This is a genomic window from Vicinamibacterales bacterium (assembly GCA_036504215.1).
Lineage (GTDB): Bacteria > Acidobacteriota > Vicinamibacteria > Vicinamibacterales > Fen-181 > FEN-299.
In genome coordinates this window covers 1-40,629 of sequence record DASXVO010000075.1, presented here as the reverse complement: position 1 = coordinate 40,629, position 40,629 = coordinate 1, and the positions used below count along the sequence as shown (strand labels likewise).

Annotated in this window: 32 protein-coding genes, 2 tRNA genes and 3 rRNA genes; 17 read left to right on the top strand and 20 right to left on the bottom strand. The window is 65.0% G+C overall.

Annotated elements, in window-relative coordinates; translation table 11 throughout:
• Positions 1–154: 154 nt before the first annotated feature.
• The 7 genes from VGK32_20355 to VGK32_20325 all read right to left on the bottom strand — a co-directional run bounded on the left by VGK32_20355 (position 155) and on the right by VGK32_20325 (position 8,162).
• Positions 155–1,342 (bottom strand): DegT/DnrJ/EryC1/StrS aminotransferase family protein, encoded by a 1,188-nt coding sequence (locus VGK32_20355; GenBank protein ID HEY3384118.1) that lies wholly within the window; start codon positions 1,340–1,342, stop codon positions 155–157.
• A gap of 11 nt (positions 1,343–1,353) precedes the next feature.
• Entirely contained in the window at positions 1,354–2,421 is a 1,068-nt protein-coding gene (locus VGK32_20350) for a hypothetical protein (GenBank protein ID HEY3384117.1), read from the bottom strand.
• A 321-nt stretch (positions 2,422–2,742) separates the two neighbouring features.
• Positions 2,743–2,859 (bottom strand): 5S ribosomal RNA (gene rrf / locus VGK32_20345).
• Between the two features lie 156 nt (positions 2,860–3,015).
• Positions 3,016–6,008, bottom strand: a 23S ribosomal RNA gene (locus tag VGK32_20340).
• A gap of 147 nt (positions 6,009–6,155) precedes the next feature.
• Positions 6,156–6,231: transfer RNA gene (locus tag VGK32_20335), tRNA-Ala, on the bottom strand.
• Between the two features lie 106 nt (positions 6,232–6,337).
• Positions 6,338–6,414: transfer RNA gene (locus VGK32_20330), tRNA-Ile, on the bottom strand.
• 194 nt (positions 6,415–6,608) lie between these two features.
• Positions 6,609–8,162, bottom strand: a 16S ribosomal RNA gene (locus tag VGK32_20325).
• The 16S, 23S and 5S rRNA genes sit together here with 2 tRNA genes alongside, the layout of an rRNA operon.
• Before the next feature lie 870 nt (positions 8,163–9,032).
• On the opposite strand from VGK32_20325, the gene VGK32_20320 reads away from it, so the two are divergent.
• Positions 9,033–9,824 carry a phosphatase PAP2 family protein gene (locus tag VGK32_20320; GenBank protein HEY3384116.1) on the top strand — a complete coding sequence of 264 codons (792 nt, stop codon included), beginning with the start codon at positions 9,033–9,035 and terminating at the stop codon, positions 9,822–9,824.
• A 32-nt stretch (positions 9,825–9,856) separates the two neighbouring features.
• Here VGK32_20320 and tyrS read toward each other — a convergent pair whose 3' ends face one another.
• The 7 genes from tyrS to VGK32_20285 all read right to left on the bottom strand — a co-directional run bounded on the left by tyrS (position 9,857) and on the right by VGK32_20285 (position 17,369).
• Positions 9,857–11,137 (bottom strand): tyrosine--tRNA ligase, encoded by a 1,281-nt coding sequence (gene tyrS / locus VGK32_20315; protein HEY3384115.1) that lies wholly within the window; start codon positions 11,135–11,137, stop codon positions 9,857–9,859.
• Between the two features lie 55 nt (positions 11,138–11,192).
• Entirely contained in the window at positions 11,193–11,804 is a 612-nt protein-coding gene (purN, locus tag VGK32_20310; protein ID HEY3384114.1) for a phosphoribosylglycinamide formyltransferase, read from the bottom strand.
• Positions 11,801–12,826, bottom strand: coding sequence for a phosphoribosylformylglycinamidine cyclo-ligase (gene purM / locus VGK32_20305; GenBank protein ID HEY3384113.1), 1,026 nt, complete (start codon positions 12,824–12,826; stop codon positions 11,801–11,803). Before purM ends, purN begins: the two co-directional genes overlap by 4 nt.
• A 19-nt stretch (positions 12,827–12,845) precedes the next feature.
• Positions 12,846–14,261, bottom strand: coding sequence for an amidophosphoribosyltransferase (gene purF / locus VGK32_20300; protein ID HEY3384112.1), 1,416 nt, complete (start codon positions 14,259–14,261; stop codon positions 12,846–12,848).
• Between the two features lie 10 nt (positions 14,262–14,271).
• A complete protein-coding gene (locus VGK32_20295) occupies positions 14,272–14,601 on the bottom strand; it encodes a Dabb family protein (GenBank protein ID HEY3384111.1) in 330 nt (109 codons plus the stop codon).
• A 120-nt stretch (positions 14,602–14,721) separates the two neighbouring features.
• On the bottom strand, positions 14,722–16,026 hold the full coding sequence (purB, locus tag VGK32_20290; GenBank protein HEY3384110.1) for an adenylosuccinate lyase: 1,305 nt from the start codon (positions 16,024–16,026) through the stop codon (positions 14,722–14,724).
• 83 nt (positions 16,027–16,109) lie between these two features.
• Positions 16,110–17,369, bottom strand: coding sequence for a pitrilysin family protein (locus VGK32_20285; protein HEY3384109.1), 1,260 nt, complete (start codon positions 17,367–17,369; stop codon positions 16,110–16,112).
• 215 nt (positions 17,370–17,584) lie between these two features.
• Here VGK32_20285 and rlmN point away from each other — a divergent pair, with 215 nt between their 5' ends.
• Positions 17,585–18,667 (top strand): 23S rRNA (adenine(2503)-C(2))-methyltransferase RlmN, encoded by a 1,083-nt coding sequence (gene rlmN, locus VGK32_20280; GenBank protein HEY3384108.1) that lies wholly within the window; start codon positions 17,585–17,587, stop codon positions 18,665–18,667.
• A 21-nt stretch (positions 18,668–18,688) separates the two neighbouring features.
• On the opposite strand, the gene VGK32_20275 is transcribed toward rlmN, so the two are convergent.
• From VGK32_20275 to purD, 4 genes are read right to left on the bottom strand one after another with little or no spacing between them, the layout of a single operon-like run.
• Entirely contained in the window at positions 18,689–19,294 is a 606-nt protein-coding gene (locus VGK32_20275) for a DUF4126 domain-containing protein (protein HEY3384107.1), read from the bottom strand.
• Positions 19,291–20,544 carry a MiaB/RimO family radical SAM methylthiotransferase gene (locus VGK32_20270; GenBank protein ID HEY3384106.1) on the bottom strand — a complete coding sequence of 418 codons (1,254 nt, stop codon included), beginning with the start codon at positions 20,542–20,544 and terminating at the stop codon, positions 19,291–19,293. Before VGK32_20270 ends, VGK32_20275 begins: the two co-directional genes overlap by 4 nt.
• Before the next feature lie 31 nt (positions 20,545–20,575).
• Positions 20,576–21,073, bottom strand: a complete 498-nt coding sequence (gene purE, locus VGK32_20265) for a 5-(carboxyamino)imidazole ribonucleotide mutase (protein ID HEY3384105.1) — start codon at positions 21,071–21,073, stop codon at positions 20,576–20,578.
• 39 nt (positions 21,074–21,112) lie between these two features.
• A complete protein-coding gene (purD, locus tag VGK32_20260; GenBank protein HEY3384104.1) occupies positions 21,113–22,396 on the bottom strand; it encodes a phosphoribosylamine--glycine ligase in 1,284 nt (427 codons plus the stop codon).
• Between the two features lie 172 nt (positions 22,397–22,568).
• On the opposite strand from purD, the gene rpsU reads away from it, so the two are divergent.
• From rpsU to VGK32_20210, 10 genes are all read left to right on the top strand, one after another.
• The gene (gene rpsU / locus VGK32_20255; GenBank protein HEY3384103.1) at positions 22,569–22,766 is read left to right on the top strand and encodes a 30S ribosomal protein S21; all 198 of its coding nucleotides are present in this window, start codon (positions 22,569–22,571) and stop codon (positions 22,764–22,766) included.
• Positions 22,767–22,789: 23 nt separating this feature from the next.
• Complete coding sequence (locus tag VGK32_20250) at positions 22,790–23,104, top strand: zinc-ribbon domain containing protein (GenBank protein ID HEY3384102.1); 315 nt, start codon at positions 22,790–22,792, stop codon at positions 23,102–23,104.
• A 181-nt stretch (positions 23,105–23,285) separates the two neighbouring features.
• Positions 23,286–23,636 carry an STAS domain-containing protein gene (locus tag VGK32_20245; protein ID HEY3384101.1) on the top strand — a complete coding sequence of 117 codons (351 nt, stop codon included), beginning with the start codon at positions 23,286–23,288 and terminating at the stop codon, positions 23,634–23,636.
• A gap of 18 nt (positions 23,637–23,654) precedes the next feature.
• Complete coding sequence (locus tag VGK32_20240) at positions 23,655–24,626, top strand: decaprenyl-phosphate phosphoribosyltransferase (GenBank protein HEY3384100.1); 972 nt, start codon at positions 23,655–23,657, stop codon at positions 24,624–24,626.
• Between the two features lie 13 nt (positions 24,627–24,639).
• Positions 24,640–25,542: a hypothetical protein gene (locus VGK32_20235; protein HEY3384099.1), complete on the top strand. Its 903-nt coding sequence runs from the start codon at positions 24,640–24,642 to the stop codon at positions 25,540–25,542.
• Positions 25,539–26,837, top strand: coding sequence for a glycosyltransferase family 4 protein (locus VGK32_20230; protein HEY3384098.1), 1,299 nt, complete (start codon positions 25,539–25,541; stop codon positions 26,835–26,837). Before VGK32_20235 ends, VGK32_20230 begins: the two co-directional genes overlap by 4 nt.
• 24 nt (positions 26,838–26,861) lie before the next feature.
• Entirely contained in the window at positions 26,862–28,088 is a 1,227-nt protein-coding gene (locus VGK32_20225) for a glycosyltransferase (GenBank protein HEY3384097.1), read from the top strand.
• A gap of 2 nt (positions 28,089–28,090) precedes the next feature.
• The gene (locus VGK32_20220) at positions 28,091–29,173 is read left to right on the top strand and encodes a glycosyltransferase family 4 protein (GenBank protein ID HEY3384096.1); all 1,083 of its coding nucleotides are present in this window, start codon (positions 28,091–28,093) and stop codon (positions 29,171–29,173) included.
• A gap of 9 nt (positions 29,174–29,182) precedes the next feature.
• The gene (locus VGK32_20215) at positions 29,183–30,460 is read left to right on the top strand and encodes a glycosyltransferase (GenBank protein HEY3384095.1); all 1,278 of its coding nucleotides are present in this window, start codon (positions 29,183–29,185) and stop codon (positions 30,458–30,460) included.
• 127 nt (positions 30,461–30,587) lie between these two features.
• Complete coding sequence (locus VGK32_20210; GenBank protein ID HEY3384094.1) at positions 30,588–31,634, top strand: aldo/keto reductase; 1,047 nt, start codon at positions 30,588–30,590, stop codon at positions 31,632–31,634.
• Here VGK32_20210 and VGK32_20205 read toward each other — a convergent pair.
• Entirely contained in the window at positions 31,610–32,845 is a 1,236-nt protein-coding gene (locus VGK32_20205) for a glycosyltransferase (protein ID HEY3384093.1), read from the bottom strand. The two genes, VGK32_20210 and VGK32_20205, sit on opposite strands and share 25 nt — an antisense overlap.
• Positions 32,846–32,848: 3 nt before the next feature.
• Positions 32,849–34,975: a hypothetical protein gene (locus VGK32_20200; protein ID HEY3384092.1), complete on the bottom strand. Its 2,127-nt coding sequence runs from the start codon at positions 34,973–34,975 to the stop codon at positions 32,849–32,851.
• A gap of 268 nt (positions 34,976–35,243) precedes the next feature.
• Between VGK32_20200 and VGK32_20195 the strand changes: the two genes are divergently transcribed.
• The 5 genes from VGK32_20195 to VGK32_20175 all read left to right on the top strand — a co-directional run bounded on the left by VGK32_20195 (position 35,244) and on the right by VGK32_20175 (position 40,493).
• On the top strand, positions 35,244–36,410 hold the full coding sequence (locus VGK32_20195) for a hypothetical protein (protein HEY3384091.1): 1,167 nt from the start codon (positions 35,244–35,246) through the stop codon (positions 36,408–36,410).
• Positions 36,411–36,592: 182 nt separating this feature from the next.
• Entirely contained in the window at positions 36,593–37,642 is a 1,050-nt protein-coding gene (locus VGK32_20190; protein ID HEY3384090.1) for a hypothetical protein, read from the top strand.
• A gap of 321 nt (positions 37,643–37,963) precedes the next feature.
• On the top strand, positions 37,964–39,808 hold the full coding sequence (locus VGK32_20185; GenBank protein ID HEY3384089.1) for a carbamoyltransferase: 1,845 nt from the start codon (positions 37,964–37,966) through the stop codon (positions 39,806–39,808).
• A gap of 17 nt (positions 39,809–39,825) precedes the next feature.
• Positions 39,826–40,281: an SxtJ family membrane protein gene (locus tag VGK32_20180; protein HEY3384088.1), complete on the top strand. Its 456-nt coding sequence runs from the start codon at positions 39,826–39,828 to the stop codon at positions 40,279–40,281.
• A gap of 14 nt (positions 40,282–40,295) precedes the next feature.
• Positions 40,296–40,493, top strand: a complete 198-nt coding sequence (locus tag VGK32_20175; GenBank protein ID HEY3384087.1) for a DUF5989 family protein — start codon at positions 40,296–40,298, stop codon at positions 40,491–40,493.
• The last annotated feature ends 136 nt before the right edge of the window (positions 40,494–40,629 follow it).

Genomic DNA, 40,629 nt, shown 5'->3' with positions numbered 1-40,629 from the left:
CGAGACTCGTCTGGTGCCACATGAAGCTGTCGAGCACCGTCACGGCAAAGCCGCGGTCGAGAAGCGCAGGGACGAGAACGCTGCCGAGGTACCCGGCGCCGCCGGTGACGAGCACATTGGTCATGGTCGAAAGCCCCCGATCCCTGGAGGTCGATTACCTGGTCCCGGACGCTGTGTCGTTCAGCAGGCGGCAAAGATCCGCGATCCACGCCGCCGGGAGACCAGGATAGTTTCCGATATACCAGCCGTAGAAGTGAACATGGTCGACATTCGGGAAGGATGCCGGATCGATCTCCGGGTACAGGCGACGCAGATAGGGCTGACGCAGCTGGTTTCCACCCCCGGACGTTCCACGCCTGAACTCGATCCCGTTGTCGCGAAGCGCCCGTTCGACGCGGTCGCGCAGGCCGGCGTCGGGCTGGCGGAGCACGAGGGTGAAGGCATAGTTGCAGCTGCCCTCCGCGTCGAAATCCGTTTGGAACCAGCGGGTGTCGAGCTGGGCGAGGAAGGCTCGAAAGTTCTCGCGACGCTGGTCGTTGTTTCCGTCGAGGCGCGGGAGCTGGGACCGCCCGATGACGGCGTTCAGTTCCGTGCTGCGGACGTTGTACGCCGGGTATGCGAAGATGAACTCCGGGTTCAGGTCGGGGTGTCGTTGTTCGTAGGCGCCGCGGGTCTCGGCCGAAACGGATTCCCGCACGAGGCCGTGAGACCGGTACATGCGGACGATGTCGAAGATTCGGTCGTCGTTGGTGCACACCATCCCGCCCTCTCCGGTGGTCAGGTGGTGCGCGTAGTAGAAGGAGAAGTTGGACACGAGCCCGAAGGTCCCCAGCTTCCTGCCTCGGAATGTCGCGCCGTGCGACTCGCACACGTCTTCGACGAGCGCAATCCCGCGTGCCCGCAGCTCGTCCAGCAGGCGATCACCGAGCGCGTTGAACCCGAGGACGTGAGTCAGGAAGACAGCGCGCGTCCGCGGCGTCAGCGCGGTGAGTACGCAGTCGGTGTCCATGCCGAGCGTGCGCGGGTTGATGTCGACAAAGACCGGCGCCAGGCCGGCATGGAGCACCGAGGCGATATCGGAGATCCACGTCAGCGTCGGCACGATCACTTCGCCGTCGCCGAAACACTCGCGAACGGCGGCCATCGTGACGAGGTTGGCGGAGGCCCCCGAGTTCACCATGACGCTGTGCTTGACGCCGAGCCATGCGGCCCATTCCTGCTCGAAGGCCCTGACCTGACCCGCCTGCGTGATCATCGGGTTCTCGCCCGCCAGATAGACGGTGAGGGCCTGGAGATCCTCGCGGGTGACGTTGTTCGACATCAACGGCCAATTGAACGCCATCTCCACCCCAGTCACAGTACGGATGCGGCATCGACCGATCGGAAGGGAGTAATCAGCTGGCCGGCGCGCATCTGCTCCTCGGCCGCGTAGTCGGCTTCCGGGTCGAAGAAGATGATCTGGCTCCCGGACGACTCGAAGGCGAACGGCACGTGGATGAGGCGCTCGAGCGCCTGTCGAACGGACTGACGCCGGTCCGGCGGGACGAAGAGAAGCAGGAAGCCGCCCCCGCCGGCGCCTGTCAGCTTGCCGCCGATGGCGCCAGCAGCGCGAGCTGACTCGTACAGGCCATCGACCTCGGTCGAGGAGACGCGGTCACTCAGCCCCTTCTTCACCTGCCAGAGTTCGTGGAGCAAGCGGCCGAAGGTCTCGATGTCACCGCCGGCGCCGAGGACGCTCAGCCCTTCCGAGACCAGGTCCCGCATGATCCGGAGAGGACGGCGGCGGCTGTCGAGACTGCCCAGGAACGTGGCGGCGACGTCGGAGGACGTCCGGGCGATTCCCGTGTAGAACAACATCAGGTGGTTGTTCAGCTCGCGGATCCGATGTGGCGTGAGCGTGACCGGGTGGACGGAGATCTGGCCGTCCGGGTGGAACTCGATGTGATTGAACCCGCCGTGCGCGGCCAATACCTGGTCCTGAGAGCCGACGTTCTCCTTGAGGACCTCCTGCTCGAGGTAAATGGCGTCGAGGGCGAGCTGTCGTTTCCCGACCATGCGCCCGTGCAACGCATGCACTGCGTTCAGCAGGCCTACTGTGAACGATGAACTCGACCCGATGCCGCTGCGCGCGGGAAGGTCACCGTCATGGTGGATTTCCAGGCCGCGGTTGATCGCGAGGTGCGTGAGTACGGCGCGCACGGCGGGATGTTGGATCTCTGCGACAGTCTGGGCGTCTTCGATCTTCGAATAGACGAGGCGGATTCGATGCTGGAAGAACGGTGGCAGGTAGCGGCAGGTGATGTAGCAGTACTTGTCGATGGTCGTCGCGAGGACTTCGCCGCCGTGTTCGCGGTACCACTCCGGATAGTCGGTGCCCCCGCCGAAGAACGAGATGCGGTAGGGCGTTCTGCTGATGATCACGGCTCCTCCCACGTCAGTACGGTCCTCAACTGCCGATTCGGACCGCGGCCGAACGCAGCCCCCCAAGAAGTATCGGTTCGGGGCGGCGGGCGGCGCAGGGTGGTGGTCGACCGATGTCCGTGCCTTCGATCGGCGTGAGTGGCCGTTCGCGTCGGTCGGGAGGGGGACGCCGCTGTAGCGGGTCGAAATCTGGGGAAGGCTGACTCTTCTGGCAACGCCACCCGAAGTGGCGTTGCCCGGGAAGCGAGGCTCAGGCACACAGGTCGCCGCGTACAAGAGAAAGGCCGCCTATCGCGAAGCGACAGGCGGCCTTTGGTATATCCCCGGCAGCGACCTACTCTCCCACAGAGCTACCCCTGCAGTACCATCGGCGGTGGTAGGCTTAACTTCCGTGTTCGGAATGGGAACGGGTGTGACCCTACCCCTATGACCACCGGGAAACTCTTTGAACGGCCCCGCAGACTTACGTCGTGCTCGGCGACATACGCGCCTGAGACGCGGGGCGATTCAAACTTGTAAAAGATCGGGTGACAACTGAATACCCTACAAACGGTAGTTTCGAACGCCGCACGTGCTGATGCGATCGAAATATTTATGGTCAAGCCTCACGGCTGATTAGTACCAGTTAGCTTAGGATGTCGCCATCCTTACACACCTGGCCTATCACCTGGTAGTCTTCCAGGAGCCTTTAGGAGCCTTACGGCTCGGGAGATCTCATCTTGGGGAGGGTTTCACGCTTAGATGCCTTCAGCGTTTCTCCCTTCCGCACGTAGCTACCCAGCGCTACCCTTGGCAGGATAACTGGTACACTAGAGGTGCGTCCATCCCGGTCCTCTCGTACTAAGGACAGCCCCCCGCAAATCTCCTGCGCCCATGGCAGATAGGGACCGAACTGTCTCGCGACGTTCTAAACCCAGCTCACGTACCGCTTTAACCGGCGAACAGCCGGACCCTTGGAACCTGCTACAGCTCCAGGATGCGATGAGCCGACATCGAGGTGCCAAACCTGAGCGTCGATGTGAACTCTTGGCTCAGATCAGCCTGTTATCCCCGGCGTACCTTTTATCCGTTGAGCGATGGCCCTTCCATGCGGAACCACCGGATCACTAAGGCCTGGTTTCCCACCTGCTCGACTTGTAGGTCTCGCAGTCAAGCTCGCTTATGCCTTTGCACTCTACGGCTGATTTCCAAACAGCCTGAGCGAACCTTCGCGCGCCTCCGTTACAGTTTAGGAGGCGACCGCCCCAGTCAAACTACCCGCCTAGCAGTGTCCCTGTTCTGGATAACAGAACGAGGTTAGAACGCCGAAGCAGTAAGGGTGGTATCTCACCGTTGACTCCCCGGACCCCAAAAAGCCCGGTTCAAAGTCTCCCACCTATCCTGCGCATAATGCGTCAGCATTCACTACTAGGTTGTAGTAAAGGTGCACGGGGTCTTTCCGTCTAGCCACGGGTATCCGGCGTCTTCACCGGAACCACAAATTCGCAGTGCCCCTCGTTGAGACAGCGCCCAGATCGTTACGCCATTCGTGCAGGTCGGAACTTACCCGACAAGGAATTTCGCTACCTTAGGACCGTTATAGTTACGGCCGCCGTTTACCGGGGCTTCAGTTCGCAGCTTCGCCTTGCGGCTAACCGCTCCCTTTAACCTTCCGGCACCGGGCAGGCGTCAGGCCCTATACGTCGTATTCGACTTAGCAGAGCCCTGTGTTTTTAGTAAACAGTCGCCTGGGCCTCTTTATTGCAACTCCTTCACGCTTCGCCGGGCGAACCGGCTGACGTTAATGGAGCACCCCTTCTTCCGAAGTTACGGGGCGAGTTTGCCGAGTTCCTAAACGAGGGTTCTCACTTGCGCCTGAGGATTTTCTCCTCGCCTACCTGTGTCGGTTTGCGGTACGGGTACCTGGAATACTCCCTAGAGGCTTTTCTCGGCAGCGTGGCGTGACCGGCTTTGTAGCGCTTGCGCGCTTCGCCATGGCACCTCAGGGAATGTGACCCACCGGATTTACCTGGCGGATCCCCCTACATGCCTGAACCCACACTTCCAATCGTGGGCCCGGTTAGCCTCCTGCGTCCCCCCATCGGTGATAACGTTTTCCAGGTAGTTCGGGAATATTAACCCGATATCCATCCGCTACGCCTTTCGGCCTCGCGTTAGGACCCGACTAACCCTGAGCGGACGAACCTTCCTCAGGAAACCTTAGGCTTACGGCGGAGAGGATTCTCGCCTCTCTTCTCGCTACTTATGCCGGCAGGGTCACTTCTCACCACTCCACCAGTCCTTACGGTCTGGCTTCACTGCTGTGAGAACGCTCCTCTACCACTGTGCAACCCGAAGGTTGCTCCAATCTACGGCTTCGGTACTGTGCTTGAGCCCCGTTATATTGTCGGCCCGGAGCCACTTGACCAGTGAGCTATTACGCTTTCTTTAAAGGATGGCTGCTTCTAAGCCAACCTCCTGGTTGTCTGAGTGTCTCCAGATCCTTTACCACTTAGCACAGATTTTGGGACCTTAGCCGGTAGTCTGGGCTGTTTCCCTTTCGACGATGAAGCTTAGCCCCCACCGTCTGACTCCCGGGATACGTGTCGTTGGCATTCGAAGTTTGGTTGGATTCAGTAAGCTGGTAAGCCCCTTAGTCCATTCAGATCTCTACCACCAACGCCGACCTCCCGAGGCTATCCCTAAAGATATTTCGAGGAGAACGGGCAATCACGAGGTTTGATTGGCCTTTCACTCCTACCCTCAGCTCATCCAAGTTGTTTTCAACCAACACTAGTTCGGGCCTCCACGCGGTGTTACCCGCGCTTCACCCTGGCCAAGGGTAGATCACCTCGCTTCGCGTCTATTCCCAGCGACTAAACGCCCATTTCGGACTCGCTTTCGCTACGGCTCGCTTACGCTTAACCTTGCCACTGAGAATAACTAGCCGGCTCATTATGCAAAAGGCACGCGGTCAGGCAACACCCGGAGCAAGCTCCAGGCAAACGCCCTCCCGCTGCTTGTAGGCATACGGTTTCAGGTACTATTTCACTCCCCTCACAGGGGTGCTTTTCACCTTTCCCTCACGGTACTGGTTCACTATCGGTCGCCAGAGAGTATTTAGCCTTGGAAGATGGTCCTCCCGGATTCCCACGGGATTTCTCGTGTCCCGCGGTACTCAGGAACCTACCCAGCGAGCCAGCATGCTTTCGCCTACGGGGCTGTCACCCTCTATGGCCGCTCGTTCCAGAGCGTTCGACTAGCAAACTGGTTGGTAACTCGCCGGCCTTGCGGCCCGGCAGGCCCTACAACCCCACTGTGCAAGCACAGAGGTTTGGGCTATGTCCGCGTTCGCTCGCCGCTACTAGCGGAATCTCGTTTGATTTCTCTTCCTGCGGGTACTGAGATGGTTCACTTCCCCGCGTTGCCTTCCACACGCCTATGTATTCAGCGTGGGATACCCCGGTATTAACCAGGGTGGGTTTCCCCATTCGGAAATCTCCGGGTCGAAGCCTGTTTGCGGCTCACCGAAGCTTATCGCAGCTTACCACGTCCTTCATCGACTTCTGGCGCCAAGGCATTCACCGTACGCCCTTAGTAGCTTGACCATAAGAACCCGATTTCTTCACATCCGCGGTCGCCCGCGAACACCAAGAAATCAGAGATCGCACTGCGTGTGCTTTGTCAGAAACTACCGTTTGCAGGATATTCAGTTGTCAAAGAACGTCCGCCGCTGGTCTGGCGGGCTCAAAGCTTGGTGGAGAATACCGGGCTCGAACCGGTGACCTCCTGGTTGCAAACCAGGCGCTCTCCCAGCTGAGCTAATTCCCCGAACTCGGTTGTCTGCTTGCGTGGCGCGAGGTGAGATCGATAGGAAGGGAATCCGTCTCGACGTGCTCACCGCACGCTATTCAATTCGCAACAGCCACTCCAAAGTTGGTGGGCCTGACTAGATTCGAACTAGTGACCCCACGCTTATCAAGCGTGTGCTCTAACCAGCTGAGCTACAGGCCCCTGAGCCCTGTATCTCTCCCACGGCCGCCAGGGCCCAAGGCCCCAATGACTCGGCCGATTCTCTCAAAACTAGATAGGCGTGCAAACCAACGACAACCCTGAGTACCAGATCGATCTCGAGAGGCTCTCCGCTCTCGGCTCTCGGCCCTGGGCGAACCCAGAACTCCGAACCTCGAACGTCAAGCGTACTCTAGAAAGGAGGTGATCCAGCCACAGGTTCTCCTACAGCTACCTTGTTACGACTTCACCCCAATCACCGACCATACCTTAGGTACCTGCCTCCCTTGCGGGTTAGCTCAGCAACTTCTAGTACAGCCGGCTTTCGTGATGTGACGGGCGGTGTGTACAAGGCCCGGGAACGTATTCACCGCAGCCTGCTGATCTGCGATTACTAGCGATTCCAACTTCATGCAGGCGGGTTGCAGCCTGCAATCCGAACTGAGACCGGCTTTCTCCGATTAGCTCCCCCTCGCGGGATCGCAGCGGTTTGTACCGGCCATTGTAGCACGTGTGTAGCCCCAGACATAAAGGCCATGCTGACTTGACGTCATCCCCACCTTCCTCCGGTTTATCACCGGCAGTCTCCTCAGAGTGCCCAGCATAACCTGATGGCAACAGAGAACGAGGGTTGCGCTCGTTGCGGGACTTAACCCAACATCTCACGACACGAGCTGACGACAGCCATGCAGCACCTCTAGAAGTGTCCTTGCGGAAGTCGGCTTTCACCGAATGTCACTTCCAGTTCAAGCCTGGGTAAGGTTCTTCGCGTTGCGTCGAATTGAACCACATGCTCCACCGCTTGTGCGGGCCCCCGTCAATTCCTTTGAGTTTCAGCCTTGCGACCGTACTCCCCAGGCGGAATGCTTAACGCGTTAGCTCCGGCACGGCAGGGATCGATACCCGCCACACCAAGCATTCATCGTTTAGGGCCAGGACTACCGGGGTATCTAATCCCGTTTGCTCCCCTGGCTTTCGCGCCTCAGCGTCAATATCGGTCCAGGATGCCGCCTTCGCCACCGGTGTTCCTCCAGATATCTACGCATTTCACCGCTACACCTGGAATTCCGCATCCCTCTCCCGAATTCAAGCCTTCCAGTATCAGACGCAGTTCCCCGGTTGAGCCGAGGGATTTCACGTCTGACTTAGTAGGCCGCCTACGCGCCCTTTACGCCCAGTAATTCCGAACAACGCTTGCCCCCCCCGTATTACCGCGGCTGCTGGCACGGAGTTAGCCGGGGCTTCCTTTAGCGGTACCGTCACTCCCAAGACGTGTTAGGTCCCGGGCCGTTCGTCCCGCTCGACAGGAGTTTACGATCCGAAAATCTTCGTCCTCCACGCGGCGTTGCGTCGTCAGGCTTGCGCCCATTGCGAACAATTCCCCACTGCTGCCTCCCGTAGGAGTCTGGGCCGTGTCTCAGTCCCAGTGTGGCCGTCCGCCCTCTCAGGCCGGCTACGGATCGTCGCCTTGGTGGGCCGTTACCTCACCAACTAGCTAATCCGGCGCGGGCCCCTCTCCAAGCGCCAGGCCTTGCGGTCCCCGGCTTTGATCTCCACCTGTTTAAAGGCAGGATGTTATGCGGTATTAGCGTCCCTTTCGAGACGTTATCCCCCACTCGAAGGCAGGTCACCCACGTGTTACTCACCCGTTTGCCACTCTACTTGGGGCCGAAGCCCCTTTCGCGTTCGACTTGCATGTGTTAGGCACGCCGCCAGCGTTGATTCTGAGCCAGGATCAAACTCTCATGTTAAAGATTGTCGCCTCCAGCAGCCTTGCGGCCGCCTTCAGCAAACGCTTCAACGCGAGAACTTTTGGCTCTGCTGCGTTGTATCGGATTGTCGAATTGCCACGGTTTCGTCAGCTTTCGCGCGCTTACGCGCGCTCCAGCCAGACGCCCGCGGGCTGATACTCGACGGGTTGTGTTCCGACTCCGTCCGCCTCCGCGCTTGCGCGCTTCGGCGAGACCTCATCGGATACTGTGTGTGCTTGCACGCACTATCTAGTTTTCAAAGAACCGACCAGAACGTCGCCACTTTCGCGACTCGCTCCCTAACCACCGTTCGTAAGGGAACCTTCTGATGTTACCCTTGCTCGCCTACCCTGTCAACCCTTTTCTTTCGGGCTGCCAATCTCGCCGAGCAGCGCCCCCAAACAACCTTCGTTTTGGGGAACCTTACGAGCTTACCAACCCTGCCTCCCCTTGTCAACCCTTTTTGTTCCGCGGTGGAACTTCTTGGTTGCCGTGGGTCCCGCTGTGAACTGAGACAAAAATTGCTCCGGTCCAACTGGAGCAATCAGCCACCGTCGTTACGATGGGTCACGTCCGAGGCAGAAGGACAATATAGACCGTCGCCCGTCCATGTGTCAAGTCTCGCTCGCAAGCCTGTCTCGCAGGCCTCTCGCCAATCCCTGGGTCGACGACCGGCGACAGCCCACGCCCCCCCCGCTCCGCCGGAACCCCCACCTTGGAGGGTCATCGGCGAAATGGCACATACTGTTTCGGAGGCCCGACGGTCCGACGGATGCGGAGGCTCCCCGCGTGCATGGTCGATCGGCTCGCTCGAATGCGGACTCGCCGTCGTGTTCGATGACGGCTCGGGCCCGGCAGAGACCACTGGTGATGATCGTCCGCCTGCTCATCGTCGCGCTGATCGTCGCCGCACCCGCGCAGGCGCAGTCGCCCCAGCCGGCGCGAGAGCGCGCCCCCATCTCACGGTGGGAACTGCCGGTGACGATCGCGGGCCTGGCGAGCGCGCTCGCCGCGTCCTCTCTGCTCGATCCCGCGAATTGCCACTGGTGCGAGACAACGGCCTCCGGAGCCGATGCGGTGAACGGCCTCGACCGCTCGGTGCGGAACGCGCTGCGATGGTCCGATGCGAACCTCGGAAGGGCCGACACCCTCAGCTATGTCACCGCGTTCACGCCGCTCGGACTTGTGCTGGTCCGTCGGGACCTGGATGGGCGCGGCATCCTCACGGTCGTCCAGGCGCTGACGACCACGTCGCTCATCGCGCAGACCGTGAAGATTGCGGCCGCACGCGAGCGGCCGTCATATCGCTACCGCAGGCCCGGGTCCGTCGACCAGCCGAACGACCGCAACACGTCGTTCTTCTCCGGGCACACGGCGGATGCCTTCACATTGCTCGTGTCGGTGGCGCATGAAACGGCGGCGCGGGGCCGCCCGACCGGGTGGCTGTGGATCGCAGGGGTGCCGCTCGCGGCAGCGACTGCCTACTTCAGGGTTTCCGCCGATCGGCACTACCTCACCGACGTGATCGCGGGCGCGGGTGTCGGCGTGGCCGTGGGATACGGCATCCCCGCGCTCCAGGATGCCCGGTCCGTCGGGCGTCCGACGATCACGCCGTCGGTCAACGCGCATGGCGGCCAGTTGATCGCCACCTGGACCTGGTGACGGCTCGACCACAGGGGGCGAGGGCCGGGGCCCTACCCCCGGACCCGGACCACGTGTCGGCTTCGCTGTCCCTTGCGCAACACGAACAGCCGCCCGTCGATCGCCTGCTCGAGCGTCAGCCTCGCGCGCTCGTCGGTGACGCGCGCATCGTTCAGATAGACGCCGCCACCCTTGATCAGGCGACCGGCCTCTCCCTTCGACGCCGCGAGGCCCGTCAGGCTCATGACTTCCGCGATCGCGAGGCCCGGCGCGGCGAATCGTGCGGCGTCGATCTCGGTGGATGGGACGTCCGCGAACACCTCGAGCACGTCGTCGGCCTTTGCGTCGGCCATGCTGCCGCCGAACAGGATCCCGCTGGCCCGCTCCGCTCGCGCCACCGCCTCGTCGCCGCGGACGAGCCTCGTGACCTCGCGCGCCAGCTCACGCTGCGCGACCCGCTTCTCGGGCGCCGCCGCCAGTTCGCGCTCGAGTGCCGTCACCTGCTCCTCGGTGAGGAAGGTGAAGTACTTCAGGTATTTCAGCGCGTCGCGGTCGTCGGTGTTCAACCAGAACTGGAAGAACTGGAAGTCGGATGTGCGGGTCGGGTCGAGCCAGATGGCCCCCGCTTCCGTCTTGCCGAACTTCACGCCCGACGCCGTCGTGACCAGCGGCATCACGAGGCCGTGCGCCTTCGCGGCGCGGAGCTTGCGAATCAGATCGCAGCCCGCGGTGATGTTTCCCCACTGGTCGCTCCCACCGAGCTGCAGCGTGCACCGGTAGCGGTCGAACAGGGTGAGGAAGTCGTACGCCTGCAGCATGAGGTACGAGAATTCGGTGTACGAGATCCCGTCCTCCTGCTCGATGCGCCGCTTCACCGACTCCTTCGCGAGCATGTAGTTCACGGTGAAGTACTTGCCCGTGTCGCGGAGGAATTCCATCAGGCTCAACTTCGCCAGCCAGTCGGCGTTGTTGACGATGCGCGCGGGGTTGGCGGCGGCGTTGAAGTCGAGGAACCGCTCGAGCTGGGCTCTAATGCCGACCAGGTTCGCGTCGATCTGCTCGAGGCTCAGGAGTTGGCGCTCCTGGGTCTTCCCGCTCGGGTCGCCAATCATGCCCGTGCCGCCGCCAGCTATCGCGATGGGGCTGTGTCCGAAGCGCTGGAGCCGCGCCAACGCCATCAGCGGCAGGAGCGAGCCCACGTGCAAGCTCGATGCAGTCGGATCGAACCCGATGTAGCAGGTGACCTTCTCACGTGCGAGGACGTCGTGCACCCCCTCGGTCCCCTCGTACACCATGCCCCGCCACTCGAATTCACGGTAGACGTCGCTCGCCATGCTTTCGATCGCCCCTTCCAGAGATGTGAACTGAGTACTATAGCGCGCCGGCCGGTCAGCGGGCCGGCGCGACGAATCGTCGCCCCTCGATCCGCCAGCCGCCGTCGAGCAGAATCCGGATCGCCTCGGGATACAGCCTGTGTTCCTCGACCAGGATGCGTGCCGCCAGCGTGTCGGGCGTGTCGTCGTCGAGCACAACCACCGCGCGCTGAAGGACGATGGGGCCCGCGTCGAGGTCGCGGTCCACGAGATGCACCGTCGCGCCACTGACCTTTGCGCCGTGCGCCCAGGCCTGATGCTGCGCATCGAGACCGGGGAAGGCTGGCAGCAGTGACGGGTGAATGTTGAGGATCTCGTGCGGAAACGCGTCGATGAAGACCGGGCTCAGCAGACGCATGAAACCGGCGAGACACACGAGACCCACGTGTCTGGCGCGCAACTCCCCGGCCAGCGCCCGGTCGTAGTCCTCGCGCGAGGCAAACGCCCGGTGGTCGAGGCAGGCGGTCTCGATGCCGGCCCGTCGCGCGCGTTCGAGACCGGCGGCATCCGCGCGGTTCGATATCACGACCGCAATACGCGCATGCAGCGTGCCGCCCGCGATCGCGTCGACGATCGCCTGCAGATTGCTGCCCCGGCCCGAGATCAGCACGCCGAGCGTCCGATTCATCGGTAGCGCACCAGCCGGTCACCCCGAACCAGCTCGCCGATCACACGGGGCTGTTCGCCACTCGCTCGAAGCGCAGCCAGGAGACGGTCGGCATCCTGCGCGCGACACGCGACGATGAGTCCGATCCCCATGTTGAACGAGCGATACATGTCGTCGGCCGGGACCTGGCCGGCCTTGCCGAGGAATTCGAACAGCGGCGGCACGTCCCAGGCGCGACGGTCGATCACGCCACCAACGCCAGCCGGGAAGATCCGTGGCAGGTTGTCCGTGATGCCGCCACCGGTGATGTGCGCGAGGCCGCGGACCAGGTCATCCTCATCGAGCAGCGGCTCGATCACGCGCAGATAGGATCGATGCACCGCGAGCAGGGCCTCTCCGATGGTCGTGCCGAGTTCAGCGACCACCGAGTCGACACCGAGCCCCAGGATGTCGAATACGATTCGGCGCGCGAGCGAGTAGCCGTTGGTATGGAGGCCGGTCGACGCGAGTCCGATCAGGACGTCGCCGGCCGCGAGCGCCGACCCGTCGACCACCTTCGCCCGATCGACAGCGCCGACGATGAAGCCCGCGAGGTCGTATTCGCCGGCCGCGTAGAAACCCGGCATCTCCGCCGTCTCACCCCCGAGCAGGGCACAGCCGTTGGCGCGGCAGCCGCGCGCGATCCCGGCGACGATCTGCTCGGCCACGTCGGGGGCCAGGCAGCCCGTGGCCAGGTAGTCCAGGAAGAACAGCGGCCGTGCGCCCTGGACCAGGATGTCGTTGACGCAGTGGTTGACGAGGTCCTCGCCCACTGTGTCGTGGCGGTTCGCCATGAAGGCGACCTTGAGCTTCGTGCCCACGCCGTCGGCGCTCGCCACGAGCACGGGGTCGGCGAACCGCCCAGGCTCCACGCGGAACAGGCCGCCGAACGAGCCGATCTCCGACAGCACGCCGGGCGTGAAGGTCGCGCGGGCCAGGCCCTTGATGCGCCGAACCGTTTCGAGGCCGGCGTCGATGTCCACGCCGGAGGTCTTGTAGTCCATCGAGGTCCTCCGACCGCCGCTACGGGCGCTCCACGAGGCGAAGCGGCAACTGCACCTGCGATGCCTGGTCCTTCGGGAACGGGAGCGGGTAGTGCCCCGTGTAACACGACGTGCAGTAGCTGGTCCGGTGCGAGTTGACGGCCGAGAGCAGCCCTTCGAGGCTGAGGTACTGGAGCGAATCGGCCTCGAGGTATTTCCGGATCTCTTCGAGCGTGTGCGTGGCCGCAATCAACTCGGAACGCCGCGGAGTGTCCACCCCGTAGAAGCACGGGGAGATCGTGGGCGGGCAACTGATGCGCACGTGCACTTCCCGGGCGCCTGCCGCCTTGATCATCCGGACGATCTTCCGCGACGTCGTCCCGCGCACGATCGAGTCGTCGACGAGCACGACGCGCTGCCCGTCGAGGATGCTGCGAACCGGATTCAGCTTCACCTTCACGCCGAAGTGGCGGATCGACTGCTGCGGCTCGATGAACGTGCGGCCCACGTAGTGGTTCCTGATGAGCCCCATCCGCAGCGGCAAGCCCGCCTCCTCCGCGTAGCCCGTGGCCGCGCATACGCCGGAATCCGGCACAGGGACCACGACGTCCGCAGGCACGGGGGCCTCGCGCGCGAGCAATCGGCCGAACTCCGTGCGGACGGAATTGACGCTCTCACCGAACACGTAGCTGTCGGGACGGGCAAAGTAGACGTGCTCGAAGATGCAGTGGCAGCGGGGCGCCGGCGGAAACGGCTTGATCGACCGGACACCGGCGGACGACACGATGACGATCTCGCCGGGCTCGACGTCCCGCTCCCAGGTCGCGCTGATGAGATCCATCGCGCACGTCTCGGAGGCGATGACCGTGGCATCGCCGAGGCGGCCCATCGCCAGCGGTCGGAACCCGTGCGGGTCGCGGACCGCGATGAGGCAGTCCTTGGTCGCGAGGACGAGCGAGAACGCGCCCCGGATCTGCGCCAGCGCTTCGATGATCGCCTCCTCGACCGAACCGGCCCTCGACCGGGCGTACAGGTGCAGCACCACCTCGGAATCGCTGCTCGTCTGGAAGATCGCGCCGTCGCGCACCAGGTCGTCGCGCAGTTCGCTCGCGTTGACGAGGTTCCCGTTGTGGCAGAGCGCGATCTGGCCGTGCTGGCAGTCGATCAGGATCGGCTGGGCGTTGACGAGCTTGCTGGCCCCGGCGGTCGAGTACCGCACGTGGCCCACCGCCAGGCTGCCCGCCAGGCGGGCCAACTCGCCCTCGGTGAACACGTCGGCCACGTGGCCCATCGCGCGGTACGCGATCATCCGCTGGCCATCCGACGCCGCGATGCCGGCGCTCTCCTGGCCGCGGTGCTGGAGGGCGTAGAGGCCCAGGTAGGCCATCTTCGACGCTTCCGGATGGCCGCAGATCCCGAACACGCCGCATTCTTCGTGGAGCTTGTCGAACATCATCAGGCCCGTGTCACATCTCGAAATCCGCCGTCGTCGCTGCCGTGACGGCGGCGACAAAGCGCGTCTTCAACTCGTGTTGCGCCGGGTGGTGCAGGTAGTTCTGCAACGCCTTCTTGTCCTCGAACTGGAAGACCGCCGCGTAATCGTAGTCGGGCCCTGGGGCTGCCTCGAGGGTGCCTCCCAGGCGGTAGGTGCCGTCGGTCTCCAGTCGCCTGCCGACATTGAAGCTGAGGATCCCTGGCACGCTCTTCACCGTCCCGTTGATCGTCGCCAGGAGGATTCGACTGTCGTAGTCGGAGAGATCCGGACGCAACGCAAAGAGAATGATGCGCACGACCATGAGCAAACCTCCGTGGGCCGCCGAAGCGCCGCCCGCTCGGGCGGAACGCCCGTGCCACTCCGAGTGTCCGTGCCAACGCGGGCGGCCTCGCCCATTCTGGGGTCCTCCCGACCGGGCCCGTCAGGTGGTGATGGTCTGAAACACCCGATCGAGGATGCGATCGACGTGCCGCAGGTGGACATCGAGATCGAACGCACGCTCGATGTCCGCAGCCGACAGGACGCGGCCAACCTCGACATCCTCGAGCAGGAGCGGCTTGAAGGCCCGTTGTTCCTCGAACGAGCGCATCGCGTTCCGCTGCACCCACTCGTAGGCCTGCTCCCGCGCCACACCCCGGCGTGCGAGTTCCAGCAGGACCGTTCCGGAGAAGACGACACCGCGCGACCGCTCCAGATTCTCGCGCATCCGCTCCGGGTGGACCACCATGTTGCGCACGATTTTCGCGAAGCGGCGGAGCACGTGGTCGAGCGCGATGAAGCTGTCGGGCAGGATTACGCGTTCGACCGACGAGTGCGAGATGTCCCGCTCGTGCCAGAGCGCGATGTTCTCCATCGCCGCCATCGCATTGCCGCGAAGCAGCCGCGCCAGGCCGACCACCTGCTCGCACCCGATCGGGTTTCGCTTGTGCGGCATGGCGGACGAACCCTTCTGCCCGGTCTCGAACGGCTCTTCGACCTCGCCGATCTCGGTCTTCTGCAGGCCGCGGATCTCGAGGGCGAACTTCTCCAGCGACGCCGCGGTGATGGCCAGCGACGACAGGAGTTCCGCGTGACGGTCGCGCTGGATGATCTGAGAGGAGACGGGCGCCGGGTCGAGCCCGAGCTTCGCACACACCGAAACCTCGATCGCCGGGTCGAGGTGCGCGAACGTGCCGACCGCGCCGGAGATCTTGCCGACGCTGATGCCGGCCCGCGCCCGACGCACGCGCTCGACGTCCCGCTGCAGCTCCGCGTACCACAGGGCCAGTTTCAAGCCGAAGGTCATCGGCTCGGCGTGGACGCCGTGGGTGCGGCCGATCATCGGCGTTCGGCGGTGCTCCTCCGCGCGCGCCCGGACGGCGTCGCTCAGTGTTGCCATCCCTTCGAGCACCAGGTCGCACGCTTCGCGCATCTGGAGCGCCTGCGCGGTGTCGATGACGTCCGACGAGGTCAGGCCGAAATGGAGCCAGCGCGCCTCCTCGCCCACGTGCTCGGCCACCGCCGTCGTGAAGGCGATGACGTCGTGGCGCGTCTTCGCTTCGATTTCCTCGATGCGCGCCACGTCGAAGGCTCCCCGCTCACGGATCGCGCGCGCCGCCGCCGCCGGGATGATGCCGGCATCGGCCATGGCTTCCGCCGCCGCGATTTCGACCTGGAGCCACGTCTCGAACCGCCGCTGTTCGCTCCAGATTCGCCCCATCGCGACACCGGTGTATCGGGCAATCACGTCACACCCCTCCCCAGGACAGCCCCTGAGAAATGCCGAGTGAAAAGCGCTCCGTTCAGCATGCAGGACGTCGAACGAGGGCGCTACGACAGCGTCAGGCGATCGATCGGATAGTGCCACCCGTCGAGCGGGCCCAGCACGGTTCCGGCGAGCCCGCCGTTCACGAACAGATCGCGCGCCACCCGCTGCACATCGTCCACCGTGACCCGCTCGACGCCTTCGAGCGTCTCGTCGAGGCCGAAACGCCGGTCGCCGTAGATCTCCTGGCGGGCGACGTGCGACATCCGGCTCGCGGTGTTCTCGAGGCTCAGCATCATGCTGCCCTTGAGGTGATCCTTGGCTCGACGGAGCTCGGTCTCGGGAATCGGCTCGTTCTTCACGCCCCGGAGTTCCTCGACCGTCACATCAATCACCTCGGCCACCGCCTCGGTCGCACACCCGGCATAGATCGTCAGCGCACCGGCATCGCGGTACGCGCTCAGACTGCTGAAGACCGCATACGCCAGCCCGCGCTTCTCACGCACGTTCTGGAACAGCCGCGAACTCATCGACCCGCCGAGCAGCGTGTTCAGCACGTAGCTGACGTAGCGGTCCTCGTGGCTCTGTGAATAGCCGCTCGTGCCGAGGACGATGTGGCTCTGCTCGAGATCCTTGTTCCGCACGGCAAACCGGGGCAGGACGCGGGGCACGATATCGGCCGCTACCTCGCCGGTCGGCGTGAGGTCGGCAAACGCCCGCTCCACCAACTCCCCGACGCGCGCATGGTCCAGGTTGCCGACCGCGGCAACGACGAAGTTGTTCGCCGTGTAGACGCGCCGGAAGTAGTCGCGAAGCGTCTCCTGGGTCAGCGCATCCACTGTGTCAGGCGTCCCGAGAATCGGCCGGCCGAGCGGGTGGCCTTCCCAGAACGTCTGCGTGAACAACTCGTGGACCAGGTCGTCGGGCGTGTCCTCGACCATCTTGATTTCTTCGAGGATGACCTTCTTCTCACGCTCGATGTCGTCGGCGTCGAACGCCGGGTGCAGCACGATGTCGGAGAGAATCTCCATGGCCAGCGGCAGGTGCTCGTCGAGCACCTTGATGTAGTAGCCGGCGTATTCCTTGGCCGTGAAGGCATCGAGTTGTCCGCCGATCGAATCGATGGCCTGCGCGATGTCCTCGGCGCTCCGCGTTGCCGTGCCCTTGAACAGCATGTGCTCCACGAAGTGGGCAATCCCGCTGCGTTCCTCGGGCTCGTGACGCGACCCCCGCGTCAGCCACACGCCCACGCTGATGGAACGGACGTGCGGCATCGATTCGGTGAGAAGACGAAGGCCGCTTCCGAGGACCTCGCGGACGATCATGGTGTGCTCGGTTCCCAGTGTGACGTGTTGGCGGAGGGGTGGAGCGTACGGGTGGACCGAGTCGTCAATGGTCCGCAAATCGTTGACAGAAAAGGAATTATCACCACCAGACACCCTGATGATAACATGCCCGGTGCCTGACCTTCAACGGGAAGCTTCCGCGCCGATCGGGCATAATAGCGGGAGTATCCCACTCCGGAAAGCCAGGTCAAACCGTGCCCCACCCATCCCTGCCGACCGATATCGGCGGCTTCGAACGCCGCGAACTCGAGACCCTGCTACGCGATCGGGGCATTCCCACGTTCCACGCCCGCCAAATCTACCGCTGGGTGTTCAAACGCGGCGTGACCGACTTCGACCGCATGACCGATCTGTCGAAAACCTTGCGGGCGGATCTGGGCCAGGCGGTGAGGGTGTCCACCCCGGCCATCACCGGACGTGAGCGGGCGTCGGACGGAACCGAAAAGCTGCTGCTCCAGCTCGCCGACGGCCGCCGTATCGAGGCGGTGTTCATCCCCGACTCGCCCGGACAGACCTTCTGCATCTCGACGCAGGTCGGCTGCGCGATGAACTGCGCGTTCTGCCTGACGGGCAAGATGGGTCTCACGCGAAACCTCGACGCGGGTGAGATCGTCGGTCAGGTTCGTGTCCTGGCACGCGAACTCGGCCTCCTCGACGCCAGGTTCAACATCGTGCTGATGGGAATGGGCGAGCCGCTCCACAACTACGACCAGACGATGAGGGCGCTGCGGATTCTGGGCGACGAGGACGGGCTGGCGGTGTCGCCGAGACGCGTGACGCTATCCACGGTCGGCCTGGTCCCCGCACTCGACCGTCTCGCCCAGGAACCGTACATGCCGAACCTGGCTGTCTCACTTCACGCGACGACGGAAGCCCAGCGCGACCTGCTGGTTCCCCTCAACAGGAAGTACAGCATCAGCGAGGTCATCGCGGCCTGCCAGCGATTCCCCGTCAAACGACGCGAACGCATCACGTTCGAGTACGTGATGCTGGCGGACGTGAACGATACGCCAGAGGACGCGCACCAACTCGTCCACATGCTCAACGGCGTCCGCTCGAAGGTGAACCTCATCCCGCTCAACGAGGCGGCGGGTATCCCGTTTTCCCGCCCATCCGACGATCGTGTCGATCGGTTCGCGCAGATTCTGGCCGATCACCGCCTGACGGTTTCGGTACGGAAGAGCCGCGGGCGCGATATCCGCGCGGCCTGCGGTCAACTCATCGTCGAGGGACAGACGAAATCGGCGGGGCAGAAACTTGCGGATGCGATGCGCTGAACGGCCGGCCGGAAGGCCATCCTATGGGGTCGGGGCCGTTCTCCTCTTCCTTCTGATCGCGCGGATCGTCAGCGGGATGAACGCCGCCAGGACGCAGAGCGCCACCAACACGAACGCCAGCACCAACAGCGGCTGCAGCATGGCCAGTGGCGTCAAGACGAAGGCGATGACGTCCTCGGCGAGGCTCAGCAGCACGCCGAGGCCGAAGACGTGCCCGCCAACCGACGCGCTCGCGAGACGCGTTCCGGCCTTTCCGGCATGTGCGGACAGGGCGACGCCGCCGGCGGCGAGCAACAGCGCCACCTCGCCCGGTTCCGAGAACCCGGCTCCGCCGATCGTGCGCCACGCGATCCACGCCGCACCGATCGGGCGGATGAACGTGTGGACGAGATCCCATGCATGGTCGACGGCGGGGATCTTGTCGGCCAGGAACTCGATGACATACATGACGCCGGCCACGCCGAGCACAATCGGGTCGCCGAGGATCGCCAGACTCGACAGCTGGCCGGGGAGCGCCACCCAGCCAACGCGGACGGCCAGGCCGATGACGAGCACGGTCGCGTAGAGATTCAGCCCCGCGCTGAACGCGAAACCGAGCGTCGTTCCGAGCAGCGCCAGCGTCTTCACGCCACCACCTCCCCGCGCAGCGGATCCGCGTGCAGCAGCCTGACCCGCACGCGCACGTTTCGTGAATGGCCCGGCGAAATGCGTACCTTCAGGTAGTTGTCCGTCAGCACGAGCGTCCCGTCACCGAGCGTCAGCCCATTGCGAGTCGTCGACAGCATGCGGGACACGAAGCGATCGGTCAGGGCCCGACCAAGCCGACGCGCCGTGTCAGCCCGGCGGCGGATCTCGGCGACACCGACTTTCGACGGAAAGGCTGCCGCCGCGGTTCCGGGCCGATCGGAATACGGAAAGACGTGGAGATGCGTCAGCGACGCCTGCTCGAGATAATCCGCGAGCGCCTGGAAGTCGCGGTCGGTCTCTCCAGGGAATCCGACGATGACATCGCCGCCGATCGCGGCCTCCGGCAGGCGATCGCGAACATGATCGATCAATCGGTTCCAGGTTTCAAACGAATATGGGCGCCTCATCATCTCGAGCATCCGCGCGCTCACGTGCTGAAAGGGAAGATGCAGGTGGGGCAGGAAGCGGCGCGAGCCTGCGACGAAATCGACAATCCCACACGTGCAGTCCATCGGCTCGAGCGAGCTGATTCGGAACCTCACGTCGCCCGGCACACGATCGAGGGCTGTGAGCAGATCGGCCAGCGACGACGCCGGCCGGAGATCGCGCCCATACGAGCCGAGATGCACGCCGGTCAGCCACAGTTCCCGGTATCCCGCTGCCTCGAGCCGCCGAACCTGGCGCAGCACGCCCTCCAGCGGTTGGCTGCGGCTGACGCCGCGGGTGCTCGGCACGATGCAGTAGCTGCAAGACCCGTCGCAGCCGGTCTGCACGCGAAGCGGATAGGCGGTGCGCCCGGCGGTGCCCGGGATGGGCGCCTGGTGTCGAAACGGCTCGACCGCCCGTATTTCGGGGTCGGCGTACTGATCGAGCCAGTCGGTGAACTGCTGCTTGCCGTCGTTCGGCAGCAGCGCCACGACACCGGGCAGTCGGTCGAGATCGCCCGGCAGACGCGTCGCGTAGCACCCGGTGGCGAGAATGTGCGCGTTCGGATTCGCCCTGGCGATTCGGCGGATGGCGCTTCTTGCGCTCCGGTCCGCCGATGCCGTCACCGTGCACGTGTTGACGACAACCACGTCGGCGGTCTCGGGCGGGGCCGGCACACCACCACACGCATGCAGGTCGCGCTCGAAGTCGAACGAGTCGGCCTGGTTGACGCGACAGCCGAACGTCAGGATGGCGTACTTCAAGGCTCTGGGCTCTCGACTTTCGGCGCTGGGATTACGACGGCGCAATCCGCGAGGCAGCCTGTTCGACCTTGTCGGCCAGCGTCTTCTTGTACTCGTCGAGCCGGGCCGACAGTGCCGGGTCGGCGAGGGCCAGCATTTGCGCGGCCAGCACGGCGGCATTCGTCGCGCCGGGTTTCCCGATCGAGACCGTGGCCACCGGGACGCCCGGCGGCATCTGCACCGTGGACAGCAACGCATCGAGTCCGTTCAGCGCGGACGAATCGATGGGCACGCCGATGACGGGTCGCGTGGTGTGCGCCGCAACCATGCCCGCCAGATGAGCGGCCGCGCCCGCGCCGACAATGAACACCTGCACGCCGCGGCCTGGCGCTTCGGCAAGCAGGCGCTGCACGCGGGCCGGTGAACGGTGCGCTGACGCCACGGTCATCTCGCACGGGATGCCGAGTTCCTTCAACAGGTCCGCGGCCGGCTGCATCACGGGCGCATCCGAATCGGAGCCGATCAGGATTAGGACGGAGATAGGTGACATATCAGTCGGATCCGCGGAGTGTCAGTCGGAGGTCGCTGCTCAGCCTCGAGCTGAGAGTGCCTTCAGTCCGATGTCCTTGCGCATGAACATGCCGTCGAAGCCGATCCGGCCGGCCGCAGCGTACGCCCGTGCCATCGCCTGGCGGTAGTCCTTGCCTTCGGCCACCACCGTCAGCACACGTCCACCAGCGGTGACGATCTCGGCGCCGCGTTGCGCGGTGCCCGCGTGGAAGACGACCACACCCGGCACCGAGGCGGCATCCGCCAGACCAGTGATGAGCTTGCCCGTTTCGTACGAATCCGGGTAGCCGCCGGAGGCGAGCACGACGCCGACCCGCGGCCAGTCACGCACCCGGCACGAGTCCTGGCCGAGTTTTCCGGCGGCGGCATCGCGAAGCAGCGGAGCGAGCTCGTCGTCGATCATCGGCAGGACGACCTGCGCCTCCGGATCGCCGAACCGCACGTTGAACTCCACGACCTTCGGACCCTCGCGGGTGAGCATCAGGCCTGCGTACAGGAAGCCCCGGAACTCGCGGCCTTCGGCGCGCATCCCGTCGATGGTCGGCAGAACGATGGTGTCGCGGATCCGATCGAGCAGCTCGTCGTCCACGAGCGGGCTCGGCGCAAATGCCCCCATGCCGCCGGTGTTCGGCCCGCGGTCGCCGTCATGGGCTCGCTTGTGGTCCTGCGCGGTCGGCAGCAGCACGGCCCGACGGCCGTCGGTCAGCGCGAAGACCGACACCTCCTGGCCCTCCATGAACTCCTCGATCACGATGCGAGTCCCGGCGTCGCCGAACCGTCGGTCCACCATCATCGACTTGATGGTGTGGGCGGCGTTCAGTTGGTCCTTCGCGATGACGACGCCCTTGCCGGCGGCCAGGCCGTCCGCCTTAATCACCAGGGGATAGCCGAACTGACGAGTCGCGAGCACGGCCAGCGCGATTTCCGGCGACTCGCAGATCTGGTAGGCTGCGGTCGGCACCCGGTGACGCCGCATGAAGTCCTTCGCAAAAGATTTGCTCGACTCGAGCTCAGCCGCCAGCCGGGTGGGACCGAGGAGCAGGCGGCCGCGGGCGGCGAACAGATCGGCGACACCATGCGTGAGCGGCAGTTCCGGGCCGATAATGGTCAGGTCCGCACCTTCCCGCTCGGCCAGTGCGTAGACCGCCTCCGGGTCGGCCGGGTCGACCGGCGAGAGCCGGGCCACGTCCGCTATGCCGGCGTTCCCAGGGGCGCAAACGAGCTCATGAGCAGCCGATTCACGCCCCAGCTTCCACGAGAGGGCGTGCTCACGGGCGCCGGAACCGATGATCAAGAGTTTCATGGAGGTCGCGCGTTGGAGGTATGTCGCTGATGTACAAGGAGTTAGTATTTCGTTGACTCCACGTCATCTTTAGCCCTAGAATCCGCGACTACCTGTGATAGCCTAGCATATTCCGGTAGTTTACCAGGATGGGATACGTGCCAGCCGGGCCGGTAAGGGGGTGTTGTAGGGCGTGGCTGAAGTCAAAGTACAAGAAGGCGAGTCAGTCGAGAGCGCCCTTCGGCGTTTCAAGCGGAAGGTTCAGCAGGAAGATATCATCAAGGATATCAAGAAGCACTCCTTCTACCTGAAGCCAGGGGACAAGCGTCGTGCCAAGCAGGCACTGGCGCGCAAGCGGAGCCGCAAGAAACTCCGACGCGAGCTGGAGTAGCGAGAAGCGGGGGGTATCCACCGATGGAATTCCAAGACAAGACCCTGCGCTGCGTGGACTGCGGAACGGAGTTCATCTGGACCGCAGGTGAGCAACTGTTCTTCGCCGACAAGAACTTCAAGAACGAGCCCAAACGGTGCAAGTCGTGCAAGACCAAGCGGGCTAGTCGGCCGGCCGGGGCGAGTCCGGCCAGGGAACGCGTCGAGACCCAGACCAACTGTTCGGAATGTGGAAAACTCACCACGGTTCCGTTCAAGCCAACTCAGGGTCGCCCGGTCTACTGCCGCGAGTGCTTCCAGCAGCGGAAGTTCGCGGGGGCCGGTGGCGCCGGCGTGTAGGAATTCCGATCGGGATTGCCCGGGGGGCCGTGCACAGGTGCGGCCCCCCTTTTTTTCGGAGTCCGGGCTGGTTGACGCTGTTTTCCGGGCTGCGATAGTATTAGGCGCCTTGAAGAGTCGCGGCGATCCGCGGTTGTCGCCTGACGGCCGGTCGCTCGCGCACAGGCGGGAGGAATGCGGAATGCATATCCATCAGAGATCCGTCGGGGACGTGACGATCATCGACATGAACGGCAAGATGACGCTGGGCGAGGGCGATGAACTGCTCCGCGACAAGGTGAACAGTCTGGTCCAGCAGGGTCAGAAGAAGCTGGTGCTGAATCTCGCGGAAGTACCCTATATCGACAGCGCGGGTCTCGGCGAAATCGTGCGCACCTATACGACGGTCAGCCGCCAGGGCGGCAGCCTGAAGCTGCTCAGCCTGACGAAGCGGATCCAGGATCTGCTGGCGATCACGAAGCTGCTGACAGTGTTCGAGACTTACGAATCGGAATCTGACGCGGTCAAGAGCTTCAGCTCGACCGGCGTCTAATCCTCCCAGCCGCGCTTCATGGCGCGTAGTCCACTTCCGGATGCCGTGACCCGGGACGCCTTGCTCACAGGAGGCGCCCCGGCTCGATCCCCGCTGGTCAGCCTGCTGGTCTCGCTTCGACCGGAGCAGTGGACCAAGAACCTCATTGTCTTCGCGGGGTTGCTGTTCAGCGGACAGCTGTTCGAGCCGTGGGCGCTGACACTGACCTCTGCAGCGGCTCTCGTCTTCTGCGCCCTGTCGGGTGTGGTCTACCTGCTGAACGACGTGGCGGATCGCGACGCCGATCGTCGGCATCCGCTCAAGTGTCGGCGTCCGATCGCGGCCGGCCAGTTGTCGGCGGCGGCGGCGCTGGCGGCGGTCGGCCTGCTGGCCGGCTGTTCGCTCGTCGTGGCCTTCTGGATCCGGCCCGCCTTCGGTCTGGTTGCCGTCCTCTACGTGTCGCTGCAGGCCGCGTACTCGGCCCGACTGAAGCACGTGGTCATCGTGGACGTACTGACGCTGGCCCTGGGATTCGTTCTGCGCGCGGTGGCCGGTGCGGTCGTCATCGCGGTGCCGATCAGCCACTGGCTGCTGGTGTGCACGCTGCTGCTCGCACTCTTTCTCGCGCTCAGCAAGCGCCGCCAGGAGCTGACGCTGCTCGCGGGCGGCGCGATCCAGCATCGACGCATCCTCGGCGAGTACACGCCATACCTGCTCGACCAGATGATTGGCGTGGTGACGGCCTCGACGCTCATCGCCTACATTTTCTACACGATCAGCCCGGAAACCGTGGAGAAATTCGGAACTGACCTCCTTGGATTTACGATCCCGTTCCCGTTGTACGGCATCTTCCGCTACCTCTACCTGGTGCACCAGAAGGAGGGAGGAGGAAGCCCGGCAGCCATGCTGCTGAATGACCGCCCGCTGCTCGGTTGCGTCGCCCTGTGGGTGGCCTCGGTGGTGGGCATCGTGTATCGCGGGATGTTGATTGCGTACTGGCCGTGGAGATAGAGGGTCCCTACAGATGTCCGATTTCAACGTCCGCTCCGACTCGGTGAACGTCGAGCAGCTCATGCAGCAGATCCGCGCCCGAATCCGCGAGAAGCGCGGCGTGGACTACACCGAGGCGCAGATCCGTGAGCTCGCATCGGTCAAACTCGAACGCTTCCTCGATCCGACGAAGGTTCGGTCCGAGCTGCTGCAGCAGTTCCGCACGGGCGGCATCGATCCGCTGCCCGACTACGGCTTCGAGGAGAACACGCTCTTCGAGTCCCATCGGGCGCCACTGCGGTGGATACGGCGGGTCCTGCGGCCGCTGATGATGCTGTTCCTGAACATCAACCGGTTGATCCACTCGCTGCACACGCAGGTCCAGATCAACCGGCATCACGCGGAATACACGCAGCTCTCCTACGAGCTAATCCACAACCTCGTGCTCGAGACCACGCGGTTGGGAATCGAGGTCAAGAACCTCAAGATGCGGGTGGAGTCGCTCTCGAGCCGCCTCGATTTCAGCGAGCGACGCGCGCGGGCGCTGGAAGGTGTGGTTCAGTACCGACCGGGTGAGGTGCCCACCGCCGACGCGAAACCGGCACCCGGATCGAAGAGCGACCGGACCCCGGCGGGTGGATCGGAACAGCCGCCGCGCGACGCCGACCAGGGCAGCGCCGAGCAGCGGCGCCGCCGGCGCCGCCGGCGTGGCCGTCGCGGAGGCGCCGCACGCAGTTCGGGGCCCGAGGGCGCCGTCAACGCGAGCCCGGCCGCGAACGAGGCGGATGAGGAACGCGCCGAGGACACGTTGGATTTCGACGGCACGCCGGCGCAGCCGCACGCCCAGGTTCAGCCAGCTACTCAGGCGGAGCCGGACACCCAGGAACCGCCGTCCCGGGCCGATGACCGCGCCGGCACCGATCGCCAGGACCAGTGAAGCTCGCAGTCGTCGTTCAGCGCTACGGAGCTGCGATCAACGGCGGGGCCGAGCTGCACGCGCGCTACGTGGCCGAGCGGCTGGCCCGTCACGCCGAGGTGGAGGTCCTCACCACCTGTGCGACCGACTACGTGTCGTGGGCCAACGCGCTGCCGGCTGGTCTCGAAACGATCAACGGCGTGCCGGTCCGCCGGTTCCCCGTCCGACACACGCGGGATGCCGGACGCTTCGGCCGCCGCTCGGCCGTCGTCTTCGACGAGACACACTCGATGCAGGACGAACTGCGGTGGCTCGACGAAGAAGGACCGACCAGCCCGGCGCTGGTTCGCTTCGTGCGCGCCAACCGGGACCGTTACGACTACTACTTCTTCTTCAGCTACCGGTACTACCACGCGTACTACGGGACGCGGGCGGCAGCGGACCGGGCGGTGCTCGTGCCAACCGCCGAGCGCGATCCGGCGATCGGCCTCGGCCTGTTCCCGCCGCTGTTCAACGGCGTGCGCGCGCTGATGTACAACTCGTTCGAGGAGCGCGACCTGATCGGCAGCGTCTCCGGGAACGGCGACGTGCCGGGCGTGGTCGTGGGAATAGGCTCCGACGTTCCGGATCGCGTCGAACCCGCGCGGTTTCGTCAGAAATTCGGCATCGACCGCCGTTTTGCAATCTACGTCGGGCGCATCGACCAGAACAAGGGGTGCGCCGAGCTGTTCGACTTCTTCCAGCGCTACCTCCGGACGACGCGCGAGCCGCTGCAACTGGTGCTGTGCGGCAACTCGATCCTGCCGATTCCCGAGAGCCCGCACATCCGGCACCTGGGCTTCGTGTCCGACGAGGACAAGTTCGATGGCTTGGCGGCGGCGGACATGCTGGTGATGCCGTCGTACTTCGAGAGCCTGTCGATGGTCGCGCTCGAGGCATGGGCACTCGGCAGGCCGGTGCTCGCCAACGGACGGTGCGACGTGCTGAAGGGCCAATGCCTGCGCAGCAACGCCGGGCTGTTCTACGACAACTGGGACGAGTTCGCAGAGGCGATTGGCTGGTTCACCAGGCACCCTGAGGACACGCACGCGCTCGGTGCGAACGGCCGCCGGTACTTCCAGCAGCACTATACGTGGCCGGTCATCGAGGGGAAGTATCTCGACATGGTCGATCGACTGTCGCGCGAGGCGCCTGCGCGGCCGTCGCCCCTCGACGCGCCGCTGCCGGGCTTCTTCGAACGCCGGAAGCCCACGCTGAGGCCCGCGCGATACGTGCTCGACGATCTGCCGAAGGGACCGTCCGTCATCAAAGGATGAAGGATGAAGGATGAAGGCTGAAGGATGAAGGCTGAAGGCAGCAGGATGAACGTCCAGGTCCATCAGGTGCTGGCGACGCTCGGGTACGGCGATGCCATCGGCAACGAGGTGCTGGGCATTCGCCAGGTTCTGCGGGAGGCGGGCTACGAGTCCGACATCTTCTGCGGGACGGTCGACCCGCGTCTCGAGGATCTCACGCGGGACTACCGTGAACTGCGCGACATCAGTTCGCCCGACAACATCCTGATCCATCACTTCTCGCTCGGTTCGCGCGCGTCGCGCACGGCATACGCGTTGCCGGACCGGATGGTGCTGGTCTACCACAACGTCACGCCGCCGGAATACTTCGTGGACATCCACGCGCTCCTCGTCCGCGAGTGCTACCGCGGCCGCCGCGAGCTGTCGGCGTACGCGCAGCGGTGCGACCTCGGGCTCGGCGACTCCGAGTTCAACCGCCGGGAACTCGAGGAGATTGGCTTCCCGGTCACCGACGTGCTGCCGGTCGTGCCGAACTTCGATCACCTGGACGTCGAGCCCGACCGTCGCGTCATCGCCGACTTCGACGATGACTTCACGAACGTGATGTTCGTCGGGCGGATCGTGCCGAACAAGAAGATCGAGGACGTCATCCGGATCTTCGCGGCCTACCAGCGCTTCTTCAACCCGCGGTCGCGGCTGCTGATCGTCGGGAGCTACGCTGGCTTCGAGCGCTACTACGCGCTGCTCCAGTCACTCATCGCGCGGCTGGGCGTGCGTGACGTGTACTTCCTCGGCCACGTCTCCAACAACGAACTGACGGCGTGCTACGACGTGACCGACGTGTTCCTCTGCGCGAGCGAACACGAAGGGTTCTGCGTGCCGCTCATCGAGTCGTTTGCCAAGGGCGTGCCTGTGATGGCCTACGCGGCCGCCGCGGTACCGGCCACGATGGATGGCGCGGGCGTGCTCTTCCGCTCCAAGGACGTGTGGCACGTGGCGAGGCTCCTGGCAGAGATCGCCTCGAACCCCGAGATGCGCGAGCGGATCATCGCGGGGCAGGACGAGGCGCTGGTCCGCCTGATGGCGAAGGACTTCCGCGGCACGTTGCTCGGATTCGTCGAGCGCGTGCTGGCGGCCCCGCGCAGGCCTCGCCATCGGGTCGCGGATGATTTCTGGGAACAGGTCGACGGGACGGAACGCTACGAGGAGCTGCAGCAGTACCGGCCGGCGCTGGGGCACGCCCTGCCCAAGGCGCCAGGGCGCGTCGTCTGATCATGATCGTCAACCAGTGGGTCGGAGCGGCGCACCGATACGACGCGATTGGCGACCATGCCCGTCACGTGCAGGTCATCCTGCGCGCCATGGGGCACACCTCCGAGATCTACGGCCTGACCGTCGATGAGGACTTGCGGGACATCGTTCGACCGTTCGACCACCCCGACGCCAGGAGCGGCGATGTCACGATCTTCCACTACGCGCTGCCGTCCGCGATGACCGGCGCGTTTGCCGACCTGCCCCGCGGACGCGTGCTCCACTACCACAACATCACGCCGGCGCACTACTTCGCCCCCTACAACGCGGGTCAGTACCGGCTCTGCCGGGTGGGCCGGGAACACCTCCGGCGCCTGGTGGGTCACGCGGACCTCGCGCTCGGGGTTTCTGAGTTCAACCGGTTGGAACTGCAGGAGATGGGATTCGCCGAGACGGGGGTGATGCCGATCGCGGTGGACGTCGACCGCCTCACGAAGGCGCCACGTCGACCGGCCCTCGAGCGGATCCTCGACGATGGGTTGACGAACATCCTGTTTGTCGGCCGCATCGCGCCAAACAAACGGATCGACGACTACATTCGCTTCGCCGAACACTACAAGCGGTACGTCAACATCGACTACCGGTTCATCTTCGTCGGGCGGACGGACGCCGTCCCGCACTACTATTCGGCGATACGGACGCTCCTGCTGCAGTACGAGATGCCCCACGATCGCTTCATGTTCACGGGGCCGGTGACCGACGAGGACCTCGCCGCGTACTACCGCATGGCCAGCGTCTATCTCTCGCTGAGCGAGCACGAGGGCTTCTGCGTCCCGTTGCTGGAGGCGATGGCCATGGACGTACCGATCCTCGCCTACGCCGCAGGAGCCGTTCCCGATACGCTGTCCGGTTCGGGCGTCCTGTTCTCCCCGCGGGATTTCGAGTACGCCGCCGAACTGCTCGGCGAGCTGGTCTTCAACGACGACCTCCGCGGCGAGGTGATTGGCGGCCAGCGCCGTCGGCTGGCGGATTTCGGCGACGGGCGCGTGGAGAAGGATCTGCGGGCGGCCCTGTCACGGGTCGCCGGCAACACTTCGGTGCGGTAGGAGGGTTTCGTGAAACTCGGCTTCGTCATCCAACGCTACGGCACGGAGATTCTGGGCGGCTCGGAGTACCACTGCCGCCTGATCGCCGAACGTCTGGCCCAGCGCCACCACGTCGAGGTGCTGACGACGTGCGCCCGCGACTACATCACGTGGAAGAACGAGTATTCGGAAGCCACCGACCGGATTCGTGGTGTGACCGTGCGCCGGTTTCCCAACGCCAAGACGCGCGACATCGACTCGTTCAACCGATACTCGGACTGGATTTTCCACAACCCGCACACGCGGGCCGACGAGATGTCGTGGCTCGAGCAGCAAGGTCCCTGGTGCCCGGCGCTGCTCGACTACCTCCAGAAACACCAGGCGTCGTACGACGCCCTCATCTTCTTCACATATCTCTACGCGCCGACGGTGCTCGGCCTGCAGGTCGCACCCGGACGCAGCATCCTCGTGCCCACGGCGCACGACGAGCCGGCGATTCACCTCTCCATCTACGAGGAAGTCCTCGGCCTGCCGTCGGCCATCGCGTACAACACCGAGGCCGAACGGCGTTTCCTGACGACGCACTTCTCCATCCGCGCGATCGCCGAGGAAACGGTGGGGTGCGGAGTGGATCTGCCGCAGCACCATGCATATTCCCGGACGGCGCAGGGCGGCGGGGAAGATGCGCCCGCCGAGGACGCGCCCGGGGCATCCGCACCTCCCGGCCGGAAGCAGTTCCAGTCGCACCTGACCTCGCGCGGCGCCACGTTCCGTCGCCGGCATCGTCTCCACGGTCCCTTCGCGCTGTACGGCGGCCGGATCGAGAAGGGCAAGGGTTGCGAGGAACTGATCGAGTATTTCAACGCGTACGTGGCGGAAGGCGGCGAGGCGTCGCTCGTGCTGATGGGTGTGAAGCTGATGCCTCTCCCGGAGGATCCGTTCATCTGCTTCGCCGGCATGCTCTCCGACATCGAGCGCGGCCAGGCACTGGAGGCCGCCACGGTCGTCGTTGTCCCATCGCCGTTCGAGAGCCTGTCGCTGCTGGCGCTCGAGGCCCTGTCGGTTGGCACGCCCATCCTCACCAACGCGCGTAGCGAGGTGCTGGTCGATCACTGCCTGTCCAGCAACGGCGGGCTCTTCTACGCCGACCGGTACGAGTTCACCGAGTGCCTCAAGATGCTGGTGGCCGACGAGCAGTTACGCGCAGCGATGGGCCGCAACGGACGCGACTACATCCGCCGCAACTACCGGTGGGACGTCATCATGGCGAAGTACGAGCGGATGATCTCGACGCTGAAGGGCCGGTAGCGCCCGGGCTGGAGGCCCGCATCCGTAGGGCGGTGCAGGCTGGCGTCCCGATCGCGGACATTCAGAGGACGAGGCACCGTGCGGCTCGACAGCGAGCCGTGCGTGCCGGAGAGGAGCGGATACCACCATGACCAGAGTCACGCGTCGCACGTTCGTCGAGACCACGGCTGCCGCGGCCGGCACGAGCCTCGTCGTCTCGATCGTCGGGAAGCTCGGGATCCCCGCCCTTGCCGCCGGCGCGGTCCCCACGCGCCCGTTCGGCAAGACCGGCGTGCAGGTGAGCGTGGCGGGACTCGGCGGCGGCGCGCGTTTCTACGAACCGGTGCCCACCGACGAGGCGGGCGCGGAACTTGTCCGGCAGGCAATCGACCGCGGCATCTCCTTCATCGAAACCAGCGCCAACTACGGCCCGGACGACGACGGGAACTGCAGCGAACGGCGGATCGGCATGGCGATGAAGACGCACCGCGCGAAGGCGTTCCTCGAGACCAAGACCGACGAGCGGAGCTACGACGGCGCGATGCGGGAGATGGAGCGCAGCCTGAAGCTGCTGTCCACCGACCACGTCGATTTGATGCTGCACCACAACCTCAGCAGCGCCACGCAACTCGATCAACTGGCCGGACCCGACGGCGCGGAGCGCGCGATCCGGAAGCTCGTCGATCAGAAGGTGATCCGGTTCCGTGGCTTCTCGTGCCACGACCCGACGCTGACACTCCAGGCGATCGCGCGCCTCGATCCGGACGCCATCCAGGCGCCGATCAACGCCACGCGGGTTCCGGACTTCGAAGCGGAGGTCCTGCCGCTCACCAGGGCGCGGGGCATCGCCGTGGTCGTCATGAAGGCGGTCGGTCATGGGTTCTTCATGAAGGACGCGATTGGCGGCGCGTTCGACTCGCGGTCGAAGACCGACAAGCGTCCCGAGCTGCACCGGTTCGCGCCTCCCGCGGAGGCGTTCAACCGGCCGGTGCCGGCGCCCGGCGACTACCTGCGCTACGCGATGTCGTTGCCTGTGACCACGGTGCTGGCGGGCATGGACTCGATCGCCACGCTCGACGGCCTGGTCGCGACGGCCTCGGCGTTCACGCCGTTCGCCCCGGCTGAGGCTGCGCGCGTCCGCGAGCGGGCGCAGGCGTTCGCGGGCACCGGCTACTGGATCCCGCGGCGGGCATAGGGCGCCGGCCGTTCGGGGCCGCGGCCGTTCAGGAACGACAGGTCGGCCGCCATCACGCCGCGCCGGTGGGTCTTGCGCGACACCTCGTGCATCAGCTCGTAGAGACGTTCCATCTTCCGAACGAATGCGTCGATGTCGTAGTCCTGCGCGGTCACCCGCGCACGGGCCGAGAGGCGCGTGCGTTCTTCCGGATGGTCCATCAGGAACACGATCTTGTCGGCCAGCGCAGCAGCGTTGCGCCTGGGCACGATGAGCGCGTCCTGATTGTCGGTGAGGATGTCCAACAGACCGTCGGCGTCGGTGGCAACGATGGAACGGCCGGCGGCGAGAGTCTCGAAGGCCGTGAGCGGGGTCCCCTCCCAGAGCGAGGGGAACACACTCATGTCGAAGGCCGACACGACCCTCGCCACGTCGCGGACGAAGCCGGCGAAGATGAACCGATCGCCGAGTCCCAGCGATCGCGCCTGCTGCTCGAGCGCCGGCCGCAGCGGCCCTTCCCCGACAAGGTAGAACTTCGCGGTCGGCCGGCGGTCGACGACGGTGCGCGCGGCCTCGATCAGATACTCGTTGCCCTTCGAATCGTGCAGCCGCGTCACCGTGCCGAGCAGGAAGTCGGTCTCTGCCGCCCCGAGCTCGCGCCGGACGGCCGCGACTTCCTCAGGGCTGCGCACCTGCCCGAACTCCCCCACCGGCGCGCCCAGGTACACGACCTTCACCTTGCGTTCCGGAACCTTGCGCGCACCAATCACGAATTCCGCCGTCGAGCGCGAGACTGCGATCGCCAGGTCGGTGAACGGCTCGAGCGCCACGTCCACGACCTTCTGGAACCACGGCGTGTCGGTCAGATTCGCGTGCTCGTGCAGCAGCGTCGGGATCCGCTTGATCGCGCCGGCGGCCCGGCCGAACGTGGTCGCGCCGTACCCGTGCATGTGCAGGATGTCGATCTTCTTCCGGTCGATGACCTTGAGCATGTCCGTCAGCGTGGCGGGATCGAACTTCGATCGCTGGAGGTACGTGATGTCCACGCCGTAGGTGTCGAGCGTCTCCTCGGACAGGTCCTTCTTCCGGAGACTCACGAGCGAGACGTTGAACCGGGCAGGGTCGAACCGCGGGATCATCCACGCAAACAGCCGCTTGACGCCGTGCATGCGCGACCCCTCCCATCCGAGGTGATCGCACACCTGCAACACGTTCAGTTTCCCGTCGGTCATACGTCAGTCCTCTCCGGCCCCACGCTCCGGGCGTCCGGCCTCCCCTGAACACACGGCTGGCAGCGACACCACCCCGTACACCGCAACCGAGCTGTTCCGGAAGAGCGGCATGAACTGGTCGGGGCTGGCATCGAGAAGCGGCTGGAGACCTGGGTAGCCCTGTCGCTCGGGCGGCCCGATGACCAGGTAGGCGATGCAGGTTTCCGCCGCCAACGCGTGCGCGCGGTCTGCGCTCGTGGCCTGGTAGAGGCTCTTGATGCGCGCGCTGGCCACCTCGTACTTCCGCAGCGGAATCATCGAGATCGGCAGTCCCGCCGCCATGCGTCGCTCGGCGAACGCGGGAATGTAGTCCCACGTGTCGCGACCCCGCGACTCGGGCTCGATCTGGACGAGGGCTCTTGGCGAGGTGTTGCGTTTGATCCACTCGAGCGCCGCCAGTTCGTCGGGCGAGAGGATCACTGTCCAGCGGAACCCAGGTCCCATGGATCGGTTCGAGGTGTCCTGGCTGTTGTAGAGGTCGATCACCACCATCGGTGCGGCCGCCAGCGCGACCACGAACGAGACCGCCACGGTTGCGATCCGTGCCGCCCGGCCCGCCGCCCACAACTCCTGCAGCGCATAACCGCAAAACGCGGCGAAGGCAATGAACAGCAGGTGCGATGCCCGCCAGCCCACGTACACGTGCTGATGCTCAGGGACGTCCACGAAGAAGTAGAACAACCAGCAGACCGCAATCATCACCAGGAGCACGGCGAACCGGCCCAGCGTCCGCTTCCAGACGGATACGAGCAGGCCTGCCGCGGCGGCCAGGAGCATGGGCCCGAAGCTCAGCAGGATCGCCATGCCAGCATTGCGCGACGCGGTGCGGTTCAGCCCGATGGCGACGAGCGGCCCGGCACCGTCCACGTACCGAAGGATGCTGCTGAGGCCCAGAGCGCCGAACATCGGCAGGCTCGCTGCCGCCGCGCCCGCGACGATCGTGCGCCACTGCCGGCCGATGACGAGCCGCACCCCGGCGTAGACCGCGACGATGGCCGTCAGCATCATGGCGGCGAACGAACTCAGCAGGAGCGCCATCCCCAGCAGGCAGCCGGCGAGAAACAGTGCTCCAGCCGTGATCCGTTCGCGAGCCTGCACGAGCAGCAGCAGCGCCGACAGGCCGAGGATGTAGCCCAACTCGTGTTGCCGTTGGTACAGCAGAACTCGCTGCAGGCCATCGACCGGCATGCTCTCGTACTTCCAGCGCGACACGGCGTCGATGTTCGTGTCCAGCACGGCGGTCAGCGGACCGCCGGTCTTCCAGAGGCGGTACAAGAACTCCGCGCCCTCGAAACTGCTGAACAAAACGACGGCCACGCACGCGGCGGCCGCCGCACCGGGGCTGCGGACGAAGTGCCGGATGAACAGGTACAGGAAACCCACGAACGCGAGACCAATCGAAAAATCGTTGACGAGCAGCAGTTGCTCGACGCGCAGTGCGCTGCGCGCCGCGCGATGCTCCACGGCGGGCAGCAGGTGGGCCAGCCAGTAGTACCGCAGGTCGTCCCCGCGATAGAACACGTTGCGCGGCGGCATGTCACCCTTGCTGACCTCGGAGACCACCGCCATGGCCCAGACGAAATCGGCGGTGAAATACGCGCGGTAAGCCCGGCCCTCAGGCAACGTGCGGCCCACATGCGCGTATGGCAAACCCACCACCAGGGGCACGAGCAACAGCAACAGGCACACCGCCACGATGTCGCGCCGGTCGAACCGCGGAATCGTCAATCCGCCAGCCAGGCGACCCAGCAGCCACGCGGCGAGGCCCGCCACCAGCGGAACGGACGCCAGGATGACCGGACGCCGGACGCCCGCCGCCCAGAGGGCCAGCAGGACCAGACTGCTCAGTACGTAGCCGGCTGCCGGCCCGAGGAGCCATGCCGCCAGGCCCCGCCCGGGCTGGCCACGGTAGAGCGTGAGGCCAAGCACCACGCCTGGAAGACAGAACCACCCCATCACGGCAGCCAGGCCGATGCTGCTCGCCGTCGGACCCAACCCTGACAGGCAGAGCACGACCGCTACCGCCAGGGTTCCGGCCGCGGCGAACACGGTCAGTACTCCGGGCATGCGGGCTACCGCGCTTGGGTTCATCGGTTCTTCCGTCGGGGAATAGGCGTTGTGAGGGACACGCGGTCCACCGTTGGCCGTTCCTGTGGACGAATCAGGCGCCGCCGAAGCAAGCGCCGGTACAGATTAGTGCAGACATCCCCCAGCGTCAAAGCACCCCAAGCCACTGCCTACCGGTGTCGATCGACCAGCCCTATAGTCCTGGTGTCGGAGATCCGATACTCGGATCGGCGGTTGCCACTCTCAGGGCGAGGACCTGGCGATGTGCGCACACGCACAGAGAGACGATGCCATGAAACGAACCTATCTCTTGCTGGTGGCAGGCCTGGTCCCCGCCCTCGCCGCCGCCGCCTGCAGCACACAGAAGAGCTCGAGCCCGCTCAGCCCGTCGGTGGCCGGACCGATCGCTGGCGTGTCGATCTCACCGCCCACGCCGGTGGAGCCCAAGGCCAGCAGTTCGATCGACGTCGGGTCGCAGCCCATCACTCTTGTCGTCGCCAACGCGACGACCAACGGCCAGCGGCCACTGGAGTATGCGTTCGAGGTGGCCAGCGACGCCGATTTCACGACCAAGGTGATCACGCGGGAGGGCATCGCTCCGGGATCGAACGGCCAGACCTCGTTCAAACTGCCCGATCCGCTCACCGCCAACCGCACGTACTATTGGAGATCCAAGGCGGAGGACGGCGCCAACACCGGTCCCTTCTCCGTGGGTGTCCCGTTCACGGTCATCGTGCCGGTCGTGCTGGAGGCGCCGCAACTCGTCTCGCCGATCAACGGCGTGACGACGGACCTCGGTCCGACATTTGTCGTCCACAATAGCGCCCGCAGCGGAAGCCCGGTGGGCGTCTCCTACGACTTCGAAGCGAGCAAGGATCAGGCGTTCAGCCAGGTCGCCGGCACGACGAATACGGCCGAGCAGCCCGGCGACACCAGGGCGACGCTGTCGGCGAACCTGGCTTACGGCACCCGCTACTACTGGCGGGCTCGAGCCCGCGAGATGTCGAAGAGCGTCGTGGGACCCTGGTCGGTCACGCAGACATTCGTGACGGCCGTCGAGAACACACCGCCGTCAGGACCGACGACGCCTGGTGACGGCAGCGGCGGCCATATCCCGCCTGGGGCACCCACCGTCGATCGTGCCCAGGCTGTCGTCTACGGGACCGCCAAGGAGTTCCCGTCGCTGCTCGTCGTGTTCTCGACGGAGGACCAGGCCGTGAGTGCCGCCGAGGAACTGCTGCTGAGGACCATCTGGCATCTGCAGCTTGCAGGGTTCCAGGCGGGACGCCAGAAGAACCCGTCCGGCGCCATCTCGAAGGACAAGCTGACGATCATGATCGGCGGCGCGTGGCATGCGTACGACATCTACAGCCTGGGCTACGCGGGCAAGGCGACGACGGTTCAATTCATCGAAGTGACCCCGCCGAACTACCTTCCGTCGAGCGGAATCCGCGACTAGCGGACCGCCGGGCAGGGTCGGCCTCGACAGAGGCCGGCCGGCGGAAGATGCGGGTTCGGTTGTCCAGTCAGTACAACACGAAGGGCGCCATCACGGCGCCCTTCGTGTTGTACTGACTGGTTCCGGAGTTGCGTGGTCTGCGACCGCATGGCAGAATGGCCGCGGACGGAGACGCCACCTTCATGCTGAATCTCAAGACAATTCGTCGATTCGTCGCTCTCGTCCTCGTCAACGCCCTGGTCGTCGGCATCCTGCTCGAGGGCTTCTTCGTCGTCATGCTCCACGCGCCCCGGCTCGTGGCGGTTTCCCCGAAACCGTTGCAGCGGCTCGTGCAGCAGGTCTACCGGCACTTCAATCGGGCGTTCATCCAGTTCGAACCAGGTTGCGCGCGCTACGACCCCGAGGTGACCTACACGCTCCGGCCCGGCGGCTGCACGTTTGGCAACATAGAGTTCCAGAACGCGTACGCGGTCAATCACCTCGGCGTCCGCGACACCGAAGCATCGCTCGAGGCCCCGGAGATCATCGCCCTCGGCGACTCGCACGTCATGGGATGGGGTGTCGGACAGGACGAGCCGTTCGCCCGCGTGCTGGCGAGGGCAACGGGGCGGAAGACGCTCGATGCAGGGGTCTCCTCGTACGGAACGGTCAGGGAACTCACGCTCCTCAACCGTCTGGACACATCGCACTTGAAGGTGCTGGTCATCCAGTACGCCGACAACGACCTGCCCGAGAACCTCGCGTTCCGGAGATACGGGAACCGTCTCCCGATCATGACCGAGGCACAGTACCAGGGTATCGTCCGGTACTACACGTCGCAGCGGGGCTACTTTCCAGGCAAGTACGCGTTCCGGTTGTTCATGAAGGTGTCGCACCTCGAGGAGCCCGAACCGGTGGATCTCAAGATGCCGGCCGCGACGCCGACCGAGGAAGCGGAGCTGTTCCTGAACGCCGTTCAGCATGCGACCAACAAGAACCTGGACGGTGTGCAGTTGGTGGTGCTCGAAATCAACCAGCAACTCGTCCCGCCACGTCCGTTCATTGCCGCGCTGGCCGAGGTGAAGAGCCGCGAGTCGTACCCCGAGTACATCCGGCGGCTGGTGACCGTCGACACCACCAGAGTATTGACGCGGAAGGAATTCTACGTGCTGGACGACCACATGAACGCGGGCGGCCATCGCGCGGTTGGCGAGGCGCTCGCGCAGGCGATCCGGCCCGTCTTCGGCCACTGAGCAGCCGGCGACAATGCGCGTCAGCCACGCCCTGTGCTCCCTCGTATTGCGATCGCGTCACGGTCGTGCCTTCAGCCACGGCCGTGCGCCACGTGGCGGAGTCGAAGGGTATAATGGGCGGTTGACGATTCTGAATCCTGCCCAGCCGTACCGGGCGCAGGGTGAACGACGGGTTCTCAGTCCTTCGATGCACACCTGCGGCGATGCATCCGGGCCTTCAGGACCGAGTGCCGATCGAGCACAACCGGCCACGCGCACCAAGCGGCGCTCGTGGCCGCAATCGCGAACCGAAGTACTCAGTGGGCTGCAGGTAAGCAGGCGATGAGCACACGCACGCTGATTCTCGGGATTTCCGCCTTCTACCACGATTCGGCGGCGGCCATTCTCTCGGATGGCGACATCGTCGCCGCCGCCCAGGAGGAGCGCTTCACCCGCGTCAAGCACGACGCAGGGTTTCCGCAGCGTGCGATCGAGTACTGCCTGCGCGAGGCGAACGCGACCCCCGACGACATCAACGTGGTGGCGTTCTACGAGAAACCGCTGACCAAGTTCGAGCGTCTGCTCGAGACGTACCTCGCGTACGCGCCGGTGGGTTTCCAGAGCTTCCGCCAGGCGCTGCCGATTTGGCTGAAACAGAAGCTCCACCTGCCGCGAGTGATGGATCGCGGCATGGGCGGGCGCTACAAGGGACGCTACGTTTTCCCGGAACACCACGAGTCGCACGCCGCAAGCGCGTTCTATCCCTCGCCCTTCGAGGAGGCTGCCATCCTCACGCTGGATGGCGTCGGTGAGTGGGCCACGGCTGCGTGCGGCGTCGGCCGCGGGAACCGCATCGAGTTGACGAAGGAACTCCGATTCCCCCACTCGCTCGGCCTGCTCTACTCGGCGTTCACCTACTACACGGGCTTCAGGGTCAACTCGGGCGAATACAAGCTGATGGGCCTCGCGCCCTACGGCGAACCGCGCTATGCGGATCTCATCCGGGAGCACCTCCTCGATCTCAAAGACGATGGCTCGTTCCGGATGGACCTGAGCTACTTCAACTACTGCCAGGGCCTGACGATGACGAGCGCGAAGTTCCACGCGCTGTTCGGCGGGCCGCCGCGTGAACCCGAATCGCCGGTCACCGATCGCGACATGGATTTGGCCGCCAGCATCCAGGTGGTCACAGAGGAGATCATCAGCCGGATGGCCCGTCGTCTCCACGAGGAGACGGGAATGAAGAACCTGTGCCTTGCCGGTGGCGTGGCCCTGAACTGCGTGGCGAATGGCCGAGTGCTCCGCGAGGGACCGTTCGAGAACCTGTGGATCCAGCCGGCGGCCGGCGACGCGGGCGGCGCACTCGGTGCGGCACTCCTCGTCTGGCACCAGTTGATGGGACGTCCGCGGACGACGAACGAGACCGACAGCATGAAGGGGGCGCTGCTCGGCCCCGCCTACACCGACGAACAGATCAAGGCGGTGCTCGACCGCAAAGGTGCCCGCTACCGCCATCTCGACGACGAGGCGATGCTCGAGCGCATCGTCGGCCTGCTGTGCGACGAGAAGGTCGTGGGGCGTTTCCAGGGGCGAATGGAGTTCGGCCCGCGCGCGCTCGGCAACCGGAGCATCCTCGGCGACGCACGCAGCGAGAAGATGCAGTCGGTGATGAACCTCAAGATCAAGTTCCGCGAGTCGTTCCGGCCGTTCGCGCCGTCGGTCCTGATCGAGGACACACCCGAGTACTTCGAGATGGATGCCGGCGTCGAGAGCCCGTACATGCTGCTCGTCGCCGATGTGCAGCGCGACAAGCGCGTCGATGGTGGAGCGGAGCGCAAGGGGCGGAAGGGGATGGACCTGCTGTACATGAAGCGGTCCGTCGTCCAGGCCATCACGCACGTGGACTACTCGGCCCGCGTGCAGACCGTCGATCCGCGGCGGCACGCGGCGTATCACAAGCTGATTCGACGCTTCAAAGAGAGGACGGGCTGCCCCGTCATCATCAACACGAGCTTCAACGTTCGCGGCGAGCCGATCGTGGGTTCCCCGGAGGACGCGCTCAACTGCTTCCTGAACACGGGCATGGATGCGCTCGTGCTCGAGCACTACCTGCTGTTGAAGACCGAGCAGCCCGAGGGTCTCGCCGCCGGCCAGGCGGAGTACCTGAAGGCGTTCAAGCTCGACTAGAACGGAGAGAAGGCGCCATGACGTTCGGCGACATCAACCTGCACCCGGACGAGAAGGAGTTGCGGACCTTTGCCCTGCTCTGGCTCGTCGGATTCGGGCTCCTGGGGGTCGTCGTGGCCTGGCGTGGCGGGGCGTTCGGGGCGGCAGCCGTGCCCATCGGCTGGCACGCACCGTGGCGGGCGCCGCTTGCGCTCTGGGTGCTTGCCGTCGTCGGTTGCGTCGTGGGTCTGGCTGCGCCCGCCGCGCTGCGGCCGATATACGTGACCTGGATGGTCGCGGCGTTTCCCATCGGGTGGACGGTCAGCCTGATCCTGCTGGCGTTGGTCTACTACGTGTTGTTCACGCTGGTCGGTCTCGTGTTCCGGCTGATCGGACGGGACGCGCTCGGACGTTCCTTCGATCGGCGGGCGACGTCGTACTGGGTTCGGCGGCCGGCACCGTCCGACACCGAACGGTACTTCAGGCAGTTCTGAGGGTGGTGGACGCGATGGACCCGAAATCCGACGATCGATTCGAACAGGCGGTTGCCCAGCCGCGCTCCTCGCTGTTGGGCGAATTCTGGGGGTTCCTCAGCCACAACAAGAAATGGTGGCTTCTGCCGATCGTGGTGGTGTTCCTGCTGCTCGGCGTGCTGATGCTGCTCGGCAGCACCGCCGCCGCGCCGTTCATCTACACGATCTTCTAGTGTAGTGTCCCTGAAATAGCTATACAGCGACAATCTTCGGTGTTTTGCGTCGGCGCGACAGCGTGCACCCCGGCTGGATGGATTCGAGCCGCTGGCGCGCCCGGTCGAGTTTGACGACGAGGTCGCCGACGGTGGC

Coding starts and splice junctions, on each gene's coding strand:
- VGK32_20355 (HEY3384118.1), bottom strand. CDS start 1,342: ATGGCGTTCAATTGGCCGTTGATGTCGAACAACGTCACCCGCGAGGAT.
- VGK32_20320 (HEY3384116.1), top strand. CDS start 9,033: ATGATCGTCCGCCTGCTCATCGTCGCGCTGATCGTCGCCGCACCCGCG.
- tyrS (HEY3384115.1), bottom strand. CDS start 11,137: ATGGCGAGCGACGTCTACCGTGAATTCGAGTGGCGGGGCATGGTGTAC.
- purN (HEY3384114.1), bottom strand. CDS start 11,804: ATGAATCGGACGCTCGGCGTGCTGATCTCGGGCCGGGGCAGCAATCTG.
- purM (HEY3384113.1), bottom strand. CDS start 12,826: ATGGACTACAAGACCTCCGGCGTGGACATCGACGCCGGCCTCGAAACG.
- purF (HEY3384112.1), bottom strand. CDS start 14,261: ATGATGTTCGACAAGCTCCACGAAGAATGCGGCGTGTTCGGGATCTGC.
- VGK32_20295 (HEY3384111.1), bottom strand. CDS start 14,601: ATGGTCGTGCGCATCATTCTCTTTGCGTTGCGTCCGGATCTCTCCGAC.
- VGK32_20285 (HEY3384109.1), bottom strand. CDS start 17,369: ATGATCGTCCGCGAGGTCCTCGGAAGCGGCCTTCGTCTTCTCACCGAA.
- purE (HEY3384105.1), bottom strand. CDS start 21,073: ATGTCACCTATCTCCGTCCTAATCCTGATCGGCTCCGATTCGGATGCG.
- purD (HEY3384104.1), bottom strand. CDS start 22,396: ATGAAACTCTTGATCATCGGTTCCGGCGCCCGTGAGCACGCCCTCTCG.
- VGK32_20250 (HEY3384102.1), top strand. CDS start 22,790: ATGGAATTCCAAGACAAGACCCTGCGCTGCGTGGACTGCGGAACGGAG.
- VGK32_20245 (HEY3384101.1), top strand. CDS start 23,286: ATGCATATCCATCAGAGATCCGTCGGGGACGTGACGATCATCGACATG.
- VGK32_20240 (HEY3384100.1), top strand. CDS start 23,655: ATGGCGCGTAGTCCACTTCCGGATGCCGTGACCCGGGACGCCTTGCTC.
- VGK32_20235 (HEY3384099.1), top strand. CDS start 24,640: ATGTCCGATTTCAACGTCCGCTCCGACTCGGTGAACGTCGAGCAGCTC.
- VGK32_20225 (HEY3384097.1), top strand. CDS start 26,862: ATGAAGGCTGAAGGCAGCAGGATGAACGTCCAGGTCCATCAGGTGCTG.
- VGK32_20220 (HEY3384096.1), top strand. CDS start 28,091: ATGATCGTCAACCAGTGGGTCGGAGCGGCGCACCGATACGACGCGATT.
- VGK32_20210 (HEY3384094.1), top strand. CDS start 30,588: ATGACCAGAGTCACGCGTCGCACGTTCGTCGAGACCACGGCTGCCGCG.
- VGK32_20205 (HEY3384093.1), bottom strand. CDS start 32,845: ATGACCGACGGGAAACTGAACGTGTTGCAGGTGTGCGATCACCTCGGA.
- VGK32_20200 (HEY3384092.1), bottom strand. CDS start 34,975: ATGAACCCAAGCGCGGTAGCCCGCATGCCCGGAGTACTGACCGTGTTC.
- VGK32_20195 (HEY3384091.1), top strand. CDS start 35,244: ATGAAACGAACCTATCTCTTGCTGGTGGCAGGCCTGGTCCCCGCCCTC.
- VGK32_20190 (HEY3384090.1), top strand. CDS start 36,593: ATGCTGAATCTCAAGACAATTCGTCGATTCGTCGCTCTCGTCCTCGTC.
- VGK32_20185 (HEY3384089.1), top strand. CDS start 37,964: ATGAGCACACGCACGCTGATTCTCGGGATTTCCGCCTTCTACCACGAT.
- VGK32_20180 (HEY3384088.1), top strand. CDS start 39,826: ATGACGTTCGGCGACATCAACCTGCACCCGGACGAGAAGGAGTTGCGG.
- VGK32_20175 (HEY3384087.1), top strand. CDS start 40,296: ATGGACCCGAAATCCGACGATCGATTCGAACAGGCGGTTGCCCAGCCG.